The sequence below is a fragment of the Nostoc sp. genome, assembly GCF_036917315.1.
Classification (GTDB): Bacteria; Cyanobacteriota; Cyanobacteriia; order Cyanobacteriales; family Nostocaceae; genus Nostoc.
Window position 1 is genome coordinate 115,343 of sequence record NZ_JBALDR010000006.1, and the last position, 57,671, is coordinate 173,013.

53 protein-coding genes and 1 pseudogene (2 of these 54 running past the window's edge) are annotated in these 57,671 nt (G+C 42.4%); 19 read left to right on the top strand and 35 right to left on the bottom strand.

Annotated features, from left to right (window positions below; all coding sequences use genetic code 11):
* Both pruA and V7K84_RS03010 read right to left on the bottom strand, forming a co-directional pair.
* Positions 1-2,767: the 5' portion of an L-glutamate gamma-semialdehyde dehydrogenase gene (gene pruA, locus V7K84_RS03005; protein WP_334836255.1), read on the bottom strand. 206 nt of this gene lie to the left of the window's left edge; only the first 2,767 of its 2,973 coding nucleotides appear in the window; the start codon lies at positions 2,765-2,767; its stop codon lies off the left edge, out of view.
* Between the two features lie 314 nt (positions 2,768-3,081).
* Positions 3,082-4,452, bottom strand: a complete 1,371-nt coding sequence (locus tag V7K84_RS03010) for a protein kinase domain-containing protein (RefSeq protein ID WP_334836257.1) — start codon at positions 4,450-4,452, stop codon at positions 3,082-3,084.
* Between the two features lie 409 nt (positions 4,453-4,861).
* Between V7K84_RS03010 and V7K84_RS03020 the strand changes: the two genes are divergently transcribed.
* Positions 4,862-5,527, top strand: coding sequence for an HD domain-containing protein (locus V7K84_RS03020; RefSeq protein WP_334836259.1), 666 nt, complete (start codon positions 4,862-4,864; stop codon positions 5,525-5,527).
* On the opposite strand, the gene V7K84_RS03025 is transcribed toward V7K84_RS03020, so the two are convergent.
* The 12 genes from V7K84_RS03025 to V7K84_RS03080 all read right to left on the bottom strand — a co-directional run bounded on the left by V7K84_RS03025 (position 5,524) and on the right by V7K84_RS03080 (position 17,810).
* A complete protein-coding gene (locus V7K84_RS03025) occupies positions 5,524-5,673 on the bottom strand; it encodes a hypothetical protein (protein WP_334836260.1) in 150 nt (49 codons plus the stop codon). The genes V7K84_RS03020 and V7K84_RS03025 overlap by 4 nt on opposite strands.
* Positions 5,660-6,385, bottom strand: a complete 726-nt coding sequence (locus V7K84_RS03030) for a HEAT repeat domain-containing protein (RefSeq protein ID WP_334836262.1) — start codon at positions 6,383-6,385, stop codon at positions 5,660-5,662. The genes V7K84_RS03025 and V7K84_RS03030 overlap by 14 nt, the downstream gene beginning before the upstream one ends.
* A gap of 170 nt (positions 6,386-6,555) precedes the next feature.
* Positions 6,556-7,401 (bottom strand): HEAT repeat domain-containing protein, encoded by an 846-nt coding sequence (locus tag V7K84_RS03035; RefSeq protein WP_334836264.1) that lies wholly within the window; start codon positions 7,399-7,401, stop codon positions 6,556-6,558.
* A complete protein-coding gene (locus V7K84_RS03040; protein ID WP_334836266.1) occupies positions 7,401-7,658 on the bottom strand; it encodes a phycobilisome linker polypeptide in 258 nt (85 codons plus the stop codon). The genes V7K84_RS03035 and V7K84_RS03040 overlap by 1 nt, the downstream gene beginning before the upstream one ends.
* A 76-nt stretch (positions 7,659-7,734) precedes the next feature.
* Positions 7,735-8,604 carry a phycobilisome linker polypeptide gene (locus V7K84_RS03045; RefSeq protein WP_334836267.1) on the bottom strand — a complete coding sequence of 290 codons (870 nt, stop codon included), beginning with the start codon at positions 8,602-8,604 and terminating at the stop codon, positions 7,735-7,737.
* A 171-nt stretch (positions 8,605-8,775) separates the two neighbouring features.
* A complete protein-coding gene (locus V7K84_RS03050; RefSeq protein ID WP_334836269.1) occupies positions 8,776-9,588 on the bottom strand; it encodes a phycobilisome linker polypeptide in 813 nt (270 codons plus the stop codon).
* Between the two features lie 697 nt (positions 9,589-10,285).
* A complete protein-coding gene (cpcA, locus tag V7K84_RS03055; RefSeq protein WP_012411562.1) occupies positions 10,286-10,777 on the bottom strand; it encodes a phycocyanin subunit alpha in 492 nt (163 codons plus the stop codon).
* 96 nt (positions 10,778-10,873) lie between these two features.
* Positions 10,874-11,395, bottom strand: a complete 522-nt coding sequence (locus V7K84_RS03060; RefSeq protein WP_289795183.1) for a phycocyanin subunit beta — start codon at positions 11,393-11,395, stop codon at positions 10,874-10,876.
* A 408-nt stretch (positions 11,396-11,803) separates the two neighbouring features.
* Positions 11,804-12,619, bottom strand: a complete 816-nt coding sequence (locus tag V7K84_RS03065) for an alpha/beta fold hydrolase (RefSeq protein ID WP_334836271.1) — start codon at positions 12,617-12,619, stop codon at positions 11,804-11,806.
* A 322-nt stretch (positions 12,620-12,941) separates the two neighbouring features.
* A complete protein-coding gene (gene hpnH / locus V7K84_RS03070) occupies positions 12,942-13,961 on the bottom strand; it encodes an adenosyl-hopene transferase HpnH (protein WP_334836273.1) in 1,020 nt (339 codons plus the stop codon).
* 64 nt (positions 13,962-14,025) lie between these two features.
* On the bottom strand, positions 14,026-15,054 hold the full coding sequence (gene hpnA / locus V7K84_RS03075; RefSeq protein ID WP_334836276.1) for a hopanoid-associated sugar epimerase: 1,029 nt from the start codon (positions 15,052-15,054) through the stop codon (positions 14,026-14,028).
* On the bottom strand, positions 15,054-17,810 hold the full coding sequence (locus V7K84_RS03080) for an efflux RND transporter permease subunit (RefSeq protein WP_334836279.1): 2,757 nt from the start codon (positions 17,808-17,810) through the stop codon (positions 15,054-15,056). Before V7K84_RS03080 ends, hpnA begins: the two co-directional genes overlap by 1 nt.
* Positions 17,811-18,034: 224 nt before the next feature.
* Here V7K84_RS03080 and V7K84_RS03085 point away from each other — a divergent pair, with 224 nt between their 5' ends.
* Positions 18,035-18,724 (top strand): 5'-methylthioadenosine/S-adenosylhomocysteine nucleosidase family protein, encoded by a 690-nt coding sequence (locus tag V7K84_RS03085; protein WP_334836281.1) that lies wholly within the window; start codon positions 18,035-18,037, stop codon positions 18,722-18,724.
* Between the two features lie 446 nt (positions 18,725-19,170).
* Complete coding sequence (locus V7K84_RS03090) at positions 19,171-20,871, top strand: putative bifunctional diguanylate cyclase/phosphodiesterase (protein ID WP_334836283.1); 1,701 nt, start codon at positions 19,171-19,173, stop codon at positions 20,869-20,871.
* A 366-nt stretch (positions 20,872-21,237) separates the two neighbouring features.
* On the opposite strand, the gene V7K84_RS03095 is transcribed toward V7K84_RS03090, so the two are convergent.
* Positions 21,238-21,900 carry a LuxR C-terminal-related transcriptional regulator gene (locus V7K84_RS03095; RefSeq protein WP_334836285.1) on the bottom strand — a complete coding sequence of 221 codons (663 nt, stop codon included), beginning with the start codon at positions 21,898-21,900 and terminating at the stop codon, positions 21,238-21,240.
* 111 nt (positions 21,901-22,011) lie between these two features.
* Between V7K84_RS03095 and V7K84_RS03100 the strand changes: the two genes are divergently transcribed.
* From V7K84_RS03100 to V7K84_RS03110, 3 genes are all read left to right on the top strand, one after another.
* Positions 22,012-22,431 carry a DUF6220 domain-containing protein gene (locus V7K84_RS03100; protein ID WP_334836287.1) on the top strand — a complete coding sequence of 140 codons (420 nt, stop codon included), beginning with the start codon at positions 22,012-22,014 and terminating at the stop codon, positions 22,429-22,431.
* Between the two features lie 56 nt (positions 22,432-22,487).
* On the top strand, positions 22,488-23,327 hold the full coding sequence (locus tag V7K84_RS03105) for a sulfurtransferase (protein WP_334836290.1): 840 nt from the start codon (positions 22,488-22,490) through the stop codon (positions 23,325-23,327).
* A gap of 251 nt (positions 23,328-23,578) precedes the next feature.
* A complete protein-coding gene (locus V7K84_RS03110) occupies positions 23,579-24,703 on the top strand; it encodes a site-2 protease family protein (RefSeq protein ID WP_334836292.1) in 1,125 nt (374 codons plus the stop codon).
* A 239-nt stretch (positions 24,704-24,942) separates the two neighbouring features.
* Here V7K84_RS03110 and V7K84_RS03115 read toward each other — a convergent pair whose 3' ends face one another.
* The 6 genes from V7K84_RS03115 to V7K84_RS03140 form a co-directional block, all read right to left on the bottom strand.
* Positions 24,943-25,662, bottom strand: coding sequence for a choice-of-anchor K domain-containing protein (locus V7K84_RS03115; protein ID WP_334836294.1), 720 nt, complete (start codon positions 25,660-25,662; stop codon positions 24,943-24,945).
* 448 nt (positions 25,663-26,110) lie between these two features.
* Positions 26,111-28,324, bottom strand: a complete 2,214-nt coding sequence (locus V7K84_RS03120) for a tetratricopeptide repeat protein (RefSeq protein ID WP_334836297.1) — start codon at positions 28,322-28,324, stop codon at positions 26,111-26,113.
* Positions 28,325-28,590: 266 nt separating this feature from the next.
* Positions 28,591-28,770, bottom strand: coding sequence for a photosystem II assembly protein Psb34 (gene psb34 / locus V7K84_RS03125; RefSeq protein ID WP_334836299.1), 180 nt, complete (start codon positions 28,768-28,770; stop codon positions 28,591-28,593).
* A 256-nt stretch (positions 28,771-29,026) separates the two neighbouring features.
* Positions 29,027-31,048, bottom strand: coding sequence for a glycine oxidase ThiO (gene thiO, locus V7K84_RS03130; protein ID WP_334836301.1), 2,022 nt, complete (start codon positions 31,046-31,048; stop codon positions 29,027-29,029).
* A 132-nt stretch (positions 31,049-31,180) separates the two neighbouring features.
* Positions 31,181-31,570 (bottom strand): hypothetical protein, encoded by a 390-nt coding sequence (locus V7K84_RS03135; protein ID WP_334836303.1) that lies wholly within the window; start codon positions 31,568-31,570, stop codon positions 31,181-31,183.
* Positions 31,571-31,587: 17 nt separating this feature from the next.
* Entirely contained in the window at positions 31,588-31,926 is a 339-nt protein-coding gene (locus tag V7K84_RS03140) for a 2Fe-2S iron-sulfur cluster-binding protein (protein ID WP_099099102.1), read from the bottom strand.
* 75 nt (positions 31,927-32,001) lie between these two features.
* Between V7K84_RS03140 and cimA the strand changes: the two genes are divergently transcribed.
* Positions 32,002-33,690 carry a citramalate synthase gene (cimA, locus tag V7K84_RS03145; RefSeq protein ID WP_334836305.1) on the top strand — a complete coding sequence of 563 codons (1,689 nt, stop codon included), beginning with the start codon at positions 32,002-32,004 and terminating at the stop codon, positions 33,688-33,690.
* 138 nt (positions 33,691-33,828) lie between these two features.
* Here the strand turns inward: cimA and V7K84_RS03150 are convergent, their stop codons facing one another.
* Complete coding sequence (locus V7K84_RS03150; RefSeq protein ID WP_334836307.1) at positions 33,829-34,707, bottom strand: M48 family metallopeptidase; 879 nt, start codon at positions 34,705-34,707, stop codon at positions 33,829-33,831.
* A gap of 236 nt (positions 34,708-34,943) precedes the next feature.
* Between V7K84_RS03150 and V7K84_RS03155 the strand changes: the two genes are divergently transcribed.
* On the top strand, positions 34,944-35,438 hold the full coding sequence (locus tag V7K84_RS03155) for a hypothetical protein (protein WP_334836308.1): 495 nt from the start codon (positions 34,944-34,946) through the stop codon (positions 35,436-35,438).
* A 253-nt stretch (positions 35,439-35,691) separates the two neighbouring features.
* Positions 35,692-36,912, top strand: a complete 1,221-nt coding sequence (locus V7K84_RS03160) for an acetate kinase (RefSeq protein ID WP_334836309.1) — start codon at positions 35,692-35,694, stop codon at positions 36,910-36,912.
* A 112-nt stretch (positions 36,913-37,024) separates the two neighbouring features.
* Here the strand turns inward: V7K84_RS03160 and V7K84_RS03165 are convergent, their stop codons facing one another.
* From V7K84_RS03165 to V7K84_RS03175, 3 genes are all read right to left on the bottom strand, one after another.
* A complete protein-coding gene (locus tag V7K84_RS03165; protein WP_334836310.1) occupies positions 37,025-37,972 on the bottom strand; it encodes a hypothetical protein in 948 nt (315 codons plus the stop codon).
* The gene (locus V7K84_RS03170) at positions 37,969-38,799 is read right to left on the bottom strand and encodes a hypothetical protein (protein WP_334836311.1); all 831 of its coding nucleotides are present in this window, start codon (positions 38,797-38,799) and stop codon (positions 37,969-37,971) included. Before V7K84_RS03170 ends, V7K84_RS03165 begins: the two co-directional genes overlap by 4 nt.
* 85 nt (positions 38,800-38,884) lie before the next feature.
* On the bottom strand, positions 38,885-39,412 hold the full coding sequence (locus V7K84_RS03175; RefSeq protein WP_334836313.1) for a hypothetical protein: 528 nt from the start codon (positions 39,410-39,412) through the stop codon (positions 38,885-38,887).
* Between the two features lie 651 nt (positions 39,413-40,063).
* On the opposite strand from V7K84_RS03175, the gene V7K84_RS03180 reads away from it, so the two are divergent.
* From V7K84_RS03180 to ftsH3, 4 genes are all read left to right on the top strand, one after another.
* The gene (locus V7K84_RS03180) at positions 40,064-40,849 is read left to right on the top strand and encodes a hypothetical protein (protein WP_334836315.1); all 786 of its coding nucleotides are present in this window, start codon (positions 40,064-40,066) and stop codon (positions 40,847-40,849) included.
* Positions 40,850-40,946: 97 nt separating this feature from the next.
* Entirely contained in the window at positions 40,947-41,366 is a 420-nt protein-coding gene (locus tag V7K84_RS03185) for a GNAT family N-acetyltransferase (protein WP_334836317.1), read from the top strand.
* Between the two features lie 17 nt (positions 41,367-41,383).
* Positions 41,384-42,178, top strand: a complete 795-nt coding sequence (locus V7K84_RS03190; RefSeq protein ID WP_334836319.1) for an aminotransferase class IV — start codon at positions 41,384-41,386, stop codon at positions 42,176-42,178.
* 113 nt (positions 42,179-42,291) lie between these two features.
* On the top strand, positions 42,292-44,133 hold the full coding sequence (gene ftsH3 / locus V7K84_RS03195) for an ATP-dependent zinc metalloprotease FtsH3 (protein ID WP_292741628.1): 1,842 nt from the start codon (positions 42,292-42,294) through the stop codon (positions 44,131-44,133).
* 515 nt (positions 44,134-44,648) lie between these two features.
* Here the strand turns inward: ftsH3 and V7K84_RS03200 are convergent.
* Positions 44,649-44,867 (bottom strand): hypothetical protein, encoded by a 219-nt coding sequence (locus V7K84_RS03200; RefSeq protein ID WP_094350008.1) that lies wholly within the window; start codon positions 44,865-44,867, stop codon positions 44,649-44,651.
* Between the two features lie 602 nt (positions 44,868-45,469).
* Positions 45,470-46,246, bottom strand: coding sequence for an ABC transporter permease (locus V7K84_RS03205; protein WP_334716535.1), 777 nt, complete (start codon positions 46,244-46,246; stop codon positions 45,470-45,472).
* Between the two features lie 320 nt (positions 46,247-46,566).
* On the opposite strand from V7K84_RS03205, the gene V7K84_RS03210 reads away from it, so the two are divergent.
* The gene (locus tag V7K84_RS03210) at positions 46,567-47,715 is read left to right on the top strand and encodes a DegT/DnrJ/EryC1/StrS family aminotransferase (RefSeq protein WP_334836323.1); all 1,149 of its coding nucleotides are present in this window, start codon (positions 46,567-46,569) and stop codon (positions 47,713-47,715) included.
* A gap of 108 nt (positions 47,716-47,823) precedes the next feature.
* Here the strand turns inward: V7K84_RS03210 and V7K84_RS03215 are convergent, their stop codons facing one another.
* Genes V7K84_RS03215 through V7K84_RS03225 form a run of 3 tightly spaced genes read right to left on the bottom strand, consistent with a single transcriptional unit; the run spans position 47,824 to position 49,325 of the window.
* Positions 47,824-48,570: a DUF561 domain-containing protein gene (locus V7K84_RS03215; RefSeq protein ID WP_334836325.1), complete on the bottom strand. Its 747-nt coding sequence runs from the start codon at positions 48,568-48,570 to the stop codon at positions 47,824-47,826.
* Positions 48,567-48,749: a hypothetical protein gene (locus V7K84_RS03220; RefSeq protein ID WP_334836326.1), complete on the bottom strand. Its 183-nt coding sequence runs from the start codon at positions 48,747-48,749 to the stop codon at positions 48,567-48,569. Before V7K84_RS03220 ends, V7K84_RS03215 begins: the two co-directional genes overlap by 4 nt.
* A gap of 33 nt (positions 48,750-48,782) precedes the next feature.
* The gene (locus V7K84_RS03225) at positions 48,783-49,325 is read right to left on the bottom strand and encodes a Uma2 family endonuclease (protein ID WP_334836328.1); all 543 of its coding nucleotides are present in this window, start codon (positions 49,323-49,325) and stop codon (positions 48,783-48,785) included.
* Between the two features lie 178 nt (positions 49,326-49,503).
* Between V7K84_RS03225 and V7K84_RS03230 the strand changes: the two genes are divergently transcribed.
* Positions 49,504-49,974, top strand: a complete 471-nt coding sequence (locus tag V7K84_RS03230; RefSeq protein WP_334836330.1) for a GAF domain-containing protein — start codon at positions 49,504-49,506, stop codon at positions 49,972-49,974.
* A gap of 15 nt (positions 49,975-49,989) precedes the next feature.
* Here the strand turns inward: V7K84_RS03230 and V7K84_RS03235 are convergent, their stop codons facing one another.
* Entirely contained in the window at positions 49,990-52,347 is a 2,358-nt protein-coding gene (locus V7K84_RS03235; RefSeq protein WP_334836332.1) for an AAA family ATPase, read from the bottom strand.
* Positions 52,348-52,716: 369 nt separating this feature from the next.
* Between V7K84_RS03235 and V7K84_RS03240 the strand changes: the two genes are divergently transcribed.
* The gene (locus V7K84_RS03240; protein WP_334836334.1) at positions 52,717-52,989 is read left to right on the top strand and encodes a hypothetical protein; all 273 of its coding nucleotides are present in this window, start codon (positions 52,717-52,719) and stop codon (positions 52,987-52,989) included.
* Between the two features lie 102 nt (positions 52,990-53,091).
* Positions 53,092-53,319, top strand: coding sequence for a hypothetical protein (locus V7K84_RS03245; protein WP_334836336.1), 228 nt, complete (start codon positions 53,092-53,094; stop codon positions 53,317-53,319).
* Positions 53,320-53,386: 67 nt separating this feature from the next.
* Here V7K84_RS03245 and V7K84_RS03250 read toward each other — a convergent pair.
* A pseudogene (locus V7K84_RS03250) lies at positions 53,387-54,016 on the bottom strand (2-dehydropantoate 2-reductase); the annotation flags it as partial.
* Positions 54,017-54,224: 208 nt separating this feature from the next.
* Here V7K84_RS03250 and V7K84_RS03255 point away from each other — a divergent pair.
* Entirely contained in the window at positions 54,225-54,626 is a 402-nt protein-coding gene (locus tag V7K84_RS03255; RefSeq protein WP_094349711.1) for a fasciclin domain-containing protein, read from the top strand.
* A gap of 204 nt (positions 54,627-54,830) precedes the next feature.
* Positions 54,831-55,160: a hypothetical protein gene (locus V7K84_RS03260; protein WP_334836339.1), complete on the top strand. Its 330-nt coding sequence runs from the start codon at positions 54,831-54,833 to the stop codon at positions 55,158-55,160.
* Between the two features lie 3 nt (positions 55,161-55,163).
* Here V7K84_RS03260 and V7K84_RS03265 read toward each other — a convergent pair whose 3' ends face one another.
* The 3 genes from V7K84_RS03265 to V7K84_RS03275 all read right to left on the bottom strand — a co-directional run.
* Entirely contained in the window at positions 55,164-55,715 is a 552-nt protein-coding gene (locus tag V7K84_RS03265) for a GNAT family N-acetyltransferase (protein ID WP_334836341.1), read from the bottom strand.
* The gene (locus V7K84_RS03270; RefSeq protein ID WP_334836343.1) at positions 55,712-57,067 is read right to left on the bottom strand and encodes a UDP-N-acetylmuramoyl-tripeptide--D-alanyl-D-alanine ligase; all 1,356 of its coding nucleotides are present in this window, start codon (positions 57,065-57,067) and stop codon (positions 55,712-55,714) included. Before V7K84_RS03270 ends, V7K84_RS03265 begins: the two co-directional genes overlap by 4 nt.
* 263 nt (positions 57,068-57,330) lie before the next feature.
* Positions 57,331-57,671 carry the 3' portion of a tellurite resistance TerB family protein gene (locus V7K84_RS03275; RefSeq protein WP_334836345.1) on the bottom strand. It continues 106 nt past the right edge of the window, so the window shows 341 of its 447 coding nt (coding positions 107-447); its start codon lies beyond the right edge, outside the window; its stop codon occupies positions 57,331-57,333.

The following is a 57,671-nucleotide window of genomic DNA, read 5'->3' on the forward strand; positions in this document are numbered from 1 at the left end:
GCGCCTGCTGAATGTGAGAAGGCGTTCTAGAATAAAGTCCGCCAGTCAAAGCGAAGTTTGTACCATTGGCGACTGCTAACGCTTCTTGGAAATCTTTCACCCGAATCACCGCCAGCACAGGGCCAAAAATCTCTTCCTGGGAAATTACTGCATTTGGGGATACTTCACTAAAGATGACTGGCCCGATAAAATATCCTTGTTCGGGTGCTGGTAACTCCAAAGCTAATTGTGCTTCTGCCTTACCCTTCTCAATATACTCGCGGATGCGATCGCGGGCATTAGCATCAATCACCGGCCCAACTTGTGTACTCGGTAACTCTGTTTCCCCAATATTCAAGGATTTTGTCGCTTCCACCAACCGCTGCACAAAGGCATCATAAATGGGTTCCAGTACAATCACCCTGGAAGCAGCAGAACATTTTTGGCCGCTGTAACCAAATGCCGACTGCACTACCCCCACAACAGCTTGGTCTAAATCAGCACTTTCATCGACAATAATGGCATTCTTGCCGCCCATTTCAGCAATCACCCGTTTCATGTGTTTTTGTCCGGGTTTCAGCGTTGCCGCTTCTGCGTAAATTCGACATCCGACTTCTTGAGAACCGGTAAAAGCAATTACATGAGTATCTGGATGATTTACCAAATAAGCGCCGACTTGCGAACCCTTACCAGGAACGTATTGAAATACACCTTTAGGAAAACCAGCATCTACCAAGATTTCTGTGAGTTTCGCTGCAATCACAGAAGATGTTTCCGCAGGTTTGAGGAGAGTACAATTGCCCGAAACCAAAGCTGCAACTGTCATCCCACAAGCGATCGCTAGGGGGAAATTCCAAGGAGAAATCACGACAGCAATTCCCCGTGGCTGGTAAATATAATGATTAGTTTCGCCAGGGATGTCGTAATTAACACCTTTATCTAACCGTTCAATCTCATCAGCGTAGTAACGACAGAAGTCTATCGCTTCCGAAACCTCTCCATCAGCTTCCTTTACTGGTTTCCCAACTTCCAAAACTATCCAAACTGAAAGTTCAGCGCGGCGGAGTTCCATCAAATCACCCGCTTTCCGCAAAATATCAGCGCGTTGTTTGGCTGGCGTTTTCTTCCATTCAGGAAATGCCGCTTTCGCAGCTTGCATCGCCTGTTCTGCTTGTTCAACGCTAATCAACCCAACTTTACCAATTACCTCACTGAACTTAGAAGGATTCAGAGAATCAACAAATTCCGGCGGATTAACATACTCGCCATTAATCAGTGGTAAATATGTTTTACCCAACTGTTGACGAACGCTTTGGAAAGCTTGCGCCGCCTTCATTCTCACCTCTTCCTCAGCGTAATCGGTATCAGCAGCACCGAGGAAATGAGAGTCAGGAGTTAAAGAGTTCTTCTCCTCTTTGACAATCGGCGGCGCTAATAATTCTTCAATTGGTCGATTTTCGAGATTTTGCCGTAAAAAAGAACTATTAGCGGTATTTTCCAACAATCGACGAATTAAATACGCCATCCCAGGTAATAATTCACCGTAGGGACAGTAAACTCTCACCCGATAACCTTTATCAACCAATGCCTTGGCAACTTTATCACCCATACCGTAGAGGACTTGCAACTCAAAGCGACGGCGGGGGACATTTAAACTTTCAGCTATGGCAATGGCGCGAGAGTGCGATCGCACATTATGGCTACCAATGGCAGAATAGACATATTGATGATTTTCTAACAACAACTGAGTGATGGTTTCAAAGTTAGCATCAGTTGCGGCTTTATCGTTGTAAACTGGCTGTTTCCAATGCTTTTGGGCTGCTTTAATAGTTTCTTGATCCCAATAAGCGCCTTTCACCAAGCGAATTGTCAGAGGATAACCACGTTCTTTCAACCAGGAAATTACGTCTTCGGTATCTTGTTCGCTATCACGCAGATATGCTTGAATTGTCATGCCAATATCTGTGCGTTGCCGAAACTCTTCTTCTAGTAACAGTTTTTTCAAGATGCTGAGAGTTATGTCCTTATAGGCATACTGTTCCATATCAAAATGCACAGCTGCGCCCAACTCTTTAGCACGACGTAAGAGAATCCGAATGCGATCGCTAACTCGCTCCTCACTACCTTTAGCATCTAATGGGTCAAATTGGGAATAAAACGCCGTTAATTTCACAGAAACCTGAACTTTTGGTATTGCTTCGCCATCAGCCTCATCAATCGCTGGAATAGCTGACCAATTCTTCGATGCCTCCACCAATTGTTGCATTAATTCTAGATAGCGTTCTAGATAAGACTGCGCTTCCGCTTCGGTAATTACAGCTTCACCAAGTAAGTCGATGGTGAAAGCCATTTTTTCTTTTCGCAGTCGTTCAACTGTTTTGATGACTTGTTTAATATTTTCCCCAGAAATATATTTATGGGCAAGAGTCTCAACCGCTGTCCCAACGGTTGTAGCTGCAACTTGTCCTGGCATCGAGTCGGGGTTAGCAAAGTTGAGCATCCCCTTCAAAGCTGTCGGTAATTCTACAGATTCATCGCCTAAATATTCTTGTAAATGTGAGGCAATTTCTGATTTACTGTGCAAAGCAGGTAGCGTATCTATAAAGCGAAATAGTTGCACCCGTAATCCAGGATTACTCATCGCCCAAGCTAATAACTTATCATCCCAACGCATTTGATCGCGCAGAGAAGAAAAAAACGAACGATTTTCCTGCGTTGCTGCTAGAAGTTGTTTAGCAATTTCTTGGGTTTTAGCTTCGTAGGTGCTTGTTTGTACTTGTAATACCACTGATAATAACTCCGTTAATCAAGGCAAGGCTTTTTGTACAAAGCCTGTGTCTTCTATTTTGACGCTTTCATTTAGCTGTCACCATTATGCGGAATTCGTAATTCGGAATATTCACCTCCGGCGAGAAGCAAGCTACGTAATTCGTAATTCTTATACCGCAAGGATTTGATTGATTTGGAATGATTTACTTACGCCGTGCGTTCTAGGGACTAGCAATAAAAAAATATTCCATCCCTGCGGGACACTGCGCGAACCTAGAGTCTTGCACCCCTACGACAGATGTAGATTAAATAGATAATAAAATGCTATAAACTCTACCATGACAAAGCACCTAACAAGGCCCGCTTAAATTCAGCTGCACTTTTAAAGTGGATTTCTGGCTTATCAACCAACGCCAAATCAATCACCTGCGCTAAGGGTTGCATAATTGTTGCATCTCGTTGGCGAATTGGTATGGGATTATTCTGTAAAACTGCCAGAAAGGGATCGCCTGTGAAGTTCCGGGGGAAACAACCTGTTAGCATATTGTAGAGACAAGCCGCAACTGCCCAAATATCTACCTCCGGTTGGGCATATTTAAAGTTAAGCACCTGCTGTCGCGGCATGAAAACGGGAGTACCAGCTTGAGTCCCAGTCAAAGTTTGGCCACTTAAACCAGCCAAGTCAAAGGCCTTAGATAAGCCGTAATCACCGATTTTTGCCACCAGTTTTCCATCAATCTTAGTCAAGAAAATATTACTCGGTTTGAGGTCGCGGTGAACTATACCTTTACCTTTGCCAAACTTACCATCAGCCAGTTTGACATAAGGAAGTTCAACATTGTGGGCATATTCTAAAGCGTCTAAAATTTGCAGAATAATCGGTATAGCAATATCAATAGACAATCGCCCACCCAGTTGTTGCATGAAATCCCATACAGTACCGCTCTCACAATATTCCATTGTAAAAAAGAAGATAATTTCCGAGAAGCCACAATCCATCAGTTGCACTACATGAGGATGTTGCAAAGCCTTGGTGTTTTCCGTCTCCCGGAGAAACATCTGCACAGCGAAGTCATTCGCCGCCACTGCTGGTAACATGACCTTTAAGGCTATGAACTTGCCAGACTGATTATGCTGTGCCAAATAAACTTCCCCGAATTCACTAGTGCTGAGAAGTTTGACAAGATTATAACCGCTAATTGCTTTGAGGTTGCGATCGCCACTCTCAGCCAAATTCAGAAAGTATTTGATGATGTCTAAGAAATAAGCCTGTTGTACTGGGTTATTTTTGACAGTAACATCATCAGGGATGAAGGTTAATAGATTTACTTGTTCTTGATGTATTTCTATACTAACTTTAAAGACAGTGTGACCTAAGTTGATTTCGTCGCCTGTTCGTAAGTCATACTCTGGAAAGTGGCATTTTACAGCTTCTTCAGCCGTTTGATTTCGTTGCCGTTGTCCGATGTTTTTACCGTTAATGTAAGTGCCATTTTTACTACCAAAGTCCCGTACCCGAATATCAGGAGGATTAATATCCAGTAGACAGTGATAGCGGGAGATGCCCCGATGATTCTCATCATCTGGTAACTGGGGATTGCAATCTGGACTTCTACCGATGATGCAGCTACTGCGGCAATCAAAAATATATTGTTGTCCTAATAATTGTCCTTGGATAACGGTAAGGATGATTTTAGCTGGCATCTTAACAATAAAAAATTAATGCCCACGATCATAACTTACCTGTATCAGATATCACAGTGGTAAACCACTCATATCCCGCAAAGTCTCTGAGATTAAATCGTATGCTGTTCTATGGCGCTATAGGTGACACCAAAGCCACCGCCACCAAGGACTTTTTGTATAATGAATCTTCCATTGTCCAGATGTTGATTGGGCGTCCAAAGTTTCATTGATTTATAACTAGATTTATAACTTGTAAATATATTCGCATGAACTTACTCCTAACCCTTTGCTGCAAGTAAGGGGAGGAAAATTTTTCCCTCTTTCTCCTGGCGGAGTTAGAAGGTGAGGTTCTACTTGAAGTCTTCTACTGCTGTTTTAACAGCATGTACTTATTTTTTCCAATACTCAGAATGGGTATACTGCCTCTATGCCTACAAAAAACTTTATGGATATTTTATTTTATAACTGGCAACACACACTCCAACCCTTTGGCGTTGACCAGGTAGCGGCTGAAAAAGCCTTTAATCTCTTGGTTGAAGCTTACTCTACCCCTGGTCGTTATTACCATACACTGAAACACATCGATCGCGTTCTCAGCACAATTGAGATTTTGCAAGGCTACACCAACAACCTAGCTGCTGTTCAACTAGCTGCTTGGTTTCACGATGTAGTGTATGACACTGAAGCTAAAGATAACGAAGAACGAAGTGCAGACTATGCTTTTGAGTTGCTGAGTAATTTGGGTATTCCAGAAAGCATAATAACTACTGTCACCCGTCTGATTCTGAACACTAAAGACCACCAAGCTGCGGTAAATGACTATGATAGCCAAGTCCTACTTGATGCAGATTTAGCGATTTTGGCTACTAACTCAGTTGATTATGAAGAATACGCCCATGCTATTCGTCAGGAATATGGCTGGGTGGCAGAGGCAGAGTATATTACAGGTCGTCAGCAGGTTTTAGAACGATTTTTACAGCGATCGCGTATTTACTTTACGCCCTTAATGTCAGAGTTTGCCGAACCATCTGCTCGTGGCAATATCCAGGCAGAAATTCAGTCTTTATCACCTGGTGAGTTTTACCAAAACTAAGGTCTTGAAAACCAGGACTGCCCATCGGAGAAGCGAATGTAACGAACAATAAAACAAGGAGTTCTGAAGGCTATCCCCGATGAATTGCCAGAACCTAACACCATACCGCAAGGGCGGTTGGTGTCTGGTAATTTACCGTCTGCCACCGCCACGATGAGGCACTTCAACTTCAGTGTCTTGTAGCTTTCTTTTCGGTGCAAACACTTCTTGATGTTGTTGTTGCTGAATTTTTTCTTGTGCAAATTTTACGCGGGTACGAACTCCCACATCGGTATCGGTATCGAGTATTTGCTGAAGTTGATTTGTAATCCGCGACGCTTGATTGGGTAAAGTGACTGCTATAGCGATCGCTAGTGTTTCTAAACTCGTCACTGCTGCATAGCGCACTATCCACTCTGGATCTTGAGAAATTAGTAATAATGCCTCTAATACCTGAGTCTGAACAGATTCCACTTTCTCAGCAGGTAGTTGATGCAAGCGCAAAGTGCCTAATCCTCTGGCAGCTGCCCGCCGCACGCTTAAGGAAAAATCAGTTTTTGCTGCCTCTAACAAGGTATCGAGCGCCCGAACATCGCCAATTCCCGCTAAGGCACGGATAGCCCAAGCTCTAGCACTGTAGTTGTAGTCATCAATTAGTTCCAATAGTGACGGTACTGCGGCTTCTCCGATCGCAATTAGTCCATCTACTGCCGCCACTGCTGCCCCTGGATTGTTGTAGCCCAAAGCTGCAATCAGAGTGGGAACAGATTCCTCAATACCAGCTGCCGCTAACTCCTGAACTGCGTCTAATAAGCGATCCGAGGAGTCTGCTTCTTCCACAGCACGAATTAATATTTGGGCAAGGTCACTGTTATTCATAATAATTTGCCATGAGTCATTAGGGATCTGCCAATTGTAGCTTAAGTTCTCCGTAGTTGACATCAGGCATAAACCCCCTAGCCCTTATCTCGTAGTTATGTTAGGGGTTTATCTGTGACAAACAGTTGATTTAAGCGTATTAATAACAACTAATGCCTGGGAAATTATAACTACAAAAGCGAGTCCATCAAATTTATCACTTTAATCGCACCATCCGACAAAGTGCTTGTTTCTGTGTGCTTAACTTGATGTTCTAGTAATCCTTTAAGAGAAATTAGCTTTAGACTATTTTCGGCAAGAGTTTCGGCGATCGCATCTGCTGCGGGTAGATAGCCAATCGCTCCCAAGTCTGCTAACACTGCTCGACGCAATTGCAATTTATCTCCTGCCAGAGCTTTTACTAACCGTTCTCCATAAGCTGGTTCTTGGGTTAATTGATACATGGCTCGTGCGGCAGCATATTGCACCAATTCTATTGGATGCTCTAAAAATGGTTTTACCAAGGGGATGCACTCAGTCGCCCTCAAGGCTCCCAAGGCTTCTAAAATGGCTTCGTAGGGTTGAGATAAATCAGGCTGCTTTGATATCAGCTGCCCTCCCTGCAAACCTACTTGTAATAACTCAATCAGGGCGGGAATGCAAATCGGATCGCCCAGCATTTCTAAGGATTGTGCCGCTGCTTCCCGGACATAAAAATCTGAGCAGTCTAAACACGCAATTAAAGGTGAGACTGCTTGGCGATCGCTTAGTTTCCCTAAAGCCCTAGCTGCGTTCCGGCGCAGAGGATATCCGCCTTCTGGTGTTCTGTCGGCTTCATCCTCTAACGCTTTAATCAATCCTGTAACCGCAGCTGCTTCACAGATCCGAAACCTACCCAACCACCAAGCAGCATAAAATCGCAGACCTAAATCTGCACTCTCAAGATTAGCGATCGCTTGCTCTACTGTTAAAGATTCACCATCGCCAGAGTTACCTGTCGGTGATAAATCTTCAAATTTCTGCGGACTAGAATTCATTATGAAGAAGGAGGATCGCTTTGTTCGCTATTTGTTTTAGGTTCAGCGTTCAATGGCTGAATGCTGACTATTTTGCCACCCAAGCGAGTAATCCGCTGCATTTCTTGATTCATCCGGTTCTCAGGTACTGTGAAAAACACAGTTGCACTAGAACGAATGGGATAGTTGGTTTTTTCAGTTTCTTCGCTTTGGCGCAGACCTACTACTTCATACCGAAAGTAGCGACTACTCGTTCTACTACTAATTGATCCAACCATAAAATTAATTCCCAATTTTAAATTGTCATTAGTCTTTTGTCCTTAATAATGACTAAATGACTAATGACTATTGACACTAAAGTGGTTTCACACTAGCTATTTTACCACCTTGTTTTACCACTCTCTGGAAGTAACTAGATAGTTCTTCATAAGGTATAACTACGGCTTGATTGACGCGGCGTGTGCTAGGATATCCAGCTCCAAAAACACCTGCTACTTCAATGCGGTAAAGTCTGCCTTCTTTACCAAAAGTTCCCGCACCACCAAAAGTGCTGTTGGGGGTAACGCCTTTTTCAGAGGCAACGTATGAAAAGCCTGAGGAAGCACCGGAGGGAGGAACAACGACGGATGCGCTATTGCGGCCTAGTTCGCTAGCAAGACGGGAGGATTTGCCTTTGAGTTGGGAGGTATCGCTACTGGCATAGCCGCGATAAAGTTGGAATATCCGGCTAAATCCGACAGTTTTCTGTCCTGTTTGGGTATTAAAGCCACGATAGTAAGGCACTATATTTTCACCAAAGCTAGATTGATACTCTGGCGAATCAATATAAGAATCAATGTCGGCTTCATATCCCTTGGTTTGATACAAGTCTAAGTGATAGACGACATCAGACTCATCATAAGGGGCACGACCCAACAAATGTTTGTAGTTCAGTTCAATGACGCGAGTTTGGAAGTTGTCGTAGAAAAACTTGGTTTTGTACAGTTCCGATTTAGCTAGTTGACGTACAAATTCTTGCACTGTAATTTTGCCATCGCGGAGGATCGATTCAGCACTTGTTAGGCGGTCTGACGCCAATATGTAGTTGTTGCCCAAAACTTGACGATAGACGGCAGCAATTACTCTTTCGATGTCTTCTTTGGTTGCATTCGGACGCAATTCCACAGGAGACTGATCGCTAAAAGGTTCTGTTCCCAGACGGGAAGCTGCTGTTGTAATAGCCATTGGTAATTTTCCTTTTGTAATTAGTAGTTGGAAAAATTAGGAGTTAGGAGTTAAGAGTTAGAAGTTAAAGTAGGGGTATAGTTAGGAATTTAAAACTCATAACTTCTAACTCCTCACTCCTCACTCCTCACTCCTCACTCCTAACTCCTCACTTAATTCCCGATTCTCTATTTATACGGCTGTAATGCTAATAACCTTACTGCCCTTGCGATTCAACTGCTGCAATTTACTAGAAAGTTGCTCGTAGGGTACGATCAATTCCGCAGTACCGCGCCTTACTACAGTTGAGTTTGGGGAAGCTGCTTGTAGCACTCTGATCCGGTATGTTTCGCCACGACCACCTGTAGAGAGGCCAGTTAAGGCTCCGGCAGAGACTGGATAAATGGGTGAAGCTAGATTCTTAGCCACTTCCCAAGTTAGCCGTCCTTGTTTTTGTCCTTGAGCGCGATCGCTATTGGCATAACCCCGATACAGTTGAAACAGTCGGCTATAGCCAACATTTTTCTGTCCTACTTGACTTTTAAAGCCTTTATAGTAGGGGACAATATTTTCGCCAAAACTCTCTTGATATTCTAATGAGTCAATGTAGGAATTAATCTCAGCTTCGTAACCTTGTGAGTTGTAAAGCTCAACATGGTACGAAATCTCTGACTCATCTTCTGGGGCACGCCCCAATAAATGCTTATAATTCAACTCGATAAACCGAGTTTGGGAGTTGGAGTGGAAAAACTTATCCCGATAGAGTTCTGATTGAGCAATGGCTAGCACAAATCCCCTAACGGTGATTGCACCTTGCTGCAATAGTGATTCTGCACTCTCTAGACGGTCTCCTTCTAGTAGATATGCATTACCTAAAACCTGACGGTAAGCCGCCCGGATAACCACTGCTACATCGGCTTCTGTTCTATCAGGGCGTAGTTCTACTGGTACTGAATTTTCAAACGCTCCAATCCCTAATCTTGCTGCTTGTCCCAAAGCTGCCATCTTTAAAACCTCCTCAGTTTTAACTGCAAAACTGAAAACTTTTTAGAAAATTTTTTCTAGTCTTTTAACAGTCTTTTTGAAATTGACACTCACCTTACCTAAAGTAAGGCGATTTTTAAGACATAACTGCCTTAATATCCTGTTTGCACAGGTTCCCAGGCTCACCCTATCGGTTTAGCAGTCTCTCATGGGGGAGAAACCTCCAGACGTTCTCTCTTTGCCAGACACTACGCATAGCTTGCTTCCTCAATAGGGGACGCGGACTCGCTAGCGTCTTTCCTTCCCTACGGAACACTCCGCGAACACGTAGCGTCTCGTAAGAAAAGGGAGAAGATTGCGCTCGCTGCCTCACCACATTTGCCACAAGGGCGTAGTGATATCTCCTTACGTTATTTCGGGCGTATACTTTCCCCCAGTCAGAGGGTAGGTTTTTAAATCTTGTACTGGCAAAAATATTGTGCCAATTGACGGTAGCTTAAAAAGAGGCACTGGGTTGTGAACTTTCCCAAAGTTGTAGCAAATACCGTGCTACCTCGGCAGCTTTCATCCCTGTTCTAAAGCAAAAAATACAGAACTACGTTCCTCTTTCTCCAGGGTTTTCAGCTAGCTTTTCTTAAAAAACTGCCCGGAGAGGTAAACAACTCATAGAACTCACTTGTCATAAGAGCTGATTTCCTCTCCGGGCTAAAGAAACACTCTAGCTTAGAGTATTGATTACGTAGTCGATGTAGGAATTTGCTTCAACAGCTGGGTCGCCGCTGAGGCCGTGGTTAGCTTTGATGTACTTGAGAGCTTCAATGTACCAGCTAGGAGAAAGATCAAAAGTCCGGTTGATTTCAGCCAAGCCAGAAATCAAGAAATCATCCAAGGGGCCTGTGCCACCAACAACTAAAGCGTATGTGATAATCCGCAAGTAGTAGCCGACATCACGTACACACTTGCCTTTACCGCGCGCATCAGACGCGAAGTTAGGGCCTTGTTGTTGAGTGGTGTAAGGGAACTTGTTATACACCGCTTGAGCAGCACCTTCGGTCAAGCGTTGAGCATTAGCGCTCAATGCTTTTGCTGCTTGTAAGCTAGCAGGAGCTTGGCGGAAGCGACCAAAAGCAACTTGAATTTCGGTGCTGCTGAGGTAGCGTCCTTGAGAATCAGCCGATGCGATTGCTTCAGTTAGAGGTGTTTTTGTCATTTTGGTATTTCCCTTTTACAAACGTTATGGTTGAAATTTTGTTTTGTCCTATAGACAGGACAATTATTTAGTCAACATCAGCAATGCTTGCTTTGCTTAAGCTACAGCAGCAGCAGCGCGATCGAAATAGCTAGCTATTTCAGATGCCAATGCACTGCAATCGCCTCTGGTGATATTGTTTGTATCGTTGACAATTGCCAAAGAAGCTTGTTTCAGCTTTTGAATACCAACAGCAACTGAAGCTCCTGGAGTTCCCAATGCCAAGTAGGTTTCCCGCAATCCGTTGAGCGCACGATCGTCTAGCACGCTGGAATCGCCAGCAAAGATAGCGTAGGTGATATAGCGAAGAATGATGTCCAAGTCTCTGATACAAGCAGCTGCACGACGGCTGGTGTAAGCATTACCACCGGGAGTGATCAATTGAGGCTGTTCTGCCCACAAATCACGAGCCGCAGCAGCAACTAGAGCTGACGCATTGCTGGTAATACGGTTAACAGCATCTGCACGCTTGTTACCATCTTTGACTAGTTCGCTCAATGCATCCAATTGTGCATCAGAGAGATATTCGCCGCGTGTATCAGCTTGGGAAACTACTTTTGCAAATGCATCTAAAACCATTGCGTTAAATCTCCTAATTTGCTTGGTTAAGAATAATTGGACTCAAAACTGAATGGTTCAGTTGATTTTTGATGTCAGCACTGCCTGACGAGTTACGAAAGGTTTAAAACAGACATCCAAGAAATAAGTTTACGATCTCCAGGCTTTCAGATTAAAACTTTTGTTAAAAAACTTCAAACTTCTATGAACGACTGGAAAACCTGATTAAGATGTTGTTTTTTACTTCCAAGTTCTCTTTATACAATGCTGCCGTATCATAATTTATTACAAATTATTATTATGTTTGTGAAAAATAGTTACATAACTTCATATTTTTGTCTCTGTTTAGTTTATGAGCCGAGGCTGCTCTTGTGGGAGGGCAATAGGTGTTGTAGTTACTGTCACTTTGTAGTTATGTCTTATGTAAAATTACTTTAATTTATTTTGGAAAAAGGCAATAACGCGCTTGAATGCTTGAGGGTCTTGGTAAAGAAAGCCATGACCGCCCTTAAAGAACTCTAAATACGAACCTGGTATCTGTTTTTGCATTGCCTCAAGATTGGCAGGAGGAGATATGCCATCGCGATCGCCGCCGCAGATATAGACAGGAATATGCAGTTGAGAAAGTCGATTATATGTATCGTGAGCAGCACGAGCCTCAAGCTGGCGACGACGCCCAACTTCACGACTTGGTTCGTCTATATTCGCTTGAGAAACTGCTAGTGTCAGCTTCACTAATTCCTGAAATTGTGTAGTTCGGCTAGAGAGCCAAGCTTCCTCTTGCCAACGGGTATCAGCAATTGTGATTTGCCGATGAGCTAGTTCTTCAGCAGCAAGGTTCGCGAGTTCATGTAGTGGATATGACGACCCACCAGCACCGCCACTACTAGTACAGGCCAAAACAAGACGTTTAATGCGGTGCGGATAGCGCAGTGCCAACTCTTGGGCTACCATACCCCCAAAGGAAATTCCGATGACATGAGCGTTCTCCCACCCGACTGCATTTAACAAAGAGTCTGCATCAGCGGCATAATCTGCTATGGTGTAAGGAATATCAGGTTTTGAGGTTTGACCCAGACCCCGCTGATCGTAGGCTAAAATTTCAAAGTGTGGGGCTAGTGGTGAGTCAAAAATAGTCGGCGATCGCTGCAAATCTCCTCCAGTACCACTGATACTAAGTAGGCGTTGACCAGTGCCACGAATGTCATAATACATTTGCAGGTCGCGAACAGATACAAATGGCATGGGTATTTTCCCTGATTATTTTCGTAGAAGTCGATCGCAATATCTCTAAATAAGCATCCTCTTTTTACTCTCACTGGATGTTGTTCCATTGAGGAGCTAGCTAGAACCCCGACTTATTAAAGAAGTCGGGGTTCTGAACAGCACTAATATCATGTCCGCTTGATTGCTTATTAAACCCGAAGAACCCCACCCCCGCCAAAGCTATGCTTTGTCTCCCCTCCCCGCTTGCGGGGAGGGGTTGGGGGTGGGGTGCAATTACTGTGGTTAGCATAACTAATTATGCGGACATGATATAACCTCTCAAAACTTTTGGGACAGACTACTAGTTTCTACCAAACACACTGCCAAGGGCACGCGCCATATTTTGCGGTTGCATTGCATCCATTGCGGCGGTGGGTTCGTAGCCGCAGTGAACCATACAATCGGCACATTTGGGATTACCACTCTTCTGGCCGTATTGACTCCAGTCAGTTTCTGTTAGTAATTCCTTGAAGGTAGAGTAATAACCTTCGTTCAGCAGATAGCAAGGTTTTTGCCAACCGAGAACGCTATAACTAGGGCTACCCCAAGGTGTGCATTCGTAGTCCTTCTCACCAGTGAGAAAATCTAGGAACAACGGATTGTGATTGAAGTTCCAGTTTTTTTCACCACTTTTGTAGGGAGCCAGAATTTCTCGGAAGAGGGCGCGGGTTTGTTCGCGATGGAGAAAATGATCTTGATCTGGTGCCCACTCGTAACTGTAGCCGGGAGAAATCATCATCCCGTCAGTATTTAGTGTTTCCAGAAAGTTGAAGAACTCTTGCATATCTTTAGGTTCAGTACCTTCAAAGATAGTGGTGTTAGTTGTGACACGAAAGCCTTTAGCTTTAGCGGCACGAATGGCTTTGACAGCAATATCAAAAACACCTTTACGATCTACGCATTGATCGTGTAACTCCCGCATTCCATCTAAATGCACGCTGAAAGTTAGATAAGGGGAAGGTTGAAACTTATCCAGGCTCTTTTCTAATAACAAACCATTGGTACACAAGTAAATATATTTCTTGCGCTCAATTAATCCCTGGACAATCTCATCAATCTGGGGGTGCAGCAGAGGTTCTCCACCAGGAATTGAGACAACTGGTGCGCCACACTCTTCCACAGCGGCGAAACACTGTTCTGGGGTGAGATTTTGCTTTAATATTTCCTTTGGATGTTGGATTTTACCACAACCAGTACAAGCGAGATTACACCGAAAAAGAGGTTCCAACATCAATACTAAGGGGAAGCGTTTGCGTCCTTTCAAACGCTGAGTAACAAGATACTTCCCAATATCCATAGCTTGTTGTAGATTAACTGCCATTGTTGCGAGCGCTCCTCTTTTAAAGTAAAGATAAATACACCACTTTCTCAACCCCAAGATTTATCTATGGGGTCTTAAATTTTGAATTTTGAATTTTGAATTTCCCAGAGGGGTTGACATATCCCTGAGCAACAAACCAATCCACAGCATCTTTGAGTGCGGCGTTCAGCGAAGATTGGGGTAGACCCAATTCTCGTACAGCCTTTGAAGCATTGTAATACATAGGTTGTTTCGCCATCCGAACGCCATCTAATGGTACTGAGGGCGATTTACCTAGTGGTGCGAGAATCTTTTCATCAACCCAGGCAACACTCAGAGGCAACCAAGCGGGTACTGTTTGTTGTGGTGCGCTCAGACCTGCGATCTCGGCGAGTTGTTCGAGTAGTTGCTTGAGACTGAGGTTTTGATGACCTAAGATATAGCGATCGCCAGATTTACCCCGCTGCAAAGCCAGTAAATGCCCCCATGCCACATCCCGCACATCGATAAAATTTAGACCAGTATCCAAGTAAAAAGGCATTTGCCGTCGCAAAAACCGCAAAATTATATCACCCGTCGGGGTAGGTTTAATATCCAACGAGCCAATCGGACTGCTGGGATTGACAATAACCACCTCCTGACCTGTAGCAACGGCTTGCATAGCTTCTTGTTCAGCCAGAAACTTAGACTTTTTGTAGTTACCCACCAACTTTTCTAAGGGACTCTGATGTGTTTCATCGACAACTTCCCCTGACGATCCTACCCCAATTGCTGCCACTGAACTCGTGTAGACGGTGCGCTCAATGTTAGCTTTGCGAGCTGCTGCCAATACATTGCGCGTACCCAGAACATTGTGACGGTGAAGTAATTCACGGTCTGTTTGCCAGAGGGAATAATGAGCTGCGACATGAAATAGGTATTGACAACCTGCCATTTGTTGCCAGAGATTTGGATCGTTCAAATCACCTTTGACAATTTCCACCTCTAAACCGCGTAGATTCTCCAAATTGCTGGTTGAGCGTACCAGTGCTTTGACGGCATATCCTTCTTGTAGGAGCAACCGTACCAAATGAGCGCCAATAAAACCCGTTCCCCCAGTGATAAAAACTTGCATCAACTTCCCCCCTGCTCCCCTGCTCCCCGGTCACTGAGCGAAGCCGAAGTACTACTCCCCTTCTTAAACCGGGGAAACCAATCATCCAAAATGGTGTAAACTACTGGCACAACAATCAAACTGAGAATAGTTGAAGTTACTAGTCCACCTGCGATCGCTACAGCCATTGGCGATCGCAATTCGGAACCAGCACCGAAACCTAATGCGATTGGTAACATCCCTAAAATAGTGGAGGCCGTGGTCATCATAATTGGTCTGAGGCGCACTAGTCCGGTGTTGAGAATCGCCTCTGTACGGTCTAAGCCAGCATTGCGTAACTGATTGATGTAATCTACAAGCAAAATCGCATTTTTATTTGCCAGCCCTAGTAAAAAGACGAAACCGATCAATGAGATCATACCAAAGTCGCTCTTGGTAATTAGTAGCGCCAACATCGCCCCCACTAATGCTAAAGGCAAAGAGACACCAATAACTAAAGGGTCTACCCAGCTTTTGAATAGTAAAATTAGTACCACAACAATACACAAAGCAGATAGAGCTAAAGTACTGCCGAAACTGCTAAATACTTCACCTTGACGGGCAGAGTCTCCTCCTAAATTTAAGGAAACATTAGAGGGTAACACCGCATTTGCTTCAGCTACCACTTTGTCAGTGGCATCACCCAAAGACAGATCCTTGCCAAGATTAGCACTGATGTAAGCCACGCGCTGATTATTCAAACGCTCGATCTGAAAAACCGTGCCCTGTGGATTCGTTGCACCTGTAACTGTAACATCAGCGAATCCCGGTAGCCTTTGAATCCTTTCTTTAATGGCTTTGACTGCTTTGCTCAAAGCTTGGAGATTATCACCTTGTAATGCTATTTGCAGAGGTTTTTGACCGCCAGAATCGACAAATTGAATATCTTCAATACTAGTAGTTACCCCAGAAAGAACAGGTAAGGAGGAGCGCAACCGATCCTGTAGTTCGCCTGTTGTGATTGTGCGATCGCCCTTTAATTTTACATATAGTATCCCTTTATTTGGCTCACCCTCACGAGAACCAACAGTAGTAAATACCGTTTCAACTGCGGGTGATTTTCTGACAACATTTTCTAATTTCTTCGCAACCTCTAGAGAATCATTCAAAGGGTTGGGAATTTGAGACTGGAGACTTGGATTTCTCCCCTGCTCCCCTGCTCCCCTGCCCCCCTGCCCCTCTGCCCCTCTTCCCCCCTGCCCCTCTCCTCCACTAGGAATACTCGGCAAAGGAGCCGTATAAGCAATATTAAATTCGCCGCGATCGAGTTTGGGAATAAATCCTTTGGGAATTAGTGGAATCAGCACTATACCTGCGATGAAGCTGAAGACAGCTAACCCAATAACTATCTTCCGGTGATTTAAAGACCAACTTAATAAATTTCCGTAATATTGGGTAAACGCCACCCAGATTTTTGCTTCTCGACGCGGGGAAAGCGAGGATTTAGGTTTCAGCCAGTAGATAGCCAGAACTGGAGATAAAGTCCGAGCAACTAGCATAGAAGCAAGCATCGCGGCTGAAACAGTGATACCAAAAGGCTTGAAGAACTGACCGATTACCCCACCCATTAAACCTATGGGTAGAAAAACTGCTACTGCTGTCAAAGTGGCGGCGGTAACTGTCAACCCAATCTCATTTGTCGCTAAAAGCGCTGCTTGGCGAGGAGTTTCTCCATCTTCAACGTGTCGCATGATGTTTTCTACATCCACGATCGCATCATCAACAATGCTACCAATCACCAAAGCTAAAGCCAGCAGGGTGATTGTTTCCAGGTTGAAGCCAAAAATCGCCATGACGATAAATGTCGCCAGCAAAGACGTGGGAATCGCTAAGGCAGAGATCAGAGTTGCCCGCCAATTCCATAAAAAAGGAAAAATTACCACTATTGACAACAAGACTGCTTCCAGCAAAGCATCGATTGTTGACTGGGTGGCTTGACGGATATATTCTGCTTGGGTGGCAGCTAAGGTGAGTTTGACATCTTTGAGGGTAGAGCGTAGCCTTTGAACTTCTTTCTCAACATGACTCACGACTTCCAAAGTATTAGCACTACCGCGTTTGATTACCTGAAATGCGAGTGCATCTTCACCGTTAAACCGGACTAATGTCGCCCCACCTTGGGGAACCGTTGCACTCGCATTCGCTGGATTTAACGGAGCAGTTGCAGTCGCAGCGCCTAGTAGTGAGACTTTTAATACTCCTGGTAATTTAGCGATCGCACTGACAATCTCATCTTGCGCCAACTTTGTCAAATCTTTGAGATTCCGTGTTGGACTCTCTATGGCATAGCTAATGGCGGCTGACTCGTTTAAATTCAGAGGAATAATTTTAGAAGTTCCTCCTTGAGGTAGAGTCAACTGCTTGAGGGCAGTTTCAACCTTTTTGGTCGATGTTTCTAAATTTGTCCCAACGGCAAAAGAAAGGGCAACAGCTGTTTGACTAGGATAGGTGGATGAGCGAATATTCTCCAGTCCTTCTAGAGAGCGGAGGCGTTCTTCTAGGGGTTTAGTGAGCTTCGCCTCGGTATCCAGGGCAGTTGTCAGGGGAGCTGTAGCATTCACAACCACCACTGGAAAGGTAATATCTGGAAACAAAGCATACTTCAGGGAACTGAAAGCCAGAACACCAGCTACCGTTACGGCAATCCAAAAACTCACCGTCAGCCACGAAAATTGAATCGCCAATTTGGAAATATTGAAGAGTTCTCGTGCGGATTTGGAGTTATGAAGCTTTACCATCTTGGAAAATTATCGTGTGGATGACACAATTATTTAGTCATGCTACAGCAATCATCTTCGGTTTGCTAATTTTGGTTACTACTAAACGGCAATATAGCAGTCCTAAATCATTTGTGAAAATTATATCTCTTTCTTCTTTCTTCCCTTTGCGCCCAAAGTCAATACTTTGCGGTTCGTTTTCTTATAATATTGACCGTTAAAACTTAAAACTATCGAGACAGCTAGTGCCTAATTTTTTGCCCATCAACACAATTCTGGTACCTCAAGGAGCAGAATATAAAGCTGTGTGTCGCGGATTAAGCGGCATTACTGCCTCCATCCCAAAAGTAGTAGCCATACCTGTTGGGATGAAGCCTTTACTCAAATACCTGCAACAAGGACAATTTCTGACTCCAAAATCCAGAGTGCTGATTATGGGTATATGTGGCAGCTTGAGCGATCGCTACACAGTTGGCGATCTTGTGCTGTATCAAGATTGTGTTTATCAGACGCAACTTCAAGAATGCGATCGCACTTTTACAGCACAATTGCAATCTTATATATCAGAAAAAGCATCCTTAGTCAAGTCACTGACAAGCGATCGCCTAATTTGGTCTGCATCCGAAAAACGTCATTTAGGTGAGACTTTGGCGGCTGATGTTGTTGATATGGAAGGATTTACCGCTTTAGAATTTTTCAATGCGGCTGGAGTGTCCGTGGCAATGCTGCGAGTAGTCAGCGACGATTGTCAGCATAATATCCCCGATCTCACACCAGCAATTAACTCTGATGGCTCTCTAAACCCTTTTCCGTTAGCGATCGCCATGCTTCGACAACCCTTTGCCGCTACTCGGTTGATTCGAGGTTCATTAACAGCATTAAAGGTGTTAGAGCAAGTTACAAATCTGCTTTTTTCCGGCTCTAGCAATAAATAATCTGTTACGTCTCTATAGCAATTTCTAGGTAAATAACCATGCGGTAGGGACACAGTTTTGCTATGCCCTGACAAAATATAGCAATCCTAAATTATTTGTGAAAACATCTCTTTACTCTCTTTGCCTTATCTGCGTCTCTGCCGTTAGTTAGAAAAATAATTTTCCACTAATAAAATCGAATTTATATATTTTTTTACTCTGACATCACCTGAAGACAAACTAATAAAAATCAAGACGATCTAGGTATTTATTGTGAGATTGTTTATGGATAAGTTTTACATAAACTTTATAGTCAAATCTATCAAATAGAAACCTAGATTGGGAACGATAATATATAACCTTATCAGGGTTGGGTTCCATGAGAGCTAACTGCACTGAATTGTAAACCAAAAATACCCTTTTGCAGAATAGCTCGGAACTAATTTACCAACTATCGAACAGAATTTATGAAGCTCAATCTATACTCGTTCCTAGCTAGTTTTCCATTACTCAAAAAAAGTTACACCGCTAAGATCATGTTGGTGGCATTTTTGGGTACTCACATACCACTTCTAAGCTTACTCTTGAGTTTCGTTATCTCAAACTCCTATTCCTTAGAGATGACGATCCGAGTTATGCTTATTGCTCTGTTGGCTACTTTAGCGGGTACAGGCGCCACCCTCTACGCAATACACCACCTCCTCAAACCGGTTATTTTGACATCTGCGGCATTGCAAAATTATCTAAATACCAAAACCTTGCCTGAATTGCCCACAGAATTTACTGATGAAGTCGGTACATTGATGGCAGATACCTCACAAACTCTTCACAAATTAGATGAGTTAATTCACTACATCAGTAATTATGACGATCTAACTGGATTACCCAATCGTGATTTATTCCGCGATCGCCTCCATCAGACTCTATCTCAACCTGAAAATAACCAGCGCTTTGTAGCCGTCTTTTTACTGGGTATTGATGATTTCACTGCTATTAGTCATGGTTTGGAGCATGAAACAACAAATTTGTTATTAAGAGCAGTTGCTCAGAGGTTATCACTCTGCATGACACAAACAGATATTCTTACCCATTTGAGTGGAGATGAATTTGCCATTGGCCGCATAGATATTGTTTCTTTTGAAAGTGTGATTAAGCTATCTCAGATGGTGTTAAATACCCTGAAAAAACCCTTTTCCATAGAGGGTAATTTGATTCATATCACCGCCAGCATCGGCATCACAATTAATGGAATCAATGAGCAGAATAGCGTAGATCAACTTTTGCAACAGGCTCATATCGCACTGTACCAGGCAAAGCAGCAAGGGCGTAGCCAATACCAATTCTATTCACCGGAAATTAATGCTCAGTTGCAGGAGCGAATAACTTTAGAAAATGAATTACATGGGGCGCTTGAGCGCAATGAAATGCTGGTTTATTATCAACCTCTAATTGATTTACACAGCGGACAAATTACAGCTATGGAAGCGTTGGTTCGCTGGCAGCATCCGACATTAGGTTTGGTTTCTCCAGCCAAGTTTATTCCCATTGCAGAAGCCAATGGTGCGATCGTACCAATTGGCGAATGGGTCTTGCGAACTGCTTGTACCCAAAACCGTGCTTGGCAGCTTGCTGGATTTACCCCAATTCGGATATCTGTGAATCTGTCAGCTCGACAATTTGAACAACCGTATCTGGTTGAGGTCATCAGCCAAATTCTTGAGGAGAGTGGACTGCAAGTATCTTACCTGGAATTGGAAGTGACAGAAAGCTTCTTGATGGCTGATATGGAGCGATCGGTTAAAACCTTAAAACAATTACGAGAACTGGGTATATGCTTGGCTCTAGATGACTTCGGTACTGGTTATTCCTCCCTCAACTACTTGAAGCGCTTTCCCGTGAATATGCTGAAGATCGATCGGTCATTTGTACAGGATCTCACGTCCAATCCTGATAGTGCTGCCGTCACGAATGCGATTATTGCCCTGGCAAAAAGCCTGCGGTTGAACATCACGGCAGAGGGTGTAGAAACCCAAGAACAGCTTGACTACCTAAAAATGCTGGGATGTGATGAAGGTCAGGGTTACTACTTCAGTTGTCCTGTGCCCGCCGATCTAATTACCCCGATGTTGCAGAAAATTTCTCAGCAGATGGAGAAAATTCCAGCATAAGTAGATGTCTAAGCCAGAAGATCCCCCCTGATAACGTTTCACTTTAATTTTGCTAGAAATGATTATCAGGGGGCAAGTTAAGGAGGCAGCTATGCTGAAGGAATCCCCATAAATAAATTTAGACTTGCGCCGTGGGCCTCAGCCGAACGTAGATTTAACAAGGACGCTGTATTTCTTGCGCCTACTTAATAAAATACATATTTTTTTGTTTTTCATAAATAAATTTAGTTGCTCTCAGACCATTTTGCCTCCAGAGAAAAATCTTTTCTAAAACCTCCTGCCCCCTGCCTCCTGCCCCCTGCCTCCTGCCTTTCTCCGGTGACATGAGCAGAGAAATCCAGGATTAATCAGGCAATAAAAGGTCATTTATTTTGAAACTGTGGAAAGCTTTGCAACCATGTGAGCGCGAGATGAAACCTCAAGTTTGCGAAACATCCTTTTTAAGGCTTGCTTGACAGAGTTTTCAGTAATCCAAAGTTCAGCACTAATTTCTGCATTGGTTTGTCCTTGAGCCACCAAGGAAGCAATTTGCATTTCACGAGGCGTTAAACGCTTTGTCTGTAATAGTGGTTGTTGCAATTGCGCCATTGCCACCCAAGTAGAAATATGCAGACAAAGCGCACTCAAATCTGTAAGATTTTGTGAATCAAATGCAGGCATTCCTTGCTGACGCGTCAAACCTACCACACCTACTAACTCACCATTGCTGACAATTGGCCCTGCCATCACGTGCCAGTGATCGGCACGAGGGCAAATCAATTTCCATGTTTTAGGTTCTACTACCAAAGCTTCATGAACAGGGGCATGGCGTTCTAGCAAGTAGCGTGCGACTGGATTATGTTGAGGTGATAATGCAATTTGCAGTGCTTTTTGAATCTTGCTGTCAACTAAAGAAATTTGGGCAAAGAAAAACAGCCCACATCGTGTAGCTGAAAAATACTCACTCATTTCTGCGGATATATGCGATCGCAAAGTCTGTTCATCTTGAGCTTGAGCAATTCCATGAAATAGAGCTTGTAAGGCAACCATGATTTGCAAAGTGTACTCGTTCGAGGTCTAGGCGCAGTATCGCAACCAGACCTATCTTAGCTTTAGTCACACCAAGTCAAATCCTTTGTTTGGTTTTTGGGATTACTTTACATGACTGTAAATTCTGGCATTGATGACACACAGATATCCGGGCGCTGGATTCAAATCAGTTTCTCGATCGCAGCAGTGCTTTTCAATCTCTGTTTAATAATCCAAATATTCAGTGTTGGATTGGCTTACTTTTACAACTCTGATTGGTGGAAGCTACATATTTGGCTCGTGCGAGGATATGGCGGACTTTCACTAATTTTGTTGATATGGGTGTTTTTAATTCCATTTCCTCGCAGAATCCGAAACCTTACGGCAACTATGCCAGTGCTGCTAGGACTGCAATTTCTCACAATTCATTTACACACTTCTTTTCCTCTAGCAGTATTCCACCCACTCATCGGCTTTTGCTTATTCTCTATTTCCACAACCCTAGTGCATCGGACATCGCGCATCGTATTTCCCAACTACAACCAAGACTAAATCGTTGAGGAAACACAACTTTCAATTCTTTTCGCGCTATTACAGGAGAAATACAAGTGTCTCAATACGCCGATCCATCTGTTCTCGTTGATACCCAATGGCTTGCAAATCATCTTAACGATCCAAACATCCGCATTATTGAAGTGGATGTGAGTCCAGAGCCGTACAAAAATGCTCACATACCTGGTGCTGTCTTCTGGAACATCTTTACAGACTTACTCTTGCCCGATTTGAAGATGAATTTGGATGCGATCGCTTTTGAAAAGCTGATGGCACGTTCAGGCATCACCAATGACACCACAGTGATTGCTTATGGCAATTATCCGGGAACAGGAGCCTGGATTTTCTGGTTGTTGAAAGTCTTTGGACATGAGAATGCACGAGTTCTCAATGGCGGCTATCAAAAATGGAAATCAGAAGGTCGTCCACTAGCAACTGAATTATCTACATTTGCTTCTACTGATTACCATGCCAGAGGTATTGATGCTCATCTGCGAGTATTACAAAATGAAGTTCAGGCATCGATAGGTAAAAGCGATACGGTGTTGTTGGATGTCCGAACACTGCAAGAATACTGCGGTGAATGGTTTTTCGATCAGCCACCAAAAGCAGACCAACGGACTGGACATATTCCCGGTGCAGTGCATCTTGAGCATATTTTAACTTTCAATGAGGATGGAACTTTTAAATCATTCAACGAATTGAAAAATCTTTATGAGAGTAAAGGCATTACGACTGATAAGGAAGTGTTTCCCTACTGTGCCATCGGTGGGCGTTCTGGATATACCTGGTTTATCTTGAAGTATTTATTGGGCTATCCAAATGTTCGGAATTATGATGGCTCTTGGAATGAGTGGAGTCGCTTGCCTGATGTAGCGATAGCGCTCGAGAGGTAAAGAAAGGCAGGAGTATATGAGCACAAGGCCTTACGCCCCTACCGCGTGGTCTATTTACCTGAAAATAGCTGTAAGCGTGGGTTTCTCCTGCCTCCTGAATTGAGATGTTTCCAATATTCCCAATAACCGCACCTTTACAGACGGACACCACTACCGCTATCAAGATTAAAATCTCTTAACCTTTCGTTACACTAGAGACATCGAGAGGGAAAAAAGCAAACCTCTCTAAGCTGAAATCAAAGGTGAACGACATGAATGGCACAATTCGCGTTGGTAATCTCTTCGGAATTCCCTTCTATATCCATCCGTCATGGTTTTTAGTTCTAGGTTTAGTAACTTGGAGCTATAGCAGTGGACTGGCGGCGCAATTTCCCCAATTGTCTGCGGGATTAGCTTTGCTACTAGGATTGATGACAGCGCTGATGTTATTTGCCTCTGTCGTCGCCCATGAATTAGGCCACAGTTTTGTTGCGATTGGTCAGGGAATTGATGTCAAATCCATCACGCTGTTTATATTTGGCGGTTTGGCGAGTTTAGAAAAAGAGTCGAAAACCCCAGGTGAAGCTTTCTGGGTAGCGATCGCCGGGCCAATGGTAAGCTTACTACTATGCGGTATCGTTACAGCGATTGGTGTTACGACTGCTGCATCAGGGCCGTTAGCTGCGATTCTTGGTGTTCTAGCTTCTGTTAACTTGGCATTAGCCCTGTTTAACCTGATTCCTGGCTTGCCCTTAGATGGCGGGAATATACTGAAAGCCATTGTTTGGAAGATTACAGGTAATCCTTATAAAGGTGTAACCTTTGCTAGTCGAGTTGGACAAATCTTTGGTTGGGTAGCAATTCTTTCTGGTGTAGTTCCCTTACTATTATTTGGCAACGCCGGTAACTTCTGGAATTTGTTAGTTGGCTTCTTCTTATTGCAAAATGCTGGTAATTCGGCTCAATTTGCCAGAGTCCAAGAAAAACTTACAGGTTTGACAGCCGAGGATGCTGTAACTCATGACAGCCCGATTGTATCTGCTAATCTTACTCTGAGAGAGTTTGCCGATGAGCGAGTCATAAGTGGGCAAAACTGGCATCGGTTCTTAGTGACTGATGATGATGGACAATTAGTAGGTGCGATCGCAGTTGATAATTTAAGAACCATCTCTACAGCACTGTGGTCAGAAACTCAAGTTAAAGAAGTCATGCGACCAATTACTGAATCTACCACAGTCCAATCAGATCAACCTCTGCTGGAAGTCATGCAGTTACTCGAACAACAAAAGCTATCTGTGCTTCCCGTGATTCGTGAGAATGGCGTCCTAGTTGGAATCTTAGAAAAAGCTGCAATTATTCAGCTACTTCAAAACCGAACCCAACCTAACCCTGCATAAAGACGCAATTCATCGCGTCTATCAAAAATACGGTAAACCCTTGTAGAGACGCGACAAATCGTGTCTCTACATTTTTATCACCCAAATTTTTGATTGCATGAAAAAACTCCGTACAATTGAAAGAGCCTTCTTGACCGTTGCCTCTTATCTATCCCTGTAAATAAGTTCAAAAATCAAATCGGATTGTTATGTAGCACTCCTATTTAATTTTTGAACAAAACTCAGTATATATTTATTCTCTATTTCCTATTCCCTGTATTTCTTTTCCAAGAATTTTTACGAGATATCAGGTATATCCCTAGCAAAGATATACCCAGCACTGTTGCAGGTTCGGGTATAGTTTTGATTTTGGCATAAATAGCTGTTGTAGTTGTAGCTTCTTCAAGAGCCTTAATACTTATCTGGCGACCGTCTAGATTAAAACCGATTAACTCAAGGATATATTTATTACTTCCAAAGATGAAACTGCGATTACTCAAATTTGTGTCTAAAAATACTAAGTCTGCACTCTTTTCAGGATCTTTTGGGTCGTTAAGTGTATTTACTAAACGCAAGTTGAAGTCAAAAACTTGGCTGGTTCCCACAGGTGGGCTGAAAGATACATTGAGATTTAAAGGTACAAATTCAACGCTTGAATCAGTGCGTACCTTTCCATTAAAGTAAGTTAAATCAGCTATTTTGAATACAGAGTTAATGTCCGCAGAAAATGAAGTTCCATTAGAGGTTAGTTTATTTGGAAGTCCTGGCGGCAAATTAGCTTTACCCCAAGTAAATGTGTTACTTCCCACACCTGTATATATGGGATTAGTATCGCTGATTCCTGGAATAGGATTTCCCCAAGTCGCACTAGAGATGCCAGAAAAAGTTAGAGCTTGTGCTTGACCAGAGAAACTAAATCCTGTGGTCAAACTCACAAAAAAACTAGATATAGCAGTAGCGAAAACAAAACTTACTTTCATAATTCTAGGTTTTAACGTTCATTCTGGAGCTTATTTCAAGTAGGTATTCAGTCTACCTTAGTAAATTTACGGAAAATACGCCAATGTCTTCTTGTATTTTTTGTAAAATCTTTATCTTTATTTCAAAATAATTTAATGAATAATTTATATTTATTAAGTGAAAATTATGAACTGTTAAAATATATTTCACTACTTTGTAATGTAATTAGTAAAACAGTAAACCTCTTGCAAAATTTCCCTAACACGCTACCTCTCAGCAAGAGTGGAGACTTTGACGTAAGTCAAAGGCGGAGTAGGGTTGTTTTTTGATTTATGCAATAAGTCTATTAATTACGTAGGTGTAGCCCGTCGTAAACATTGCTACCTTACTTGACTTACCAATAAATTGTCAAGCTGATATGAAGTTACAGTTTTTTGACATTCTCCGCACTATGGGGAGGAATGGGATTCACAATTTTGACAAAATCTCTGGTAATAACTGGCTAGGAACTTTAGATAAAGCCAGATTTTGTCCCTGTATCCCTAACTCATTATGAAAAGCACGAATAGTTTTCACCACATAAGCGAAGGTTGTTTGATAAGCCTCTGCTTGTTTACCTAATCCGTTTAAGGCTTGCAAATGGTTATCTAATGCTACTTCTAAGTGTTGAGAGCATGTCGCTTTGTCACCATTAAAAGACTTGTCTATTACTAGCTGATAATGTGCTAATCCCAGGTTATTGTGAGAGGCAAGCAAATCAAAACTTAAAGAAGTACCGCTAAGTGAGTGAGCCAAAGCTATAGCTTCTTCGTAAGCGCTGATACATAGTTGTAGATATTTTTGCCGTGCCTCTTGAGTAGTTTCAGATAGGTTTGCTAGATGCCAGTAGGCAGTACCCAGATTATTTTGTGTAGCGGCGCAGGCACTAGGAACATTAGCTGGAGTGCGATACTTGAGAGCTTCGCTATAAACATCTATGGCTAACTGGAGATTTGAGGCAGGTTGTTCGTATTGTGCCAGATTCCAACACGCAGTACCGATATTGTTTTGAATCATCCCATACTTGAGCGGTTCCTCTTCAGGGTTGTAGTGTGCAAGTGCTTCATTGTAAGCTGCGATCGCTTTCTTTAAATGCACAATCGGTTGGTTGTATTGCCCTAAATGCCAGTAAGCAGTACCCAAGTTATTTTGGCAAGCCGCATACTTTAATGAATCCATTTCAGCTGTACGGTAGCTGAGTGCTTCACTGTAAGCGAAAATTGCTTGCTGCCAATTTTCCGATGGGTGAGAGAAACGAGCTAAATCACCATAGGCTGTTCCCAAATTATTTTGTACGCGAGCGTAAGTTTCCGAATGTGTTTGGGGCGAAATTATCTTTAACGCCAACTGATAAAATTCTATTGCCTGCTCTATATAAGTTTGTCCCTCTTCAGAATTAGGTGGCGTGCGGTATAGCATCCAGTAGAGTGTACCCAAATCATTCAAGATATCTGGGAGTTGCGGTGAGCTTTCGTCATAGCTAATTGCCTCCTGATAGGCAATAATTGCCACCATCAGGTTTTCTAGAGTTGCCTGTCCTTGCTCAATGCGAAGACGGTATAAAGTACCCAAGCGATGATAAGCCTCTGCCAGTATCTCCTCTGAAACTTGCTTTTCGTGTAATTCTTCAATCTCTAATAAAATCTGCTGTGGTTGTAAGGAATCCTCTGTCTTTTGAGTATTATTTGTATCAATTGTTGCTATGACTAGCTCCGTTAACTCACTGTTAATATAAGATAAAGATGACAGCGATTGATTAGTACTCCCACTACCAGACCGATTTGTAGATTCCTGTTGTTGTGGCGTAGCCTTCAATAAATCCGCTGTTGATGGTGAAACTTCCTCAGTTTTGTGTACGCGATTCCCTTGTATCTCTACTGGGAAATCAGAATTATTCTCAAATTTGAACTCAGTGGCTGCGGTTCTGAGTTCTGCTTGGTTAGCTGATTCATCTAGAATCGACTGCTCAATATTCCCTAAATCCAAGCTTCCAGAACGTGAAAAACGTTCTGGATAGGCCAAATTCTGAGTTGCTGGTGTGGGTTCTCCAGCAAACACAAATACGCCAGTACGACAACGCCAAAATTGTGGTGCTGATTGCTTGATAGCCGATAACCAAGGACGTGGTATCCACAAAAGCAAATTAGATTCTAGAAATCGGCTGGATTCTTGTGTAGAGAAATATTGTTCGCTTAAACGGAGATAGTGCAAAAATAAACGCTGTGTTGCAACTGGTTGCTTAGTGAGATGCTCCACGCCGACAATCTGAAATGCTGGTACTGGAAAAGGTCTTCCAGGAGTATCTTTTGATGCCCCAACAATTGGCGGTGGGTAATTAGTCAACCATTGATTAATCTGGATTATGGGATTGGGATCGTTTAAATTCAAACGCAATGTGACTAATCGCGGATAAGCTGGAGTGCTATTTTCCTGAGCATTTGATGATTGATATAGCACCTGTCCAACAGGATAAGCCAATGTAGAATGCAAACGGGCTGCTACCTGATTTCTTAAGTATAAATCATCACAAACTGCCAAAAGGATTTGTCGTCGTAAGCCAAGACTTAAGGCAAGTTTCAGGCGGTGGTATACTTGCCGATTCCAAGTAGAATTATTGTTGGGTGCAGTATCATTCACGCTCATAGCGGCTAAAAAGCCAAAACATAGTACATATCACCTTTCTGGGTGCATCCAGTGGGACTAAAGTCATAATAAAAATGATTTTTAATAAGTAGATGTTGTGCTGCTCGGGATATATTCAGCATTCAATTATATTAGGAATAATAAAGTATAATTATATACTTTGATTCCTAGTTCAATTTTAACAAAAAATAAAAAAGCAGGCCCCTCTTAAAATCGGAACCTGAAAAACTATAAAGAAGATGAAGTTTTCTTAAAATGTTTTACGATCAACTGCTCTTAGAAACAAAGAAGGCGACTATAATCAAGCCGACAACCAAAGCTGTAGCGGCAATTCCTAGTAGGAGATAAGTTCGCTTTTGCCCTTCTGTGGGAGGTTCTGCTTGATAAATCTTTGGTTCCCGGGCAAAATTATTTAGAAGACCGCCTTCTTCATTGGTATAGGGCATGAATGAATTCCTTTATCTTTATCGTTAATTTAATGTTACATAAATGCTAAATCTGGTCTTAAACTGCTAGATAAATCGTTACATTTTGGATTGGGGACAAGAGGCAGAGGGGCAGAGGGGCAGAGGGGAAAAACTTACTGCAACATCTCCTCGGTAACATAACGTAGCTGTTGGCGCAGCCTCTTATGGAGAAGTGCTACTCCTCTGCTCCCCTGCTCCCCTGCTCCCCTGCTCCCCTGCCTCTTGTCCCCATTCTCTAACTAGTAATCGTCCCAGTTAGAGGTGAACTAGGACTGGCGTAATCTTTAATAGGCATTCTGCCAGCAAGGTATGCTAGACGACCGGCGACTGCTGCCAAATTCATGGCACGAGCCATTGCTGCTGGTTTTGGAGAAAGAGCGATCGCACTATTAATCAACAAAGCATCTGCTCCCAATTCCATTGCCTGGGCGGCTTCTGAGGGTGAACCAATACCAGCATCTACCACCACTGGCACACCTGCATTTTCGATAATAATTTGGATATTGGCAGTTGTTTTCAATCCTTGTCCAGAACCAATTGGTGATGCTAAAGGCATGACTGTAGCACAGCCTACCTCTTCTAAGCGCTTGGCTAACATCGGGTCAGCATTGATATAGGGCAATACTGCAAAGCCTTCTTTAACTAGTTGTTCTGCTGCTTGCAATGTCCCAATTGGGTCTGGGAGCAAATACTTAAGGTCGGGTATTACTTCTAACTTTATAAAGTTATTATCTTCTTGCCCCAACAATTTCGCCATTTCTCGCCCTAAACGCGCCACCCGAATCGCCTCTTCGGCAGTTTGACAACCTGCGGTATTGGGTAACATCCAGATTTTCGTCCAATCTAAGGCTTCCGCTAAACCTTCATGTCCAGGAGCCTTGGTTTGTACCCGTCGTACTGCTACGGTGACAATCTGGCAATCGCTGGCGGCGACACTTTGCTGCATTTCTTCAATGCTGCGATACTTACCAGTTCCCGTCATCAAACGGGATTGGAAGGTTTTGCCAGCGATAATCAGTGGGGAGTCTTGAGTGGGAAGTGGAGATATAGCAGAGTGATGTCCGTTAGAGAAATTGGCAGAGTGAGTCAGCATTGGGGTGGAGGTAGATGGCTGGGACTGGAAGCGCGAATAGTGAAAATCAGCAAGTAGGGGGTCAGACTTTTGTTCTAAGATTAAATCGGCAATCAAAGTGGCTGTTACGGGCGCAAGTAGAATTCCGTTGCGGTAATGACCCGTAGCAAAGGTTAAATTTTGACAGTGACTAGTTCCCAGGATGGGCAATTCATCAGGGGTAGCTGGGCGAAATCCCCACCAAAATTCCTGGATGGGATAATGCTTTAATTGGGGATACAGGCGAATGGCAGCTTGAAGTAATTTTTGAATACCTTCTGGGGTGTTGTTGGGCATAAAGCCAACGTCTTCACTGGTTGCACCAATAACCAGGCGATCGCGTCTTGGTACGATGTAAATATTCTGCCCGAACAAAACCCGCTTCAAAGACAATTCCGGCGAAACTTCTGGTATCCGCACACTCAGCATTTGTCCTTTTCTGGGTAGCACAGGTAGCGGTAACAATTCATTTGACCAAGCACCTGAAGCTAAAACATAGTGCGCGGCGCGAATTATTCCAGCATTGGTTTGGACGCCAACCACTTGTCCCTGTTGCTGTAAAAATCCTTCTACTGTAATGCCGTCTCTGAGTTCAACACCAACAGACTCAGCCGCCGTCCGCAATACCTGAGCTAGAGCTTTATTATCAACTTGTGCATCTTCAGGATACCACCAGCCGCCAACTACCTCGGCTCCCAATCCTGGCTGATATTGATGAATTGCCTCTTTGTTTAACCAGTAAGCCGGGGACTCTTCGCTAGCAGAGGGGCGGAGGGGCAGAGGGGCAGAGGAGAGAAGTTTTCCCTGCTCCCCTGCTCCCCTGCTCCCCTGCTCCCCTGCTCCCCTGCTTTTTTCAAACACGGGTGCAAGGATACCACAGGCACGGTAGCCAGTATTTAAGCCGGTCAGTTCTTCTAATTTGCGCGTCCAATCGGGATATAAGGCACGCGATCGCCAACACAAGGAACGCATTGCCCCATTAGGGATGTTTTCCGCATCTGGTGCCAACATCCCGGCGGCGGCGTGGGTAGCGGCAGCCTGAAAGTCACGACAAAGCACGGTGACGTTTGTCCCGCGCAATTTTAGTTCAATGGCGATCGCTAAACCAATAACGCCGCCACCAATAATCACAGTCTCACTAATCATTAGTCATTAGTCATTAGTCATCTGTCATTAGCCATTTATCATTAGTACATAACTAATAACTCATAACTCATAACTCATAACTTATAACTTATAACTTGTAACTAAAGACGGGTCTGAAGACGGATCTGATCGTTACCACAAGGCGCGAATTGGTTCGTTGCTTTGATTTGTATCGCTAGATGGTGTGCTTGTTTCTGAAGAATCTGTATTGTTGTCTGTTGTACTGTCAGTTGAGTCATCGCCAGAATTCTGGGCAACGTTACTCCTGTTGTCAGGTCTTGGGGCTACAATACCACGCCTGTTTTCGTTTGTTTGAGTTGTTTGATTTCCTTCTGTTGCAGTTTCTTCATTATTGCTGCCACCACTGCCATTAACATTGATATTAGCTGGCAGGACTTCTGATTTCTTGTCACTAGGAGCGTTAGCAGTTTGTACGCCCATCGGAAAGTTGATGCCCAGTAATGTACCAAGCAGAATGGCTAAACCGCCAGCCATTAAAATTAAGGGTGTCCATCTACCCATCTTGTCTTAACTCCTTTTTAACCTTTTGGTGTCCACACTATTCGAGAACCTTGTCCCCAAAATCCATCAAACTTTGTCACTTTCACATCGCCTAAAACCTGAGTTTGACAGGCTAAACGTAAGTCTGTTGTAGGAGAATGGGGAGGAAGCGAACGCCGCGCTCGATCGCGCCAGTTCGCTGCTGATACTTTGCCCTCTACCTTAACCGCGCAGGTACCACAACTGCCAATGCCCCGACAGTTTATTACCTTAGCACCGTCATTGTAGAGGTTAATACCATTTTGCAGCAAAATCTTGCGGAGATTGCTTCCATGTTCGCAATCAATTGTTTTACCTTCAGCTATTACTTTAGGCATTTTTAAATTGCCAAACTGGCTTTTTGTTGTATATTGACACATTGCCTCGAAAGTTGTCTCGTCGGTCCCAGTTTTATGACCACAAATTCTTCACCTCAACTTTGGCTCTATGACACTACATTACGGGATGGCACTCAGCGCGAGGGGCTATCTGTATCGATAGAAGATAAGTTACGCATTGCCCGTAGACTCGATCAACTGGGAATTCCCTTTATTGAAGGCGGTTGGCCTGGTGCCAATCCCAAGGATGTACAATTTTTCTGGCAACTCCAAGAAGATCCGCTCAAACAGGCTGAAATTGTTGCTTTTTGCTCGACTCGACGCCCTAATTCCACTGCCGCCACCGAACCGATGCTACAGGATATTTTGGCTGCGGGAACTCGCTGGGTAACGATTTTTGGCAAGTCTTGGGATTTACACGTGACAACAGGACTCAAGACGACATTAGAAGAAAATTTGGCGATGATTCGCGACACAATTGAGTACCTTCGTTCTCAAGGGCGCCGCATTATCTACGATGCCGAACATTGGTTTGATGGCTATAAGCACAATCGAGATTATGCTTTACAGACATTAGAGGCTGCGATCGCATCTGGTGCGGAATGGCTAGTCCTCTGTGATACCAATGGTGGAACTTTACCCCACGAAATTAGCCAAATTGTTCAAGATGTCATTAGTCATTTGTCATTAGTCATTTGTCAAGAACCAATGACCAAGGACATAGACGCGCCAGCGGCTTCCCGCAGGGTAGGACAAAGGACAATCCCGCAAATTGGAATTCATACTCATAACGATTCGGAAATGGCGGTTGCTAACGCAATAGCCGCCGTTATGGCCGGGGCAAAGATGGTACAGGGCACAATTAATGGTTATGGTGAACGTTGCGGTAATGCTAACCTTTGTTCGTTAATTCCTAATTTACAACTGAAGGCGGGTTACAGTTGTATCACAGAAGACCAGCTCACACAACTTACAGAAGCTAGTCGTTTTGTGAGTGAGGTCGTTAACCTTGCGCCAGATGAACACGCTCCCTTTGTGGGACGTTCGGCTTTTGCCCATAAGGGCGGTATTCATGTATCAGCAGTGGAACGTAATCCCCTGACTTACGAACATATTCAGCCGGAACAAGTCGGGAATCGTCGGCGCATTGTGATTTCGGAACAGTCTGGACTGAGCAATGTTTTAGCCAAAGCCCGCAGTTTTGGGATTGAATTGGATCAACAAAAAGCAGAGGCTAGGGAAATTCTCCAGCGCCTCAAAGATTTGGAAAGTGAAGGATTTCAATTTGAAGCCGCAGAGGCCAGTTTTGTGCTGTTGATGCACGAAGCTTTGGGAGGGCGCCAAAAGTTTTTTGAAGTCAAAGGTTTTCAAGTCCACTGTGACTTGATTGAGGGAAAAGAAACTAGCAATGCCCTAGCTACAGTCAAAGTCGCTGTTGACGGGAAAAATATTTTGGAGGCGGCGGAAGGTAACGGGCCCGTTGCAGCTTTGGATGCAGCTTTACGCAAGGCTTTGGTGAACTTTTATCCCCAAATTGCAACCTTTGATTTGACAGATTACAAAGTGCGAATTCTCAACGGACATACGGGCACTGCGGCAAAAACTCGTGTGTTGGTAGAATCAGGCAATGGTCGTCAGCGCTGGACAACGGTAGGGGTTTCCACCAATATTTTGGCGGCTTCCTATCAAGCGGTGGTAGAGGGCTTGGAATACGGTTTGTTATTACATTCCCAAGCAGAAGCAGCGGTGAAAGCTTCTAGTTGACAAAAGGGATATGTAGTGTAGGAAAAGTTTGCGTTTTTGGATGAAAAGGGGAAGCGATCGCCAAGGTGCGATCGCTTCTCACGATCTATTAAAAATTTTGCGCTTATATAGCGAAAAAAGCGGTTGTGAAAAGTAGCTCTACCAATTGCGCCATCCACCTTTAGGTGCAACTTCATTATTAGTAGACTTCAGCCCGTGACTTTGCAACAGAGTTTGATATTCTATGCTGCTTGCCCAACGATCAATTTCTCGCGCCCGCAGTACTGGCACTGGATGGGTTAATTGGGCTGTACGGGCAGCTTTGACCATTTCACCCAGTTCTGTCTTGCTGATATCATCGTAAGCGCGGGCTTGGGCAACAAAGGCATCGAGATTCAGCTGGGGCGCTAAGGTGGGAGAACCACCAGCCAACTTCATCAACACGGACATGACCACTTTTGGGTCTTGAGTTGCTAGTAATGCGGCGCGATCGCAGGTAAACTCAGCACAACGTACCCATTCCAAAAGTTGCGCCTGTATGGCTTGGGCAACGAAAGTACCGACATTTGGTACAATCGCCGCAGCTAATATTAATAAATTTACAGGAGTCAAGTAAACGCTATGGTCACACTTGAGATGCCCCAACTCATGGGCGATTACTGCCTGTATTTCTTCTGGTGTGAGGATATCAATTAGGGAAGTGTGTAGCACAACAAAAGGCTGTTTACCCCGCACAGCAAAAGTATAGGCGTTGGGAGCCGGATGTTGCCGGACGTACAACTGGGGAGGATCTATATCCAGAATTTTACAGGCATCTAATAAGAGCTTGTATAAATCGGGTAGTTGCTTTTCACCCACCAAAATGCTAGAGGCAATATTTTCCACATAGAAAACCTGCTCTGCCATTGGCCCGAGCCAATTTCGCACCAACATATCTATGCCTGGTATCTGCTTGAGCGCTCTGGTAGCTTCCAGGTCTAATGGATGACGAAATGAGTCAGCTTTTAAACCAATCAGCGGGGTTTTGAAGAAGGACATAGTGTAACAAGCTATAAAAAAATACAACTATGGAATCTGGCTGGATAGATAAACAGCCTCCCACAGTTAGTATAACGATTTCAATTGGGGGTTTCCTTTCTTGCATACTCGTAACTTTCGGTATCGCTGCTCATTTCACTCCTTTGCTGCATACGCCTACCGAGCAAATCCTCTCCTTTAGTGTCCGTTGCAGTTAATCTTGATTGGACACACTAATATCACGCTCGGAGAATTGAATGCGCTTTGGTTTTTTTACTTTATGTGTTCTCGCACTAGCGACAACAAGTGGGTACGGCGCTCAGTCTCCCAAGATCCCAGCACTGGTGATGACCAGTCCGAATTCAGCTGAGGCCAACTACGAAGATAAATGTAGCAACGGCAACAATCTTGACAAGGTAAATCGCGATAAGTTTCTTAAACTTATGCTTGCTGATAAAAAATCAAAGCTATCTCAACTGAAAGTAGCTATCCTCAATGAAATTAAACAAAGTGGTGATGAACCACGAGGCGAGGGTGTCCATATTGGTGAATGGAATCAAACCTTCCATGACCGAAGTGGTTGTGGCACAAACACTAACAGTTACTCAGCATTTGTTGTCACCGTGACTGGTGGAAATGCAAACCATACGATAGTGAAATACTTGGTAACAATTGATGACGACGATAACGCAGGTAAAAGAACCCTCAAAATCCGCGACATCCGCCCAATCAACCTACGAAATGATAACTGACCAAGCCACTTCTCCTCGCTTCCTAGTTCACCTGCATCTTCAAACTGTGTACCGTATCCCCGAACAGTAGAAGGAGGGGTGAAATGAGCAGATGTGCAGAAAGTTACGCGCTTTGACTTGATGAGCCACTTTGACCGCCTTGTTAATGCATCAGCTTGCATTAAAAACGCTACGCTTTTACGCAAAACTGTACTAAGCATGAAGCTAGAATTAGTGACACGATCAAAGGAGATCGTTTTTTTCTGTTGTCACTATGAAGATATTAGTACTGAATGCCGGATCGAGCAGCCAAAAGAGTTGTCTGTATGAAATTGCAGATGAAGCTTTACCCACCCAAGCATCCCAACCCCTTTGGGAAGGGAAAATCACCTGGACTCAAGATCGGGGTGTGGCAGAAATTGAGGTGAAAACTGCTACGGGTGGAACGCTGCAAAAATCAATCTCTGGTGATTCTCCACAGGCGCACCTCACCTATATGCTCAATACACTTAATCGTGATGCTACCAAGGTAATCGATCGCTTGTCAGAAATCGATGTGGTGGGGCATCGGATAGTACATGGTGGAGAGGATTATCGAGATAGTGTGGTAATTACGGAGGATATCAAAAAGGCGATCGCTGGTCTGTCTAACCTTGCTCCCGAACATAATCCAGCCGCTGTGGAAGGCATAGAAGCAATTGAACAAATCTTAAAAGATGTCACTCAAGTAGCAGTGTTTGATACCGGATTTCACGCCACTTTACCCGATGCAGCAGCAATCTATCCCGGCCCATATCAGTGGGTAGAGCAAGGTATTCGCCGCTATGGGTTTCATGGCATCAGTCATCAATACTGTTCTGAACGTGCTGTCCAAATTCTCGGTCGAGATGTTGCATCTGAGCGATTAATTATTTGCCATCTGGGCAATGGTTGCTCTTTAGCGGCAATTAAAAACGGTCGCAGTATTGATACCACTATGGGATTCACACCCGTAGAAGGATTGATGATGGGTAGTCGTTCTGGTTCAGTCGATCCGGGGATTCTGATTTACCTGTTGCGGCACTGCAATTACTCTGTAGAAAAGTTGGATGAGTTATTAAATAAAGCTTCTGGGTTAAAGGGAATTTCGGGTGTATCTAGTGATATGCGTGAAGTGAGAGAAGCGATTGCTCAAGGTAATTCTCGCGCTCAACTGGCGTGGGATATCTACGTGCATCGCTTGCGTTCTGGTATTGGCGCAATGCTTGCTAGTTTGGGCGGATTAGATGCTTTAGTGTTCACAGCAGGCGTGGGCGAACACTCTGCGGAAATTCGCCAAGCCGCCTGTGAAGCCTTTGGATTTATCGGACTGAAAATAGACCTTGAGAAAAATCAACAGCAGCCTGTGGATGAAGATATTGCTACACCCGATTCAGCAGTACGGATATTAGTTATTCATACTCAAGAAGATTGGGCGATCGCCGGGCAGTGTTGGCAGTTGTTGAAACGTAATTAGAAAGTCTGATTTAATTTAGGTAATATTGTTTGAATATTTCAGCTACCCTAATCTTTTTCTGAAAATAGTCTTTCACGGAAAAATATCTTTTTCAATGCCTCACACCCAATTTTCAAGCTAATAACCAACGCATAAAGCCTTTACCAATTTGCCCTACTATAAAACTAAAAACCCATTGTAATAAGGGTCCAACTAGTGACAAAAATAGCAAAAAAAAGAAATCTGTGGGAGTAAAAATAAAAATACTAGAAGTGACACAAGTTAGTCCCCATGCTAGCCAATTTCGATATTCAGAGCTAATATAAGTCCATTTTGGAAGCTGATTAACCAGCCAATAGCGAATAGTAGCAAATACAACAGATGTTACTAACCCAGCAAGTATTGATAATGAAAATGCTAAGTTTAATCTCCATACAAAAAAAGTAGCAGGGAATAACGAAGCTAATTCCCAAGAGAATAAATTTAATTTAGTCCGAAGACAGCTTAGTATTTGTTCAATAAGCCAATAATGCAAATAAACAATATTTAAGCACTCAGGATTTTTGATAAAATCACTCTTGATTTTATGAATTATGTCACCATAAAATAAAACATTACTTTGTAAAACAATATCTTGTTCTTTCCAGAGATATAAATCTGATGTATCTTCTTTATAATAAGAATTAAACGTAATTCCATACTGTAACGTTGATTTTTTTTGTAATGATTTATTCCAGAATAACTTGATAAAACTTACTATAAAAGTATCGTCAAATGTTTTAAAGTTTTTTTTAGTAATTACTAATTTCTGGTATGACGTAGTGTTCTTATTAAAGCAAATCCGATCGCTAAAACAGTTGTAGTACCAAATATAAGCTAGTAATTTTGGCGGAATGAATAAAGAGCAGCCTATTTCTCGTGCTTCCTCAATTTGTTTTAAAACTGTCTTATTTAGATAAAAATTATACTGTCCTGACTCAACCTTAATTTGAAGCTCAATAGGAGTGCCTCGAGGTATTTGCACAAAGAAAGAGAGTTGAACATCAGCTTCACGATCTGTCTGTGTTTTATCAGCTTTCATTGTCGGGATAATTTTGCGATATTTTGTACAATACCAATCAGAAAATTTAGTGTTCCACGCCACTGTTTCTCTCCAGCAATTACCCCTTCATTATGTATTTTGAGGATTAAATCTCTATCCACTTCAGGTAATTGAAATAGCTTTTTATGATAACGGCTGATAATATCTCCATCTAACTGCATAACAGTTTGAGCATAAATAATATCGATATCTACGCTGGTAATATTACCACTATTAAGTGCAGCTTTAAGCTCAGACATTTTCCGCAGTGTACGAATAAATTTGTCATTATTCAAAAGTTCTTCAATTTCTTTCCATCTTTGCTGCAAACTTTTTATACTATTTTCTTCTCGATCTGTAACAGGAGTTGGAGCCGGCAATATTGGTCGAGCTAACTTTATGTATATCTCATCAGTTGGAACAATATTTGCTTTATGTTCCACCTGATATTTAAGACGCTCTTGATAGTGTATTATTCTGGAATCTGGCTCACTAGTCTCATTACTTTGTTCAAGAAGAATGTAAAAATATTCTCTTTCAAGTTGTGAAAAAAGACTCGTATAACGCTTACGTAGCTCTTGAGCTTGAGTTTTTTCTGGTTCTGATAAATCGTCTGGATTTGGAATTCCTTTGCTATCAAAGTAGTCTTTATCATTTATTGAATAAATCTCTTCATACGCTTGCCAAGCATTAAATTTTGCGCCAGTAATTTGATCCACAACCATTGTATTGACTTCTAAAGCTGTAATATCATCAACTAATTCATGTACAGATGAGACTACTTTTTCTAGCAAATCTTTGGCTTGTTCTTGAATTTTATTAGGCATAGTCATAATTTCCTTGATTTGTCTAAATCAAATTAACCTACAGGTTTGAATAAGCTCATATCCTGTAGGTATTTTTGGGTTAATATCAATTAATAAAAATTAATTGCTGGGGACGGGATAGCGATTGTTGCGAAGTTTTACGAGATTTCATAATTTCTATAAAAAATCCATACAACTTCTGCAAACTTTCTATATTTTTTTGCATAATTTCCCGACTTTCTTTGATTTGAGTTAGATGAAATTCGCGAAGTTCTGTATATGGCCCACTACCAACAAATTGACTACCAACTTCATTAGTTATATCACCATCAATTAAATTGATTATGGTGTGCATTCGATTACCTGTTTGAGCAATTTGCTGCCCTTGTGGTTGTTCTAACTGAGTAGATGAGTCTGGAACCCAAGTAGTAATTTCTAGCTCGACAACTTCCACTATTGCTGTTTGAATAGCATCAATAATCCCATCAATATTGAATCCTTCTCCCTGATTATTCAGCTTCTTAACTTTTCTTTTAAATTCACTACTTGGTTTGCTAAATTGACTATTGTTTTCCATATTTTCGATGGCTTGATCGTGAATGTTTGTGTTTTCGTTAAGAGTATTATTCACCATGAAATTTTAGAGGTTACAGACAGATTTAAATATAAACAAAATACAATTTTATGTTATGTCAAATTTTGGAAGGCTTTTACTACAAAAAAGTAACTAAAGTCAAAACAACTTAATATTTTAAGAGATTTTTACTAAAAAAAAGTTGTGATTTCCAAGAGCCAAATTTATCTTAGAGAAAGAATAATACCATTTTAGATTTTTGAGGTACTGCATTGCAGTGAAACCATCACTGCGGTAATGGTTTCCCGTTGTCCTAAGTGGCGTGATTTTGAAATAATTATTTAATTAGCTTTTGGGTGTTTCGTTCCAGTCGCTATAAATTAGACATTAATAAAAAATACTAAGTATACCTCAGAACAAAAGTAAAATAAAATACAATTTATAGCTAAGTAAGTAATTAATTTTATTAGAGCCTAGTAAAGCATAAACTCACAAATAGGGCTGACTTTTTTATACCACTATGTATACAATGATATGACTATAGCAATCCGATAGCGAAGCGGTAGCGAGTCATCGAGCGTCTTTGATTTCTGAATCACTCGTAGAGGTAAGGGACTCTTTACTAGGGACTGGGAAGAAGGAATAAAGGTGTACTGAATTTTGTTCAAAAATCAAATATGAGTCCTATATGATAATAAAGCCAAAGAAAATATGTTGTTATCTCGTCAAGCTTTTGCTACACCTTTTGTAATTTCTATGTGTATTTTAGGAGTTGGCTTGATTCAATTCCCCCAGTTGCAAAAACTAATAAATAGAAAAGAATTTGCTTCTTTAGAAACTTTAAAAAAAGAAATAAAAGCTGAAAATGTACGTCTTAATTTTCTCGAAAAAACGCCTAGTTTTGGTTATGATAACTTTATTGCAGATTTAGTATATCTCAATTTTCTTCAATACTTTGGAGATGATGAAATTCGGGATAAAACAGGCTACAGTTTAAGTCCAGAATATTTTGAAGTTATTCTAGAACGCGATCCGCGATTTTTAGCAGCATATCGCAGTCTTTCGATCAGTACTTCATTATATGCTGGTATGCCGGAACGTGCGATCGCAATATCAGAGAAAGGCTTAAAATCACTATCTCCCTCAGTTCCCGAAAAGTCTTATTATATATGGCGTTATAAAGGAGTTGATGAGTTATTATTTTTAGGCAACGCGAAAGCTGCCCAACAGTCTTTTGCAACGGCGGCAAACTGGGCGAGTAAATTTTCAGATGCAGAGAGTCAGCTTATAGCTAATACTTCCCAAATAACTGCTGAATTTCTAAGTCGAAATCCTAATAGTAAATATGCTCAAATTTCTACATGGTCAATGGTTTTAAATAATCATGCTGATGAAAGAACTCAGAAACGCGCAATTAAGGAAATCGAAGCTTTGGGAGGAAAAATAGTTACAACTCCTGAAGGTACAAATAAAATTATATTTCCACCAAAAGATTAAATTATTATTCATAACGGGTTGGTGCAAGTTGAGTGGAGAATTATATGCATCCAATTAGTTTAAAATTTGTCATGCATGATTGAGTAAGGTAATACTGATGTCAATAAAGCTGGCAGAATCTGACTTGCAAATCTTAGGGTGTTTTCCTGTTATTTCCCAGTTGCGCCCTCACCTTCAGCAGGATAATTTTGTAGAACAAGTTCGATATCAAATGAAAGAAGGATATCAACTTGCATTCTTGGAAATAGAAAAACAAGCTGTAGCGATCGCTGGATTTCGCATTTCTAATTGTTTAGCATCGGGAAAGTTTTTATACATTGATGATTTAGTTGTTGATGAGTTGAAACGGTCACACAGCTATGGTCAACAGTTATTTCAGTGGCTAATTGAATATGCCAGAAATCATGAGTGTAAACACCTGAGTCTAGATTCTGGTGTCCAGCGATTTGCAGCTCACAGGTTTTATCTCATGCAGCGTATGAGCATTACAAGCCACCACTTTTCAATAGAATTGTAGCGATAAGCAATTTGGTTGTGACAGATAATATTTTTTGGTATGACGGCAAATTAATTCACTCTCAAACCCTAGAATTAAACATTAACGATCCGGGTTTACTTTATGGGGCGACTGTTTTTACAACATTGCGGGTTTATGAGAACTCCATAGACAGTAATTTAACTAATTGGCAAGCACACTGCGATCGCTTACTTTTCTCAGTACAAACTTTTAATTGGCAGCAACCCGATTGGAACCGTCTGCGTCAAGGTGCCCAAATTCTTCTCCCACACTTCCCCGTTCTCAGAATTACCCTTTTTCCCGATGGACGAGAGTGGATAACTGGCAAATTATTACCACAAAATTTGACAGAAAAACAAAATAATGGTATTTTATGCGCTGTTGCCAGTTCCGAATTTTCTCGCTCTCTCCCTTCTCATAAAACTGGAAATTATTTGAGTGCTTGGTTGGCAAAAACTAGCTCAGATGCTCAAGAAGCAATATTAGTCGATACTCAAGGAAATTGGCTAGAAACCAGTACAGGAAACCTTTGGGGATGGTGCGATCGCAGTTGGTACACGCCACCAATAAAGGCCGGAATTTTACCGGGAATAGTGCGATCGCAACTTGTAAACTGGTTGCAAAACCACCAACAGCCAGCACGAGAAGAAACTTGGAGCGTCGAGTTAGTCCAGAGATTTGAAGCGATCGCCTACACTAATAGTGTGGTAGAAGTTATTCCCATTCATACAGTTCATCTGCCTTCAGGGTCGCTACAATGTAATCCCTACCATCAAAGTTTTCAGCTAATAAGGGAGCTTTTTTTAGCATGACAGCGACGCCAAATTTGTTATATCTTAAGATAAGTTAACATAATTCTTAATAATCACCTTTCCGAGCAGAGAAGCTAGGCGATTGCGCGAAAAATACCGGAGGATAGACCTTAGTGAATAAAAGATGGAGAAATGCAGGGCTGTACGCGCTGCTGTTTATTGTCGTAATTGCGCTGGGAACAGCATTTTTTGACAAACAACCCCAAAGCAGAGAGACATGGCGATACAGTCGCTTTATTCAAGAAGTTCAGCAAGGCAGAGTAGAAAAAGTCAGTTTGAGTGCAGACCGCTCTACAGCACTGGTTACACCCAAATATGACCCAGCGAAACGGATTGTTACCTTAGTCAACGATCCAGACCTGATTAATACTCTGACTTCTAAAGGCGTTGATATTTCTGTTTTGCCCCAAACCGACGAAGGATTTTGGTTTAAGGCACTGAGCAGCTTATTTTTCCCTGTATTGCTTTTGGTTGGCTTATTCTTCTTGTTACGTCGCGCTCAAAGTGGCCCAGGTAGCCAAGCGATGAACTTTGGCAAATCCAAAGCCAGAGTGCAAATGGAACCACAAACTCAGGTGACATTTGGCGATGTCGCTGGTATTGACCAAGCCAAGTTGGAATTAAACGAAGTTGTAGACTTCCTGAAAAACGCCGATCGCTTTACCGCCGTTGGTGCAAAAATTCCTAAAGGTGTGCTGTTAGTTGGCCCTCCTGGTACAGGTAAAACCCTCCTAGCTCGTGCTGTAGCTGGTGAAGCAGGCGTACCCTTCTTCTCAATCTCCGGTTCAGAATTTGTGGAAATGTTCGTCGGTGTGGGTGCATCCCGCGTCCGCGATTTATTTGAACAAGCTAAGACCAACGCTCCTTGTATCGTCTTCATCGATGAAATTGACGCGGTAGGTCGTCAACGTGGTGCAGGTTTAGGTGGTGGTAACGATGAGCGGGAACAAACCCTCAACCAGTTGCTCACAGAAATGGATGGTTTTGAAGGTAACACTGGCATCATCATTATTGCCGCTACCAACCGTCCTGATGTACTAGATGCAGCTTTATTGCGTCCTGGTCGCTTTGACCGTCAAGTTGTGGTAGACCGTCCCGACTACGCCGGACGCAGCGAAATTCTCAAGGTACACGCTCGTGGCAAAACCTTGGCGAAAGATGTGGACTTGGATAAAATCGCCCGTCGTACCCCTGGATTCACTGGCGCTGATTTATCCAACCTGTTGAATGAAGCCGCAATTTTGGCAGCACGCCGGAATTTGACTGAAATTTCAATGGATGAAATCAATGACGCGATCGATCGCGTATTAGCTGGGCCAGAGAAGAAAGACCGGGTAATGAGCGAAAAGCGCAAAACCTTGGTAGCTTATCACGAAGCTGGTCACGCTTTAGTTGGTGCTTTGATGCCCGACTATGACCCAGTACAAAAGATTAGCATCATCCCTCGCGGTCGCGCAGGTGGTTTAACTTGGTTTACCCCCAGTGAAGACCGGATGGACACTGGTTTATACAGCCGCGCTTATTTAGAAAATCAGATGGCTGTAGCTTTGGGTGGTCGGATTGCTGAAGAATTAATCTTTGGTGAAGAAGAAGTTACCACTGGTGCTTCCAACGACTTACAACAAGTAGCCCGTGTTGCTCGTCAAATGATTACCCGATTTGGGATGAGCGATCGCTTAGGCCCTGTTGCCCTTGGTCGTCAACAAGGTAACATGTTCCTCGGACGCGATATCATGTCAGAGCGTGATTTTTCTGAAGAAACCGCAGCTGCTATTGATGAAGAAGTCCGTAAACTTGTAGATGTAGCCTATACACGCGCTAAAGAAGTATTGGTGCGTAACCGCCACATTCTAGATGAGATAGCGCAAATGCTGGTTGATAAAGAAACAGTAGACGCTGAAGAGTTGCAAGAAATTCTATCGAACAACGATGTAACAACCGCAGCGTTTGCCTAATTTAATGAGGAGTTAGGAGTTAAGAACAATTCGTAACTTTTAAAAATTGGGGTAATTCTGGGATTTTCCAGAGTTACCCCAATTCTTTTATTTCTTGGCAAAAGCCCAGCCATGAAGACCGGGCTTTTACGTAATGGGGTTATATTCCCCGGAGGTTCGTTATAGAGTTTCAGTATAAATCGCTAATCTGATGATAAAGACTACCACGTGAGCATAATCAGTTCCGGAAAATTAGAAAAATTTTTTTAGATACACCAAAATCAAATTACTAACGTCGGCAGAACTTGCCCAAATGCTGGCACAGAGGTTGTGCGAACTTGGTATATATGCTGATTCTCTCCCGTAAGAACTCGAAATCAGGGTAACTCGGAGATTTTACGAATTACCTTGATTGCGATCGATGCAAAATAATTTATGCATTCTGTCGCGCACCCCTCATGGCATCAAATAGATAACTTTCTAAATCTCGATCGGACTAGCGCCAAAAGTGACTGGATACTAATCAGTTGGTTAACTTACACTCTGGATGTCGGTTTCAAAAATAGCCACGCTACAAAGAATGTAGCCGCCGTAAATAGTTGCGTCAAATCCAAAGCAGATAGATAGCCATCTGCAAATGAAGCAATACTGCGATCGGTAATGCCAAATACCCAGGATGACAGGCCAAATAGCCAAATCCCATTCTTGAGATTTCCGACGAATTCTTTAGAGTCCGATCGTTTTTGATCTTTCATAATCTTCTGTTCCGTTGGTGAACAATCTGGTGATTGATGCTTAATACCTGCCATTAGGAATTTTTTCGGATTCCTGACGCTGAATTTACATTTACTATCTATTAACAATATTAATAAATATTTCACCTACTTGACATCCCTACCTCAAGGTACATCTCCTAATGATGACATTCCTCTTTTGGTTGTGTTACCTCCGATAGACGGCAATACATTGAGTTCTCAGCTTTACAGCGTCAGGTTTGAATACTGAAATCACATGATTTTTAAATAACTATATAAATATTTATTTATGCTTTGTATAAAATACTCCATAGGATAGATGCGTTCCCAGAATATCTTCACACTTCAATGTGTACAGGACTTACGCAAGAACTCTCTGAAACTCTTATTCCTTTGTGTCCTTCTCTGACGAGACGCTGCGCGTAGCTTGCTTCTCCGTAGGAGTATGCGTCCTTTGTGGTTCGTTTGATCATAGATTTAGATTTCTGCGTAAGTCCTAGTGTAGAGACTTTGTAGGGGCGCACAGCTAGCTATGCGCCCCTACAAGGAAATAAAATACTTATTTTGGAGTAGGTTAATCCCTTCACTCTACTCAGTACTCTTCATCTCACCAACTGCGCGGCGGAATTAAAAAATTGACGACACAACCCCTTTGTGACTAAAACTGTTGTCAACAAGTTAGCAAAAGCAACCATAAACATAATTAAAATTTCGTAGGAGACAGCATCTAGAGGTTTGACACCAGCTAATAACTGTCCGGTGGTAATTCCTGGTATTGCGACCATACCTATGAGTATCATTTGATTGAGAGTAGGAATCAATCCGGCTTTGATGGCGTCTTTGCGATACTGGCTAACAGCTTGCTCTGGAGTTGCACCTAAGCTTAAATGGGTTTCTATTTCGAGATGGCTGGAATTAATGGTGCTGACAAGGCGATCGCCTGCGATCGCAGCTGCATTAGTAGCATTACCTAAGACTATCCCTGCGAGGGGAATTATATACTGTGGTTCGTACCATCTCTCTGGTTGAACGATCAAGAAGTTGATGTAAAACACTGTCACGGCGGTACTAATTAAAATTGCACCCCACACCAAAGGCAACACATGAGGAATTTTTTGGCTGATGCGATTTCGTGCGACAATCGCCGTAATTGTCAGCATTATTGCTAATAGCGCCAAAACAGCCCAAGCATTGTCTAAAGCCAAGATGAAATCTAAAATGTATCCCAATACAAGAAGTTGTAAGATGGTTCTCCCAGTAGCAAGGGCTAAGTTCAACTCTAATCCTAATTTTTCCCAGGCAGATAAACCAATGGCGATCGCCATCAATCCCACACCAATAGCTAAATCCACAAAATCCAGCTCGATCAGATCCTGCATGGGTTCTCTATCTCCTGGTATTTTATTCTCAAAGCAGCACACACTCCTGGAACTTTGACCAGATGTGTTGGATCTTGGTTGATATATATCACTTTCATCAATTCAAAATGGTACGACCTTAACATGGCAAACACCTAGTATGCCTACTATCTGTAAATTAAATGTGCAGTGGTTTCCCGCACCACAATTTAAGTAAAAACCCTAATAGATGCGTATCTTGGGCGATAGTCTTTTAGTAGCTCCTCTTTGATTCACAATTCAATCAGCAAAAATTGACTGTCGAAGTGCATCCTTTGTATCTCCCGATAAAATGAGAACTCATGATCCAAAGTGTAAATCCCATCCCTGTCTTTGATATCAAGCAGCAATACACCACCATTGAAGCAGAAGTAAGTGCAGCCGTCTTAGAGGTTTTAGCTTCTGGCCGCTATATTGGCGGCCCCTTAGTCGAAGGCTTTGAACAACAATTTGCCGCTTATAATACTGTTACTGAATGTGTGGCTTGTAATTCTGGTACTGATGCGCTCTACTTAGCGTTACGAGTCTTGGACATTGGTGCAGGCGATGAAGTGATTACAACGCCTTTCACCTTTATTGCGACATCGGAAGTAATTAGCGCCGTCGGTGCAAAGCCTGTTTTCGTTGATATTGACGCGACTACGTTTAATTTGGATGTGGAGCAAGTCGCAGCGGCGATTACACCTAAAACTAAAGCGATTATCCCGGTTCACCTCTTTGGACAACCTGTGGATATGACATCATTAATGGCGATCGCTCAGGCTCACAATTTGTCAATAATTGAAGATTGCGCTCAGTCTACAGGCGCGATTTGGGCTGATGAAAAAGTAGGAAGTATTGGACATATTGGTTGCTTTAGTTTCTACCCTACCAAAAATCTTGGTGGTTGCGGCGATGGCGGAGCAATAACGACTAACGATCCAGCGATCGCCACTAAACTGCGAATACTACGAGATCATGGTAGTAAAGTTCGATATTTACATGAAGAAATCGGTGTAAATAGCCGCTTAGATGCTCTCCAAGCTGCTATTTTGCAGATTAAGTTACGTTATTTAGATATTTGGAACGATCGCCGCCGAGATATTGCCAACTATTACTACCAGTACCTTAGCCAAGTTCCGGGGATTGTCCCGCCCCAAGAATTACCTGGGGGTATTGGGGTATGGAATCAATACACTATTCGCATATCCGGCGAAGGACGCAATGGTTCTAGCGCCAAATACCGAGATTGGGTGCGTAGTCAATTGCAAGAACAGGGTGTGAGTTCAATGATTTACTACCCCCACCCTTTACATTTGCAGCCAGTTTATCAAAGTCTGGGCTATGAAATTGGGGACTTACCAATAGCAGAGCAAGCTTGCCATGAGGTTATATCCTTACCTATGTTCCCAGAACTGACACAACAGCAGCAAGATCAGGTGATTTATGCGTTGAAGGATTGTTTGGGGTGAGGGGAGATGAAGGAAGGGAGCAGGGGGGCAGGGGAGCAGAGGGGCAGAGGGGCAGAGGAAAATAATTAATAACCAATGCCCAATGCCCAATTCTTACTCCTTACTCCTTTACTTCTGAGTCAGCACTCTTGCAGTCGCTAAGGCTTCTACTAAGCCGCGTACTGCGGCAATCATTGCGACTTCGCTATTGAGTTGGTTGATGGCAGAACCAACACCAACGCCAGCAGCACCAGCAGCGATCGCTAATGGTGCGGTAACGTTAGAAATGCCTGAAGCACACAATACTGGCACTGAAACTACACGGGAAATCTCAAAAGCTGCTGCCAAGGTGGGAGCAGCTTTTTCAATTAATCCTAGAGTTCCGGGGTGAACTGGGTTACTGCTAGTACCGCCTTCGGTTTGGATAATGTCTGCTCCAGCTTTCACCAATTCTTCTGCTAGCTGTACCTGTTGATCTAGTTCCAAAATGTGAGGAACGGTGACAGATAGAGTAATTTCCGGGAAGAGAGCGCGAGTTTGCTTAGTCAGCGCTAGCACTTCTAGAGCTTCAAAGCGGCGTCCTTGAGCATAGAAGGAATCGAAATTCCCGATTTCAATTAAATCAGCACCAGCTGCCACTGCTTGCACAAATTTCTCTGGCTCTACTGCTGACACACAAATAGGTAAATTTGTCAAACTTTTAGCTAGCTGGACTAAAGCTGGATCGGCGGCAATATCGACAAAAGTAGCACCGCCAAATTCAGCAGCTTTGACAGTAGCAGCGACACTAGCGGCGTCGAAGTTATTCAAACCGCTAATCACTTTGAGAACGCGGCGGTTAGTAAATGCACGTTGGAGTGTGGAATGCATCGTCATAGTTTGGTTTTTGAAGCTACGAAAATTAGGTATATTCTACCGTCCCTCAGTTGATCGGGGACTAAATCACTATGGTAGTTGCCAAATATTGATAGTTTTTTGATAATTTTATCCTTACCGCCACTAATAAAAGTTTTGCTATTTGTACTGAAAGCGATCGCATCTACTTCTAATTCCATCCATCTACGTCTGTAGGATTTTTTACCACTATCCTAGTCAAACTCTAGAGGCCATAAATCTGCGATTGGTACTTCCCATCCTGGGAGCAGTTGGGGAACTGTTAAAATATCGCCATCACGAAGTATTATTGCCTCTTGTCCAAAATTGTAAACTTCAACAATCCGCTCATCTGGATTGAGCAAAATTCCTACCTTAGTTCCCAAACTCAGAAATTCTTGAATTTTGGCTCTCAGATCCTCTAAATTATCGCTAGGGGACTTCACTTCTACAGTCAAATCGGGAGCTAATTGAGCAAAAGACTTCGGACTGCGACGCAAACGTTCGGCTAAAACAAATGAAGCCTCCGGTGCGCGCAAATCGGAATTGGGCAACCTGAAACCGGCGCTAGAAGCTGCTGTTCGTCCAAGTTTGCGCGGTTTAACCCAGTTACGTAACTCGGCAATCATTGCCGCTGCGACTTCCGCTGATTCGTATCCTGATGGACTCGAAACAATAATATTACCCTTGACTAGTTCCATGCGATAGTCAGGATGCTGTTGCTGCATTTGTTCCAAGTCTTCAAGCGTTAGGGACATAAAACCTCTAGTTACACGCTTTGTATTTATATTATGGAGACAACAGACTTCTCAAGGTGCGATCGCCCCATAAATTCCCCTGACTGTTCGCGGTATGTGAAAAAGGCAGATTGGTTTTGCTAAGTGAATTTTCCTAATTATTTTCCGCGTTTACGATCAAACTTTATTTCCTACGACTATGACTTCAGATACCAAAACCATTTTTGCTATTTTGACTAATGAAGGGTCTACCATCGACTGGAACCAACTGCTTACCGAAATCCTGACCGCTTTCGACTGCTCTACAGGTAGCATCCATACCCTAGATAAAGACAGCCAGTTATTGCACCTCAAGGCTTACCAGGGCATTCCAGAATTGCTTTTGCCTAAAATGACGATAATTCCCATTGGTAAAGGAATGGCTGGTGTCGCCGCCGAACGCAAGCGACCCGTACAGATTTGCAATCTGCAAACCGACCAATCAGGAGTGGCTAGACCCTCAGCCAAAGAAACGAAGGTAGAAGGTTCTATCGCAGTACCGCTGATGCTGAATAGTCGATTGCATGGTACTTTGGGCATTGCCAAGCCAGTTCCCTACGAATTTACTGCCGAAGAGGAAGAGACACTGATGGAGATTGGAGAGGCTATTAGCCGGAAAACCGTCAGTTAAAATCAAATACTATTACTATTTTTCAAAATGCTCCATTGCTGTTTGTACTTTCTCAACTTGCCTGGGTGCTTGCATTTCATTAAAGAGTGCGATACCGTGGACAAAACTTTCCCTACTCTTAGCAATTTCACCCATTTTTTTATGAGTCAATGCCAACTGATAATAAGCTTCAGCTAAGTCTGATTTTGCACCGATTTTATCAAGAATTTCTATTGCTTCTGAATGATGAAAAATTGCTCTGTTAAATTCTCCTTGTTCTCGAAAAAGTTCAGCTAGAGAACTTATAGCTTTAGCTTTGATTTGGGTAAAATTGTTTTCTTCAGCATGAAATATAGCTCGTTGGCACAACTCACAGGATTTTTTAATATTACCTAAATTCTTATAAGTTAAGCAGAGACTTACTAAACTATGCCCGATTCCCCATAAAGTTACTCTAGTTGATGATGACATAGCCGAAAATGCCTGTTCAGCAAGATGAAAAGCATCTTCTTTATTACCAGAGGATGATTTTATCAAAGCCAAACAGCATTGAGAGTATGCCATGTAATCATCAAGATTGCTATTTTGTTCAGCAAGGCTACAAACAGCATTAAAACAATCTTCGGCTGCTTCTATTTCCCATAATTCCAGCTTGCAAAGTCCTGTATTGAACAAAATAGAGATTTTCGTTAGCTTTTCATCTAACTCTTCTAATATTTCTCCTGATTTTTCATAGCACTCTATAGCTTCTCTAACGCAACCGATAATTCGATATGTATACCCAAGGATAATATAAAGTTTAATCAGTCTTTTTTGAGATTTGACATCATCTATTATCCGCTTAATTACAGAAAAATTTTTCTGGAGCAGCCCCAGTTGGTAAAAGCAAGAACCCAAAGGCAGTCCTGTACCCCACTTGTTACCTCTTCCTTGTAAAATTACATCACCGGCTTGCTCAAAATCACTAATTTCTACATAATGATAGTAAGCTTCTAAAGCGGTCAAAGCATCTGTAATATTTTTAACTACTTCAACCTTTTGCGTCCAAAATTCTGCGGCTTTTCGGTTGACTAATTCCCATTCTTCACTGACTAACCTTAACCTGCTAATCGCTTCGTCACGAATTACCGGATGCAGCCAATATTGTCCTTTTTTTGCTTCTATTAAAGACAAATCTTGCAGAGCTTTAATTACTCCTCTACGTTTTTGTTCCGGTACATCCCAAAGTAAACATAAAACTCCTTCAATAGGTACTGAAGTAATATCTTGATAACGATAGCATCCTAAGCGACACAAGATGCGATAGGCTTCTAAGTCATTTTCTTGGAGACGAGTAAATTGACTGGCAACTAAATCTTTTAACTCTCTTTCTATTAATAAATATGTACAGTTTTCCTGCCAATAGGCGTGTATGTCACCAGAAAAATCTGTCAATATTGCTCCTCGGAGAATTTGCATTGCTTTGGCATTACCTCCATAAGCACTGCACATTTCACTGAGAATAGTAGAATCACAATTGATGTGGCGACGGCTAAAAAACTGTCGCCATGCTTCATCATCTAAACCTTCGAGTGGATAGAGATGAACTTCTACGCTAGACTCTCGTAAACGCTCACGACTTGTTACTAAAGTAACTGAATGTACATCCGAATCTGCTAATACTCTTAATAGCTCCACATAAGGGCGACGATATTCTAGAAACTTGCCATTTTTATCGAGAGCAGTTTCTAGATTATCGATAAACACCCCAATTTTAGAAGTTTGCTCTCGGAGTTTGCGCCGTAGTCGTTCTAAGCTGATACCAAAGTCACATCCTGGTTCTTCGTTAAAGTATCGCCGTAGCCATTCCTCAACTACACTTTCCACTGGCGTGAGGTTTTGAATTTCTGTGGCCATCCACAGTTCCAGGACAAAATTAAACTTTTGAGTTTTAAAATATTTGCGTGCTAAGGTTGTTTTACCAACACCACCTTCACCCTGGATGAGGATAACTTTTGCTCCTCGACTGACAAGGGTGTGGAGTTCGGCTATTTGGCGATCGCGCCCTACAAAGTTAGAATCTAAATCTTGGGGTTTAGTGCCATTGCCTTCTAAATTGGGAATATGGCTGATTTTTAGCGATTGTTGAGTTGTTCTAAATCCCTGAACCACCCCTTGGAAGGTAGATTTGGAGACTTTCACTCCCAGCACTTTTGATAGTAAATGCCAAAGTTCTGCGCCAACTGATTTTAAATGCGCTTCTGTATAACGAAGGCTGTTGGCAATATCCTGGTAAGTCCGCCTTTCATCCTCCCACAAATGACGCAAGATAATCCTTTGAGTTTTATCTAAGTGTTCTCCCGTCTTGAGAAAAACCAAGTTATCTACAAACTCTAAGGCCTCTTCTACACCCATTTGCTAACTTGATGTATCATTTGTAATTTATTATAACGATATTTTTACTACTTCTTCCTACTCGCCATACTACAAAATACTTTTTCCTACTCGGTAGGGAATTTACTTTATCCGACTGCAAAGCCTTTGGGGTTGTATTACTCTTGTAAGTAATACAGGCAAAGTTAAGTTAAGCGCTAATAAAAGGTGGTTGAGGAGAGATTTAGAGAGCGCTACTACTGCAAGCTTAGTAAATCACAGCTGTTATTATGCCATATTAATTACTCATGAAAGTGGTGTCTACTAAACAGGCAGTGGGTATTAACTAACTAGATTCTGTAGAGCGTATTTACAACTAAGTATGTAAGTCTTTACTTTACAGGAGGTTCAATGATGTTAGACAAAGATTGTCATCATGATTGCAATCAAAATCAGTGCCCTTTTGCCCAAGATACGCGTAATCCCAATAGATATGTCTGCCTCAAATGTGGTGTTGAGCGAGAAATAAATAAGTATTCCTCTGGGTTTGGCTCGTTTTTGCTCCTGTTGTTGAGCTTGTTTATTTCATTTCAACTATTAGTTAATTATGAAAAACAAAACAATCTACAAAGGCAGCAACAATCTTTGAATAATTCAACTAACAAGGCAATTATCCAATCATAAAACTAATACTGTTGATTCCCCACAGCCTATTTTTTAAGGAGGAGTGGGGGAATCAAAAAGAATATTTTTGCCCAAAATTTAGCTACTTTCGTGAGTAAAACTATGGACGCAAATCAGGATACGCTTTTATTTCGCTTTGCCTCGAAATCCTTAAAATATTTTTTGTTGGTGCTATTCGGCATTGCGATCGCTTACGTTTTATCCAGTGGTTTAGGTATCTTACAAATCATACCCATACTGCTGTACATTTTACAACAGTTTTTGCTTCCACTGGGAATTATCCTGTTGTGTTTGATGACAATAGCAGTCATTTTTGAATCCCTGCGTTAAAAATTGGGGGAGTTAGGAGTTAGGAGTTAGGAGTAAAGAATTGCCTCTCTTGTCTCCCCCATCTCCCTCACTTCCCCCTGACATCTAAAAACTTCAGCTGGTTGTATAAACAGCTAATCTGCACTAAATCCACACCTTTTACTTGGGCTTTCCGTAATGGGTTGCCGAAAATTGCTTCTATCTCCAAGGGACGATGTTCGTCGTAGTCAATTTTCATGCTGGGGCGGTAAGGTGTCATTTTGACGGTATAATCGAGCATTGTTTGAATGAAGCGATCGCTAATAATCCGCCCATAACTTTTCGCCCCCATAGCTACTTCAGACATCAACTGTTTAACTAACTTGCTAGTGTACTCATACGCCATTAATTCATCTGTTCTAGCGTTGAGAATCACAGAAAGCCCATTGTAGGGGATATTCCACACCAACTTTTTCCAACGTGCTAGTAGTAAATCTTCGGCTAATTCAATTGAGATACCAGCACTTTTAAAGTCATCAGCAATTTGCTGCATCCTCTCAGTTATCCCACTAGGCTGATAGTTAGGGGTATATTCACTGAAGTTAATTTGCCCATAGTCTAGATGGTGTATATGCCCTGGCCCCACTTTGTTAGAACACAAAAAGCACAATCCACCAAGAACCGTTACATTACCAACAATTTCAGCGACTTCCTCTTATACACCAAGTCCATTCTGTAATGCTCCAGTTCCCAGAATGGCATACGTGCGATCGGACATTTCTTTATATAACGGAATTTTCCTAGAAACATCATAAGGTGATGTCTGACAGGATTACGCGTCTAGGGATAGTTTATTCAACGCCTGATTTTAAATTTATTTTGTTTAATAAAACTTAAAAGAGGTTTATTATCCTTTAAAATCTTTTGCAGAGATTTAGGTAAGATATATGGCTGATATTGTTGATATTGCAGTTACGGCTGAGTCGTTTAAAACACTTGTGGCGGCTGTACAAGCTGCTGGTTTAGTAGAAACATTAAAAAGTCCTGGCCCGTTCACTGTCTTTGCACCAAATGACGATGCTTTTGCCAAGTTACCAGCGGGAACTATCCAAACCCTGTTACAAAATATTCCCCAGTTGACGCGGATTCTAAAGTATCATGTCGTTCCAGGAAAGCTGCTACAGGCTGATTTAGCACAACTCGGTACGGTTAATTCTGTGGAAGGTTCACCCATTAAAATTCATTCTTCCGATGGTTTTGAAGTTAAAAATGCCACAGTCTTAGCAGCAGATATCGAAGCTGATAATGGTGTGGTACACGTTATCGATACGGTAATTTTACCGGGTTAATTCAGCTAGGGTGGGTGTTTTCCACCCTACTTATCTAAAATCTTTATAATTAACTAACTATTGGTAGTATCAAAAGGCAACTCAATAGTTTAAATTATGTTATATTTGCAATGTGATTACTCACTCATACCTTAATATATATTTCGTTATTTTAAATACAATAAACTAAATTCTTGAAAAGCTAACATCTATCCCAATAAATTAATGCTCGATTTTAACACCCTAGCTGAGTTCTCTCGTGGCAACTGCATAAGTATTTGTGCATTTCTCGTACCAGCGAACTTACTTGTCACAATTTTAACGATGAGCCTAGTGGCGTTACGCCGCCCCTCGCATCAAGTGTGGCAATCTGCTGGAATTGCCAGCTTTTTCGCTTCTGTAATGATATTGCACGTATATACTTGGTTCCAGATTGGCGTGGTGATGGCTCCTACTTATATATTGCTGTGGCTAGCAATCACCTGTTTGGTGACTAATGTGGCAGCAATTCTTTTTCAAAGACGCTACAGTAACAGTCCTAGTCTTTTCAACTGAAGTCTATAGGTGATTCACACCTCTCCATTCATGCTCAAGGATGGCAAATAGCCAAGAGTCTCGCCATTCTCCCTTAATCCAATGGTGTTCTCGCAAATATCCTTCTTGTTGCATTCCGATTTTTTGCATAACTCGTGCTGAGGCAATGTTTTCTGGGTGACAAGTGGCAAAGATGCGATGTAAGCCTAACTCCTGAAAACCAAATGATATAACTGCTTTTACAGCTTCAGTTGCATATCCTTGTCCCCAAAATTCCTTAGTAAAAGAGTATCCAATAGAGCCTATTTTGTTATTAGTATCCTGAACGGATATGCGACAGATACCAATTAATTGCTTTTGGGGTTTCAAAGTCACTGCCAAGGCAAAATGCTGACGGGGTTCTTCGCCTTGCAATGAAATCTCTCTTTGCAAAAAGTCTTTGGTATCTTCTTCGCTATTCGGGCCAAAAGTCAAGTAACGCACAACTTCAGCATCCGCAGCGTATTTATGAACCTCTGACCAATCTGATTCTACAAAATCTCGTAGTATGAGACGTTGAGTTTCTAGTGGTATCATTTGGGAAATTCTGCACGTAGTTGATTAACTACCCGATCTAGTCCTACAGAATGGGCGGCTTTGAATAATAAACGATCGCCTGCTTGCACAAATGTCTTCAATCTAGCGACCAAATCGGCATGAGTTGCAAAACACTCCGATGGCACACCTTCAGCACTCAGAGCGATCGCTTCGGCATCTTCTCCATCTACCAAAACCAACAAACCGTCTAAATTCAAGTTACGTACTGTTTCTCCCACCCGTTGGTGCAACTGCTGCGATCGCTCTCCCAATTCTTTCATTGCACCCAATACGGCAATTTTCCGCTTTCCGGGTGTATCTGCCAATAATTGCAACGCTGCAATCATAGCTTCTGGTGCAGCATTATAAGTTTCATCTAAGATTACCACATCGTTGGGTAAGGTAAATCGCTGCGATCGCCCTGTGGGCATATCCACCTCCACACCTGCTTTTAAGGATGCCCAATCGATCCCTAAAACCTTTGCCACCGCTAAAGCTGCCAAGAAATTAGTCGCATTATGACGACCAGCTAAAGGTAGAGGTAGTTGGATGCCTGCGACTTCCACAGTCTCGTTATCAATTAACTGCCCTTGAATATCTCCACCAGAAAAGCCGTAAGTCAAAACTTCTCCCTGCCAAACTTTCGCTGCTGTGGTCATTAATAAAGGATTGTCGTGGTTGAGAATTGCCACACTATCAGCAGGCATTTCGACTAACAACTCACATTTTGCCTCAGCGATCGCTTCTTCGGAACCGAGTAACTCAATATGCGCCGTCCCCACATTGGTAATTACCCCAATTGTTGGCCGCGCTATTTGCGTCAGTTCGGCAATTTGTCCTCTACCGCGCATCGCCATTTCAATTACAGCGTAGTCATTTTCGGCGCCAAGTTCTAAAAGAGTTTTCGGAACACCGATTTCGTTGTTGTAATTTCCATAAGTTTTGTGAACTCGTCCCTTTGTTCCTAAAACTGCGGCGATCAATTCTTTGGTTGTAGTTTTACCCACGGAACCCGTTACACCAATTACAGGAATATTAAAGCGCTCGCGCCACCATCGGCCAATTGTTTGATATGACTTGAGGGTGTCTTTTACTTGTAGTACAGGAAATCCCGGATTTTCGTATTCAAAATCTACAATTGCAGCTATTGCCCCTTTTGCGATCGCAGTTGGTACAAATTCATGTCCATCAAACTTATCGCCTCGGAAAGCGACGAATACTTCACCTGGTTTCAAGGTACGGCTATCTGTTTGGATACCGCTAGTAACTTGTGTTAAAGCAGTTTCAGATAAGTTTACAGAATGGGCCAAAATAACTTCAGCCAGTTGGTTTAGGGTGGCAGAACAACGCATAAGCAATTTACAATTTAAAGTTCAAAATCATAAAATCGAATTATGACATAATATTGTTTAAATCAGATAATTTATACGCTCAATCTAGAGACGTTGTAATGCAATATCTCTAATCGATATTGAACGATCGCAAATAAATAATCAAAGAACAGCAAAAAATAGTGGCAAAGAAGCTCAACTTCCTTGCCACACTTTGTTTATAAGCTACTTATACAATTTAATCAAGTAAGGACAATGGGCATAACAAGTTATGTTCGATCGCCCTATGCACGATTTTTAATCAAGATTACTTCTACAATTTGTATTGCTATCTCACTCGAAACCCCTAAAGCTTGATATAAATCATTTAAGAAGTTTTTTTCTTCTTCAGGTATAATACCTTCAGCTAGGACTAAATCGGTGGCTACTGCAAAGGCTGCTTCCCGCAACTCTTGAGATAGAGAATCTTTGGCTGCATTAAATAAAGCATTAAAGCCATCGCCTTGGAGAATGCCCAAAATTTTGTCAAACAGTCTGTTCATCATTTCATTGGGATAACTTTTAAAAAGTTTCATCCGAGACAGCACAGAAATGATAGAATTTGCTTGCTCAACAGAAAGATAAC

Excerpts from the sequence above, each read along its gene's own strand:
- V7K84_RS03010 (WP_334836257.1), bottom strand. The coding sequence starts at position 4,452 with ATGCCAGCTAAAATCATCCTTACCGTTATCCAAGGACAATTATTAGGA.
- V7K84_RS03020 (WP_334836259.1), top strand. The coding sequence starts at position 4,862 with ATGCCTACAAAAAACTTTATGGATATTTTATTTTATAACTGGCAACAC.
- V7K84_RS03030 (WP_334836262.1), bottom strand. The coding sequence starts at position 6,385 with ATGAATAACAGTGACCTTGCCCAAATATTAATTCGTGCTGTGGAAGAA.
- V7K84_RS03035 (WP_334836264.1), bottom strand. The coding sequence starts at position 7,401 with ATGAATTCTAGTCCGCAGAAATTTGAAGATTTATCACCGACAGGTAAC.
- V7K84_RS03040 (WP_334836266.1), bottom strand. The coding sequence starts at position 7,658 with ATGGTTGGATCAATTAGTAGTAGAACGAGTAGTCGCTACTTTCGGTAT.
- V7K84_RS03045 (WP_334836267.1), bottom strand. The coding sequence starts at position 8,604 with ATGGCTATTACAACAGCAGCTTCCCGTCTGGGAACAGAACCTTTTAGC.
- V7K84_RS03050 (WP_334836269.1), bottom strand. The coding sequence starts at position 9,588 with ATGGCAGCTTTGGGACAAGCAGCAAGATTAGGGATTGGAGCGTTTGAA.
- cpcA (WP_012411562.1), bottom strand. The coding sequence starts at position 10,777 with ATGACAAAAACACCTCTAACTGAAGCAATCGCATCGGCTGATTCTCAA.
- V7K84_RS03060 (WP_289795183.1), bottom strand. The coding sequence starts at position 11,395 with ATGGTTTTAGATGCATTTGCAAAAGTAGTTTCCCAAGCTGATACACGC.
- V7K84_RS03065 (WP_334836271.1), bottom strand. The coding sequence starts at position 12,619 with ATGCCATTTGTATCTGTTCGCGACCTGCAAATGTATTATGACATTCGT.
- hpnH (WP_334836273.1), bottom strand. The coding sequence starts at position 13,961 with ATGGCAGTTAATCTACAACAAGCTATGGATATTGGGAAGTATCTTGTT.
- hpnA (WP_334836276.1), bottom strand. The coding sequence starts at position 15,054 with ATGCAAGTTTTTATCACTGGGGGAACGGGTTTTATTGGCGCTCATTTG.
- V7K84_RS03080 (WP_334836279.1), bottom strand. The coding sequence starts at position 17,810 with ATGGTAAAGCTTCATAACTCCAAATCCGCACGAGAACTCTTCAATATT.
- V7K84_RS03090 (WP_334836283.1), top strand. The coding sequence starts at position 19,171 with ATGAAGCTCAATCTATACTCGTTCCTAGCTAGTTTTCCATTACTCAAA.
- V7K84_RS03095 (WP_334836285.1), bottom strand. The coding sequence starts at position 21,900 with ATGGTTGCCTTACAAGCTCTATTTCATGGAATTGCTCAAGCTCAAGAT.
- V7K84_RS03100 (WP_334836287.1), top strand. The coding sequence starts at position 22,012 with ATGACTGTAAATTCTGGCATTGATGACACACAGATATCCGGGCGCTGG.
- V7K84_RS03110 (WP_334836292.1), top strand. The coding sequence starts at position 23,579 with ATGAATGGCACAATTCGCGTTGGTAATCTCTTCGGAATTCCCTTCTAT.
- V7K84_RS03115 (WP_334836294.1), bottom strand. The coding sequence starts at position 25,662 with ATGAAAGTAAGTTTTGTTTTCGCTACTGCTATATCTAGTTTTTTTGTG.
- V7K84_RS03120 (WP_334836297.1), bottom strand. The coding sequence starts at position 28,324 with ATGAGCGTGAATGATACTGCACCCAACAATAATTCTACTTGGAATCGG.
- psb34 (WP_334836299.1), bottom strand. The coding sequence starts at position 28,770 with ATGCCCTATACCAATGAAGAAGGCGGTCTTCTAAATAATTTTGCCCGG.
- thiO (WP_334836301.1), bottom strand. The coding sequence starts at position 31,048 with ATGATTAGTGAGACTGTGATTATTGGTGGCGGCGTTATTGGTTTAGCG.
- V7K84_RS03135 (WP_334836303.1), bottom strand. The coding sequence starts at position 31,570 with ATGGGTAGATGGACACCCTTAATTTTAATGGCTGGCGGTTTAGCCATT.
- V7K84_RS03140 (WP_099099102.1), bottom strand. The coding sequence starts at position 31,926 with ATGCCTAAAGTAATAGCTGAAGGTAAAACAATTGATTGCGAACATGGA.
- cimA (WP_334836305.1), top strand. The coding sequence starts at position 32,002 with ATGACCACAAATTCTTCACCTCAACTTTGGCTCTATGACACTACATTA.
- V7K84_RS03150 (WP_334836307.1), bottom strand. The coding sequence starts at position 34,707 with ATGTCCTTCTTCAAAACCCCGCTGATTGGTTTAAAAGCTGACTCATTT.
- V7K84_RS03155 (WP_334836308.1), top strand. The coding sequence starts at position 34,944 with ATGCGCTTTGGTTTTTTTACTTTATGTGTTCTCGCACTAGCGACAACA.
- V7K84_RS03160 (WP_334836309.1), top strand. The coding sequence starts at position 35,692 with ATGAAGATATTAGTACTGAATGCCGGATCGAGCAGCCAAAAGAGTTGT.
- V7K84_RS03165 (WP_334836310.1), bottom strand. The coding sequence starts at position 37,972 with ATGAAAGCTGATAAAACACAGACAGATCGTGAAGCTGATGTTCAACTC.
- V7K84_RS03170 (WP_334836311.1), bottom strand. The coding sequence starts at position 38,799 with ATGCCTAATAAAATTCAAGAACAAGCCAAAGATTTGCTAGAAAAAGTA.
- V7K84_RS03175 (WP_334836313.1), bottom strand. The coding sequence starts at position 39,412 with ATGGTGAATAATACTCTTAACGAAAACACAAACATTCACGATCAAGCC.
- V7K84_RS03180 (WP_334836315.1), top strand. The coding sequence starts at position 40,064 with ATGTTGTTATCTCGTCAAGCTTTTGCTACACCTTTTGTAATTTCTATG.
- V7K84_RS03185 (WP_334836317.1), top strand. The coding sequence starts at position 40,947 with ATGTCAATAAAGCTGGCAGAATCTGACTTGCAAATCTTAGGGTGTTTT.
- V7K84_RS03200 (WP_094350008.1), bottom strand. The coding sequence starts at position 44,867 with ATGAAAGATCAAAAACGATCGGACTCTAAAGAATTCGTCGGAAATCTC.
- V7K84_RS03205 (WP_334716535.1), bottom strand. The coding sequence starts at position 46,246 with ATGCAGGATCTGATCGAGCTGGATTTTGTGGATTTAGCTATTGGTGTG.
- V7K84_RS03210 (WP_334836323.1), top strand. The coding sequence starts at position 46,567 with ATGATCCAAAGTGTAAATCCCATCCCTGTCTTTGATATCAAGCAGCAA.
- V7K84_RS03215 (WP_334836325.1), bottom strand. The coding sequence starts at position 48,570 with ATGACGATGCATTCCACACTCCAACGTGCATTTACTAACCGCCGCGTT.
- V7K84_RS03220 (WP_334836326.1), bottom strand. The coding sequence starts at position 48,749 with ATGGAATTAGAAGTAGATGCGATCGCTTTCAGTACAAATAGCAAAACT.
- V7K84_RS03225 (WP_334836328.1), bottom strand. The coding sequence starts at position 49,325 with ATGTCCCTAACGCTTGAAGACTTGGAACAAATGCAGCAACAGCATCCT.
- V7K84_RS03230 (WP_334836330.1), top strand. The coding sequence starts at position 49,504 with ATGACTTCAGATACCAAAACCATTTTTGCTATTTTGACTAATGAAGGG.
- V7K84_RS03235 (WP_334836332.1), bottom strand. The coding sequence starts at position 52,347 with ATGGGTGTAGAAGAGGCCTTAGAGTTTGTAGATAACTTGGTTTTTCTC.
- V7K84_RS03240 (WP_334836334.1), top strand. The coding sequence starts at position 52,717 with ATGATGTTAGACAAAGATTGTCATCATGATTGCAATCAAAATCAGTGC.
- V7K84_RS03245 (WP_334836336.1), top strand. The coding sequence starts at position 53,092 with ATGGACGCAAATCAGGATACGCTTTTATTTCGCTTTGCCTCGAAATCC.
- V7K84_RS03255 (WP_094349711.1), top strand. The coding sequence starts at position 54,225 with ATGGCTGATATTGTTGATATTGCAGTTACGGCTGAGTCGTTTAAAACA.
- V7K84_RS03260 (WP_334836339.1), top strand. The coding sequence starts at position 54,831 with ATGCTCGATTTTAACACCCTAGCTGAGTTCTCTCGTGGCAACTGCATA.
- V7K84_RS03265 (WP_334836341.1), bottom strand. The coding sequence starts at position 55,715 with ATGATACCACTAGAAACTCAACGTCTCATACTACGAGATTTTGTAGAA.
- V7K84_RS03270 (WP_334836343.1), bottom strand. The coding sequence starts at position 57,067 with ATGCGTTGTTCTGCCACCCTAAACCAACTGGCTGAAGTTATTTTGGCC.